This window comes from Cupriavidus sp. CP313 (assembly GCF_054072015.1).
The window spans coordinates 1-49,630 of record NZ_JBSVZB010000047.1; the positions used below are offsets into that span (position 1 = coordinate 1).

44 protein-coding genes, 2 tRNA genes and 6 pseudogenes are annotated in these 49,630 nt (G+C 59.7%); 31 read left to right on the top strand and 21 right to left on the bottom strand.

Annotated features, from left to right (window positions below):
• Positions 1–443: 443 nt before the first annotated feature.
• Positions 444–863 (top strand): hypothetical protein, encoded by a 420-nt coding sequence (locus ACW4E8_RS37340; RefSeq protein ID WP_456809072.1) that lies wholly within the window; start codon positions 444–446, stop codon positions 861–863.
• A gap of 474 nt (positions 864–1,337) precedes the next feature.
• On the opposite strand, the gene ACW4E8_RS37345 is transcribed toward ACW4E8_RS37340, so the two are convergent.
• On the bottom strand, positions 1,338–2,264 hold the full coding sequence (locus ACW4E8_RS37345; RefSeq protein WP_456809073.1) for a LysR family transcriptional regulator: 927 nt from the start codon (positions 2,262–2,264) through the stop codon (positions 1,338–1,340).
• A 71-nt stretch (positions 2,265–2,335) separates the two neighbouring features.
• Between ACW4E8_RS37345 and ACW4E8_RS37350 the strand changes: the two genes are divergently transcribed.
• The 7 genes and pseudogenes from ACW4E8_RS37350 to ACW4E8_RS37380 all read left to right on the top strand — a co-directional run.
• Entirely contained in the window at positions 2,336–3,928 is a 1,593-nt protein-coding gene (locus tag ACW4E8_RS37350; protein ID WP_456809074.1) for a CoA-acylating methylmalonate-semialdehyde dehydrogenase, read from the top strand.
• A 105-nt stretch (positions 3,929–4,033) separates the two neighbouring features.
• Positions 4,034–4,888 carry a fumarylacetoacetate hydrolase family protein gene (locus ACW4E8_RS37355; protein WP_456809075.1) on the top strand — a complete coding sequence of 285 codons (855 nt, stop codon included), beginning with the start codon at positions 4,034–4,036 and terminating at the stop codon, positions 4,886–4,888.
• A gap of 49 nt (positions 4,889–4,937) precedes the next feature.
• Entirely contained in the window at positions 4,938–5,885 is a 948-nt protein-coding gene (locus ACW4E8_RS37360; RefSeq protein WP_456809076.1) for a VOC family protein, read from the top strand.
• A gap of 110 nt (positions 5,886–5,995) precedes the next feature.
• Complete coding sequence (locus ACW4E8_RS37365) at positions 5,996–6,757, top strand: enoyl-CoA hydratase/isomerase family protein (protein WP_456809077.1); 762 nt, start codon at positions 5,996–5,998, stop codon at positions 6,755–6,757.
• A 27-nt stretch (positions 6,758–6,784) separates the two neighbouring features.
• A complete protein-coding gene (locus ACW4E8_RS37370; RefSeq protein ID WP_456809078.1) occupies positions 6,785–7,762 on the top strand; it encodes a tripartite tricarboxylate transporter substrate binding protein in 978 nt (325 codons plus the stop codon).
• A 7-nt stretch (positions 7,763–7,769) separates the two neighbouring features.
• On the top strand, positions 7,770–8,930 hold the full coding sequence (locus tag ACW4E8_RS37375) for a CaiB/BaiF CoA transferase family protein (RefSeq protein WP_456809079.1): 1,161 nt from the start codon (positions 7,770–7,772) through the stop codon (positions 8,928–8,930).
• Between the two features lie 100 nt (positions 8,931–9,030).
• Positions 9,031–9,373, top strand: a pseudogene (locus tag ACW4E8_RS37380) (IS66 family transposase); the annotation flags it as partial.
• A 421-nt stretch (positions 9,374–9,794) separates the two neighbouring features.
• Here the strand turns inward: ACW4E8_RS37380 and ACW4E8_RS37385 are convergent.
• From ACW4E8_RS37385 to ACW4E8_RS37400, 4 genes are all read right to left on the bottom strand, one after another.
• A complete protein-coding gene (locus ACW4E8_RS37385; RefSeq protein WP_456809080.1) occupies positions 9,795–10,223 on the bottom strand; it encodes a hypothetical protein in 429 nt (142 codons plus the stop codon).
• A 510-nt stretch (positions 10,224–10,733) separates the two neighbouring features.
• Positions 10,734–11,339: a TetR/AcrR family transcriptional regulator gene (locus ACW4E8_RS37390; RefSeq protein WP_456809081.1), complete on the bottom strand. Its 606-nt coding sequence runs from the start codon at positions 11,337–11,339 to the stop codon at positions 10,734–10,736.
• A 245-nt stretch (positions 11,340–11,584) separates the two neighbouring features.
• Positions 11,585–12,196 carry a copper resistance protein CopQ gene (locus ACW4E8_RS37395; RefSeq protein ID WP_456809082.1) on the bottom strand — a complete coding sequence of 204 codons (612 nt, stop codon included), beginning with the start codon at positions 12,194–12,196 and terminating at the stop codon, positions 11,585–11,587.
• Between the two features lie 620 nt (positions 12,197–12,816).
• Entirely contained in the window at positions 12,817–13,749 is a 933-nt protein-coding gene (locus tag ACW4E8_RS37400) for a LysR family transcriptional regulator (RefSeq protein WP_456809083.1), read from the bottom strand.
• A 119-nt stretch (positions 13,750–13,868) separates the two neighbouring features.
• Between ACW4E8_RS37400 and ACW4E8_RS37405 the strand changes: the two genes are divergently transcribed.
• Positions 13,869–14,621, top strand: coding sequence for an SDR family NAD(P)-dependent oxidoreductase (locus ACW4E8_RS37405; protein ID WP_456809084.1), 753 nt, complete (start codon positions 13,869–13,871; stop codon positions 14,619–14,621).
• 14 nt (positions 14,622–14,635) lie between these two features.
• On the top strand, positions 14,636–15,259 hold the full coding sequence (locus ACW4E8_RS37410) for an NADPH-dependent F420 reductase (protein WP_456809085.1): 624 nt from the start codon (positions 14,636–14,638) through the stop codon (positions 15,257–15,259).
• Between the two features lie 312 nt (positions 15,260–15,571).
• Here ACW4E8_RS37410 and ACW4E8_RS37415 read toward each other — a convergent pair whose 3' ends face one another.
• Positions 15,572–16,876 (bottom strand): D-amino acid dehydrogenase, encoded by a 1,305-nt coding sequence (locus ACW4E8_RS37415; RefSeq protein WP_456809086.1) that lies wholly within the window; start codon positions 16,874–16,876, stop codon positions 15,572–15,574.
• A gap of 365 nt (positions 16,877–17,241) precedes the next feature.
• Between ACW4E8_RS37415 and ACW4E8_RS37420 the strand changes: the two genes are divergently transcribed.
• Complete coding sequence (locus tag ACW4E8_RS37420) at positions 17,242–18,165, top strand: ornithine cyclodeaminase family protein (RefSeq protein ID WP_456809087.1); 924 nt, start codon at positions 17,242–17,244, stop codon at positions 18,163–18,165.
• A gap of 498 nt (positions 18,166–18,663) precedes the next feature.
• Here the strand turns inward: ACW4E8_RS37420 and ACW4E8_RS37425 are convergent, their stop codons facing one another.
• Entirely contained in the window at positions 18,664–19,002 is a 339-nt protein-coding gene (locus ACW4E8_RS37425) for a hypothetical protein (RefSeq protein WP_456809088.1), read from the bottom strand.
• Complete coding sequence (locus ACW4E8_RS37430; RefSeq protein WP_456809089.1) at positions 18,986–19,954, bottom strand: Bug family tripartite tricarboxylate transporter substrate binding protein; 969 nt, start codon at positions 19,952–19,954, stop codon at positions 18,986–18,988. Before ACW4E8_RS37430 ends, ACW4E8_RS37425 begins: the two co-directional genes overlap by 17 nt.
• 315 nt (positions 19,955–20,269) lie before the next feature.
• Between ACW4E8_RS37430 and ACW4E8_RS37435 the strand changes: the two genes are divergently transcribed.
• Both ACW4E8_RS37435 and ACW4E8_RS37440 read left to right on the top strand, forming a co-directional pair.
• Positions 20,270–21,718, top strand: a complete 1,449-nt coding sequence (locus tag ACW4E8_RS37435; protein ID WP_456809090.1) for a M81 family metallopeptidase — start codon at positions 20,270–20,272, stop codon at positions 21,716–21,718.
• Positions 21,719–21,854: 136 nt separating this feature from the next.
• Positions 21,855–22,730: a LysR family transcriptional regulator gene (locus tag ACW4E8_RS37440; RefSeq protein WP_022538301.1), complete on the top strand. Its 876-nt coding sequence runs from the start codon at positions 21,855–21,857 to the stop codon at positions 22,728–22,730.
• Positions 22,731–22,761: 31 nt separating this feature from the next.
• Here the strand turns inward: ACW4E8_RS37440 and ACW4E8_RS37445 are convergent, their stop codons facing one another.
• Together ACW4E8_RS37445 and ACW4E8_RS37450 are read right to left on the bottom strand one after the other, a co-directional pair.
• A complete protein-coding gene (locus ACW4E8_RS37445) occupies positions 22,762–23,103 on the bottom strand; it encodes a LysR substrate-binding domain-containing protein (RefSeq protein ID WP_456809091.1) in 342 nt (113 codons plus the stop codon).
• Between the two features lie 585 nt (positions 23,104–23,688).
• Positions 23,689–24,167, bottom strand: a pseudogene (locus ACW4E8_RS37450) (ATP-binding cassette domain-containing protein); the annotation flags it as partial.
• A 1,115-nt stretch (positions 24,168–25,282) separates the two neighbouring features.
• On the opposite strand from ACW4E8_RS37450, the gene ACW4E8_RS37455 reads away from it, so the two are divergent.
• From ACW4E8_RS37455 to ACW4E8_RS37475, 5 genes are all read left to right on the top strand, one after another.
• Positions 25,283–25,912 carry a cytochrome b/b6 domain-containing protein gene (locus tag ACW4E8_RS37455; protein WP_316149554.1) on the top strand — a complete coding sequence of 210 codons (630 nt, stop codon included), beginning with the start codon at positions 25,283–25,285 and terminating at the stop codon, positions 25,910–25,912.
• Between the two features lie 21 nt (positions 25,913–25,933).
• Entirely contained in the window at positions 25,934–26,707 is a 774-nt protein-coding gene (locus tag ACW4E8_RS37460; protein ID WP_456809092.1) for a molybdopterin-dependent oxidoreductase, read from the top strand.
• A 64-nt stretch (positions 26,708–26,771) separates the two neighbouring features.
• Positions 26,772–27,044, top strand: a complete 273-nt coding sequence (locus ACW4E8_RS37465) for a pentapeptide MXKDX repeat protein (RefSeq protein ID WP_456809093.1) — start codon at positions 26,772–26,774, stop codon at positions 27,042–27,044.
• Between the two features lie 324 nt (positions 27,045–27,368).
• Positions 27,369–27,791, top strand: coding sequence for an NUDIX domain-containing protein (locus tag ACW4E8_RS37470; protein ID WP_456809094.1), 423 nt, complete (start codon positions 27,369–27,371; stop codon positions 27,789–27,791).
• A gap of 429 nt (positions 27,792–28,220) precedes the next feature.
• A complete protein-coding gene (locus ACW4E8_RS37475) occupies positions 28,221–28,475 on the top strand; it encodes a hypothetical protein (protein ID WP_456809095.1) in 255 nt (84 codons plus the stop codon).
• Positions 28,476–28,775: 300 nt separating this feature from the next.
• Here ACW4E8_RS37475 and ACW4E8_RS37480 read toward each other — a convergent pair whose 3' ends face one another.
• A complete protein-coding gene (locus tag ACW4E8_RS37480; protein ID WP_456809096.1) occupies positions 28,776–30,209 on the bottom strand; it encodes a hypothetical protein in 1,434 nt (477 codons plus the stop codon).
• 759 nt (positions 30,210–30,968) lie between these two features.
• Between ACW4E8_RS37480 and ACW4E8_RS37485 the strand changes: the two are divergent.
• Both ACW4E8_RS37485 and ACW4E8_RS37490 read left to right on the top strand, forming a co-directional pair.
• Positions 30,969–31,152, top strand: a pseudogene (locus tag ACW4E8_RS37485) (hypothetical protein); the annotation flags it as partial.
• Positions 31,153–31,244: 92 nt separating this feature from the next.
• Positions 31,245–31,321 (top strand) — tRNA-Ile (locus tag ACW4E8_RS37490).
• Between the two features lie 116 nt (positions 31,322–31,437).
• On the opposite strand, the gene ACW4E8_RS37495 is transcribed toward ACW4E8_RS37490, so the two are convergent.
• The gene (locus tag ACW4E8_RS37495; RefSeq protein WP_456809097.1) at positions 31,438–31,812 is read right to left on the bottom strand and encodes a PHA-granule associated protein 4; all 375 of its coding nucleotides are present in this window, start codon (positions 31,810–31,812) and stop codon (positions 31,438–31,440) included.
• Here ACW4E8_RS37495 and ACW4E8_RS37500 point away from each other — a divergent pair.
• Positions 31,776–32,054, top strand: coding sequence for a hypothetical protein (locus tag ACW4E8_RS37500; RefSeq protein WP_456809098.1), 279 nt, complete (start codon positions 31,776–31,778; stop codon positions 32,052–32,054). The genes ACW4E8_RS37495 and ACW4E8_RS37500 overlap by 37 nt on opposite strands.
• Before the next feature lie 129 nt (positions 32,055–32,183).
• Here the strand turns inward: ACW4E8_RS37500 and ACW4E8_RS37505 are convergent, their stop codons facing one another.
• On the bottom strand, positions 32,184–32,384 hold the full coding sequence (locus tag ACW4E8_RS37505; RefSeq protein ID WP_456809099.1) for a hypothetical protein: 201 nt from the start codon (positions 32,382–32,384) through the stop codon (positions 32,184–32,186).
• Between the two features lie 350 nt (positions 32,385–32,734).
• Between ACW4E8_RS37505 and ACW4E8_RS37510 the strand changes: the two genes are divergently transcribed.
• Entirely contained in the window at positions 32,735–32,938 is a 204-nt protein-coding gene (locus ACW4E8_RS37510; protein ID WP_013954359.1) for a cold-shock protein, read from the top strand.
• A 108-nt stretch (positions 32,939–33,046) separates the two neighbouring features.
• Here the strand turns inward: ACW4E8_RS37510 and rpoD are convergent, their stop codons facing one another.
• Together rpoD and ACW4E8_RS37520 are read right to left on the bottom strand one after the other, a co-directional pair.
• The gene (gene rpoD / locus ACW4E8_RS37515) at positions 33,047–35,077 is read right to left on the bottom strand and encodes an RNA polymerase sigma factor RpoD (RefSeq protein ID WP_456809100.1); all 2,031 of its coding nucleotides are present in this window, start codon (positions 35,075–35,077) and stop codon (positions 33,047–33,049) included.
• A gap of 289 nt (positions 35,078–35,366) precedes the next feature.
• A pseudogene (locus ACW4E8_RS37520) lies at positions 35,367–35,715 on the bottom strand (hypothetical protein).
• 568 nt (positions 35,716–36,283) lie between these two features.
• Between ACW4E8_RS37520 and ACW4E8_RS37525 the strand changes: the two are divergent.
• The 3 genes from ACW4E8_RS37525 to ACW4E8_RS37535 all read left to right on the top strand — a co-directional run bounded on the left by ACW4E8_RS37525 (position 36,284) and on the right by ACW4E8_RS37535 (position 37,660).
• On the top strand, positions 36,284–36,751 hold the full coding sequence (locus ACW4E8_RS37525; RefSeq protein WP_456809101.1) for a fumarate hydratase: 468 nt from the start codon (positions 36,284–36,286) through the stop codon (positions 36,749–36,751).
• A gap of 109 nt (positions 36,752–36,860) precedes the next feature.
• A tRNA-Ile gene (locus tag ACW4E8_RS37530) sits at positions 36,861–36,939 on the top strand.
• A 406-nt stretch (positions 36,940–37,345) separates the two neighbouring features.
• Positions 37,346–37,660, top strand: a complete 315-nt coding sequence (locus ACW4E8_RS37535; protein ID WP_013954362.1) for an H-NS histone family protein — start codon at positions 37,346–37,348, stop codon at positions 37,658–37,660.
• A gap of 683 nt (positions 37,661–38,343) precedes the next feature.
• On the opposite strand, the gene ACW4E8_RS37540 is transcribed toward ACW4E8_RS37535, so the two are convergent.
• The 4 genes and pseudogenes from ACW4E8_RS37540 to ligD form a co-directional block, all read right to left on the bottom strand.
• The gene (locus tag ACW4E8_RS37540) at positions 38,344–38,652 is read right to left on the bottom strand and encodes a tetratricopeptide repeat protein (protein ID WP_456809102.1); all 309 of its coding nucleotides are present in this window, start codon (positions 38,650–38,652) and stop codon (positions 38,344–38,346) included.
• A gap of 61 nt (positions 38,653–38,713) precedes the next feature.
• Positions 38,714–39,157 (bottom strand): MerR family transcriptional regulator, encoded by a 444-nt coding sequence (locus ACW4E8_RS37545; protein WP_456809103.1) that lies wholly within the window; start codon positions 39,155–39,157, stop codon positions 38,714–38,716.
• The gene (gene ku, locus ACW4E8_RS37550; RefSeq protein ID WP_456809104.1) at positions 39,154–40,047 is read right to left on the bottom strand and encodes a non-homologous end joining protein Ku; all 894 of its coding nucleotides are present in this window, start codon (positions 40,045–40,047) and stop codon (positions 39,154–39,156) included. Before ku ends, ACW4E8_RS37545 begins: the two co-directional genes overlap by 4 nt.
• A 31-nt stretch (positions 40,048–40,078) precedes the next feature.
• Positions 40,079–41,952, bottom strand: a pseudogene (ligD, locus tag ACW4E8_RS37555) (DNA ligase D).
• A gap of 380 nt (positions 41,953–42,332) precedes the next feature.
• On the opposite strand from ligD, the gene ACW4E8_RS37560 reads away from it, so the two are divergent.
• The 3 genes and pseudogenes from ACW4E8_RS37560 to ACW4E8_RS37570 form a co-directional block, all read left to right on the top strand.
• Positions 42,333–42,863, top strand: a complete 531-nt coding sequence (locus ACW4E8_RS37560) for a hypothetical protein (protein ID WP_456809105.1) — start codon at positions 42,333–42,335, stop codon at positions 42,861–42,863.
• Between the two features lie 198 nt (positions 42,864–43,061).
• Positions 43,062–43,292, top strand: coding sequence for a hypothetical protein (locus ACW4E8_RS37565; protein WP_456809106.1), 231 nt, complete (start codon positions 43,062–43,064; stop codon positions 43,290–43,292).
• Positions 43,293–43,361: 69 nt separating this feature from the next.
• Positions 43,362–43,790 (top strand): annotated as a pseudogene (locus ACW4E8_RS37570) (zinc-finger-containing protein); the annotation flags it as partial.
• Here the strand turns inward: ACW4E8_RS37570 and ACW4E8_RS37575 are convergent.
• Both ACW4E8_RS37575 and ACW4E8_RS37580 read right to left on the bottom strand, forming a co-directional pair.
• Positions 43,785–44,795 (bottom strand): MmgE/PrpD family protein, encoded by a 1,011-nt coding sequence (locus tag ACW4E8_RS37575; protein ID WP_456809107.1) that lies wholly within the window; start codon positions 44,793–44,795, stop codon positions 43,785–43,787. The pseudogene ACW4E8_RS37570 and the gene ACW4E8_RS37575 overlap by 6 nt on opposite strands.
• Positions 44,796–44,810: 15 nt before the next feature.
• Positions 44,811–45,359: a tripartite tricarboxylate transporter substrate-binding protein gene (locus tag ACW4E8_RS37580; protein WP_456809110.1), complete on the bottom strand. Its 549-nt coding sequence runs from the start codon at positions 45,357–45,359 to the stop codon at positions 44,811–44,813.
• On the opposite strand from ACW4E8_RS37580, the gene ACW4E8_RS37585 reads away from it, so the two are divergent.
• The 3 genes from ACW4E8_RS37585 to ACW4E8_RS37595 all read left to right on the top strand — a co-directional run bounded on the left by ACW4E8_RS37585 (position 45,240) and on the right by ACW4E8_RS37595 (position 49,424).
• On the top strand, positions 45,240–46,052 hold the full coding sequence (locus ACW4E8_RS37585) for a hypothetical protein (protein ID WP_456809111.1): 813 nt from the start codon (positions 45,240–45,242) through the stop codon (positions 46,050–46,052). The two genes, ACW4E8_RS37580 and ACW4E8_RS37585, sit on opposite strands and share 120 nt — an antisense overlap.
• Before the next feature lie 1,712 nt (positions 46,053–47,764).
• Positions 47,765–48,394, top strand: coding sequence for a DUF6088 family protein (locus ACW4E8_RS37590; protein WP_456809108.1), 630 nt, complete (start codon positions 47,765–47,767; stop codon positions 48,392–48,394).
• Positions 48,387–49,424, top strand: coding sequence for a nucleotidyl transferase AbiEii/AbiGii toxin family protein (locus ACW4E8_RS37595; RefSeq protein ID WP_456809109.1), 1,038 nt, complete (start codon positions 48,387–48,389; stop codon positions 49,422–49,424). The genes ACW4E8_RS37590 and ACW4E8_RS37595 overlap by 8 nt, the downstream gene beginning before the upstream one ends.
• Positions 49,425–49,630: the final 206 nt, after the last annotated feature.

The following is a 49,630-nucleotide window of genomic DNA, read 5'->3' on the forward strand; positions in this document are numbered from 1 at the left end:
AGTTGCAACACGTGCTTTGATCAAAGCATAGGCCGTGCCAAAGCTTGCAGCGATCCCGTGCGACGCACGGCCGGGCCCAACAGAACAAGGAAAAACGACCGTCTCAAGCCCGTCTGCGCGACCGATCACAGCCGGCGTAGCCCACGTAGTTGGCGGATTTTTTCCGACAGGGCGCGGCCGGCCGTCGCGGCGCCACCGACAGCCCGAGCAGGACATCCAGCGTGTCCTGTCACAACAATTGTTCGCCTTGAGCGGGCGCCTGCCTGGCCTTGCGACACGATTTGAACGAGCGGAACTGACCTGCTGCAATAGATAGCGGGCCGTATTCGACCCTTCTGCGACGTCCAACGCGATAGTTCGAAGGGCTGTTCAGGCCGAGATCCTGTCATCCGAACCCGGCTTAGTGGAGGTCCGGAGAGCGATCCAGGGCGGTCATCCATGCTGTGCCTTTCAAGCTGATCGCGGCTGGGACGGTCGTCCGCCTTTTAGGTCCCGGCGGCTATGCCGAAGTGCGCTTGATCGCCGCTGACGCCTTGATGCCGCTGCCGGATGATCTTACGTTCGAGCAGGCTGCCGCTGTGCTGACCAAAGGCCTGACCGCCTGGGCCGGCCTGTACGGCTTCCACCGCTTGATGGCCGGCGAGACGGTGCTGGTGCAGGGAGCGTCCAGCAGCGGTTGGCTTGCTGCTGTCGCGCTGGGCCAGAACTCTTCGCGCCAAGGTCATCGGTACGGCCGGTTCGAAAGCCAAGCGGGATCGCCTGGCAGATTCGGTGGTCATGTGCTGTGTTCTGGCGATCCAGACCTGGCCGGCCGGATCCTCGCGCCGGATGGTGTCGACGTGGTCTACCGAATTCGTCGGTAGGCCACCTTCGATACATCGGTTGCCGCGGTCCGCAACGGTGGAATCATCGTGACCATCGGCGCCGCATCCGGCCAACCCGTCATCGACAAGGCAGCGCTGGACCTGCGGCGAATTCGGATCGAGGGTGGCCGCAGCACCTGGGCGGACTGGCGCGGAATGCGGCGATTGCCGCGGTCTTCGATGCCTATCGGACCGGGGTATTTGGCGGGTTGGAAGTGAGGCCGGTATCCGCTATCGGAAGCGGCACGCGGCCATGAGGACATCGCTGCCCGCCGGCGCACTGGTGCAATGATCCTGATTCCCTAATGCTCACCGGTTAGACGCGTGCAGTCGGATACGTCCCTATCGGATTTGCGGGCATTTTCTCGCGACCGTCCGAAAAGGCCGCCGGCGAGCGGCCAGCGGCGAAGTGTTATGGGAACGGTGGCCGTCCGGCTGTGCCTTCGCCAAGAAGTCCCCGTCCGAGTTTATCGCTCAGCCGGCCAGCCATTCAATCTTTCCGGACTTGCCCATCAGGAAATCCGCGTTAGCGTCGGCGACCCGGCGCAAGTAATCCCAGAGTGCCTTGATTCGGGCAAGCTCCCGCCGTTCCTGCGGCGCGACGAGCCAGAAAGTCCGGGTGATATCGATCTGTGCGGGAAGGATGGGAACGAGCTCTTTCGAAGCGGCGCCCAGGAAACAAGGCAAGACCGCCACCCCGAGCCCGGAACGGACGGCCTGGAACTGCGCGATAACGCTTGTGCTACGCATGAACGGCTTGGCCCCGGGCAGCCACGTTTGGAGACTGAACTGTTGCTTCGCGAAAACCAGATCGTCCACATAGTCGATCCATCTGTGACCAGGAAGGTCTGTCACACCATGGATAGGAGGGTGACGGCGCAAATACTCGCGTGTGGCGTAGGGCAATAGCCGGTACTCCGCCAGCTTGCTGGTGACAAAGCTGTCGATGGTAGGCCGGTCGACGGTGACGGATGCATCGGCTTCGCGCTTCGACAGATTGATGTTTCTGGGCATCGGCAACAGGTCGACCGTGATGCCAGGATGGCGTGTGCAGAAATGCGCGAGGTGCGGGGCCAGAAAGTAGCTGCCGAACCCTTCAGTAGCGCCCAGCCTTATCTCGCCTGTCAGCGCAAGGCTGTCGCCGAAGACGTCGGATTCCACCATCGCAAGCGTGCTCTCCAGCTTCTCGACGTGTTCCAGCAAGCGGTGACCGGCGCTCGTGAGGCGATGCCCTTGCGAACTGCGATCAAACAGTTTCGACCCGATGTCCTCCTCCAGCCGCTGCAAGCGTCGCGAAATGGTGGACTGGTTCATGTCCAGCGCATGCGAGGCCTCCAGCGCAGATTGCGCCCTCGCCACGCCAAGAAATACCCGCAAGTTGTCCCAATTGAACTGGTTCAAGGCGCTCTCCCACAAATGCAAAAACGCATAGTTGCATTGCATATTTTGCCACACCAATTGCATAAACGCAGGTGTACGATCTGCCGTACGGTGTCACTGCACGCAATGCAGAACCAATTCACGAAGTTCGGGCGATCGCTCAGGGAGGTACACAAAGCATGACCAATCACATCGGGCACTTCATCGCGGGCAAGCATGAAGCCGGCACGGGCCATCGTACCGGCCCGGTCTACAACCCCTCGCTTGGCGAAGAGATTGCGCGCTGCGCCTATGCGGATCGGGCCACGCTCGATCATGCGGTCGCGGCCGCCACCGAAGCGGGAAAGCGCTGGGGGCGCGCCTCGCATGCGACGCGCCAGGCTGTCATCTTCAAAATGCGTGAGCTGATGACCGCCAATATCGACCTGCTGGCCGAGACCATCGGCCGCGAGCATGGCAAGACGATCGCCGACGCAAAGGGCGAGATCGCCCGCGCCATCGAGGCCATTGAGTTTGCGACCAATGCGCCGCACGTGACCAAGGGCGAGTATGCGACGAATGTTGGCGGCGATATCGACGTATTTTCGATGCGTGTGCCGATCGGCGTGGTCGGCTGCATCACGCCATTCAACTTTCCCATCATGGTGCCTGCCGTGATGATTGCCATGGCCGTGGCCGTCGGCAACGGAGTGGTCTGGAAGCCATCGGAAAAGGTGCCGAGTGCCGCACTCGAGTTTGCGCGCTTGTGGAAGGAAGCCGGGTTGCCCGATGGCGTATTTAATGTCGTCCAGGGCGACAAGGAGATGGTCGACGCGATCCTCGAACATCCTGGCATCGCGGGTGTCAGCTTCGTTGGCTCCACGGCCGTGGGTGAATACATCTACCAGAAGGGCACCTCCCACAACAAGCGTGTAGCCGCATTTACCGGTGGCAAGAATCACATGGTGGTGATGCCAGATGCCGATCTGGAGGCCGCAACCAATGCATTCGTTTCCGCTGGCTACGGTTCGGCGAGCCAGCGCTGCATGGCCGTGTCGTTACTGCTGCCCGTTGGCGCCGGAACGGCCGAGCGCCTGCGCGAGCTACTCGTGCCAAAGATTCAGGCGCTCCGCGTGGGCCCCTACAACAACCCCGCCGCCGACTTCGGTGCCGTGATTTCAGCGCAGTCCAAGCTGGCGGTGGAGCGAGCGATTGGCGATTGCGTGGAGGCTGGTGGGGACCTTGTGCTCGACGGACGGGATCTGAGTGTGCCGGGCCATGCAAGCGGTTACTACCTTGGCCCCACGCTGATCGACCGGGTCACGTCCGATATGGAATTTTACAAGGAGGAGGTCTTCGGGCCGGCGCGCGGCATCATGCGTGCCGAGACCTTCGATGAGGCCATCAACGTCACCAACAGGCACGCCTACGGCAATGGCTCGGTCATCTTCACCCGCGACGGCAAGACGGCACATCGTTTCATGACCGAGATCGAGTCCGGCATGATCGGGGTCAACGTCCCGGTGCCTTTGCCCGTGGGTTACTTCAATTTCGGCGGACTGCGCCGCTCGAAGTTCGGTGAATCCCATCTCTACGGACCCGACGCCGCGCGCTTCTACACCAAGCTCAAGACCGTTTCGCAGCGATGGCCCGAGCCGGACCAGAAGGCGTCCCCCGTGTCGCTGGCCTTCAGCGGCAGCGCCTGAGGCGCGATGGCCATCGTGCCATCGCATGGTCGACGCCTCGCCCCTACGGTGAACCACCCCTGCTGACTCGCAGCAGTCCCAAGCAAATAACTTTGGAGCATTCCCATGCGCCTGATCGCTTATCGCCCCTCCAACACCGGTGTCCAGTCCGACGCCAACATCGGTGTCCTGATAGATGGCCTCATCGAACCACTGACATCCCTAGGCAACTTCTACAGGGATACCGACGCCTGGCTGAAGCAGGCGCGGACGCTGCACAAAGGCTCCCTGCCGCTCGCCGACGTCAGCCTGGCAGTACCTGTCCCGTTGACCGCGAAGATCATCTGCGTGGCAATCAACTATGTCGAGCATGGCAAGGAAGGTGGACTCCCGACGCCGCCTTTCCCCAATCTGTTTGCGCGCTGGGCTTCGACGCTGGTGACGTCTGGCACCCCAGTGCCGGTGCCATCGACGGAGCCGGACGGCATCGACTGGGAGGTCGAGCTTGCCGCGATCATTGGGAAGCCGCTGCTGGAAGCGAATCCGGAGCAAGCATTGGAAGGTGTACTGGGCTACACGGTCTTCAATGATCTAAGCGGACGGGCGTCCCAACTCCAGAGCATGACGCTCAGCACTGGCCAGTGGGCGCTGGGCAAGAATCTCGATGGCAGCGGTCCAGTGGGTTCGATCATCGCTACCGCGGACTCGATCGATCCCGCCAACACGCGGCTGACGACCAGGGTGGACGGTGAAATCATGCAGGACGGCACCACTGCAGACATGGTGTTCTCTGTCGGACAGATCATTGAATTCATTACGCGCACGATCAGTTTGCAGCCCGGCGACCTGATCGCTACTGGTACGCCATCAGGTGTTGGATTTGGCCGGAACCCACGCATCTACGCGAAGCCTGGATCCGTCGTCGAGGTGGCCGTGCAGGGCATCGTAGCGGTGACGAATCCCATCGTTGCAAGAGGCTGAAGCCGGCCCCGCCCACCGCGCCTACCAACAGCATGCAGAAGGAGACGACGTGATCAAAATTCGTGGTGGAAAGTATGTGGTCTATGGGGTCAGTGACCTCGGCAAGACCCGAAGTTTCATGGCCGACTTTGGCCTGGTGCCTGTAGATTGGCCTGGAAACGCCGCCTATTTCCGCGGGGCCCTTCCCAGTCCCTACATTTACGTGGCCGAACCATCCGCTGAACCATCTCTCAAGGCAATTGGCCTCGAAGTGGACAGTGCGGACGACCTTGCGCTTGCCGCCCGCATCGAGGGCGCCTCGCGTATACGTGAGCTTAGCCGTCCCGGTGGAGGCCTTTGCGTGAACGTCGCGTTGCCGGGCGGGATAAGTCTGGAACTTGTCCACGGCGTCGAGGATGCCCCCGAATTACCGGTGCGTCCGCCATCGGTGCTTAACGAGGGAATTCGGAAGGCGCGCTTCAATGTACCGCAGCGCCCGGAACACGGACCCTGCCAGGTGCTCCGCCTGGGGCATGTCGCCCTGGGCGTGCCAGATCCGGTGGCAACAAAGGACTGGGCTATTCGCAACCTGGGCATGATCGTTTCAGACGCGATGCTGCAACCCGGCTCACAGGACGAATTCCTCGGCTTCTTCATGCGTTGTGACCGGGGAGCGACACCCACCGATCACCATACCCTGCTGTTCTCGAAGGCCGGGACATCACACGTCCATCATGTTTCCTTCGAGGTTCAGGATATCGACGCGGTTCATATGGGCCATGAGTGGTTGAAGTCCAGGCGGCACAAGGCCCACTGGGGCGTCGGCCGGCATGTCCTGGGTAGTCAGGTGTTCGACTACTGGTGGGATCCGGATGGCTTCCGCGTCGAGCACTATGCCGACGGCGACCTCTATGACAACGCCGTTCCGGCAACGACAGTCGAAGGCACGGACGATCAGTTGTGGACCTGGGGCCCGGAAGTGCCTTCCGCATTCTTCCAGCAGATCCGAGAGGTCTAGCCAGCGCCGCGTCGCAGCCGATGCCTTGCCGCCGAATAACAGGGAATAAGGATCATCGGGCCGGCGCGCCGACGGCGAGTACATGACAACGACCGGAGATATGTCGCCCTATGGATGAGCACACTCCTCAACTTCACGTGGATGAATCGGTAGCCACGATCTCATTACGCCGCCCGGAAGTAGCCAACCGGCTGAGTCCCGCTGACCTACGCGTACTCAAGGCCCACGTCGACGCGGTCAACGACATGGAGCGGGTCCTTGTGCTGCGCTTCACCGCTACGGGGAAGTACTTCTGCAGTGGCTACGACATTGCATCCCTGACTGGAAAGGCCGATGAAGGCGCTCTCAACTTTGGGGAAGTGATGGATGCCATCGAGGCGGCCCGCCCCGTGACCATCGCCGCCATCAACGGCGGCGTGTACGGCGGGGCAACGGATTTCTGTCTGGCCTGTGACTTCCGTATTGGCGTCCCCCACTGTGACATGTTCATGCCCGCAGCTCGCCTGGGCCTGCATTTCTACCGCGGCGGCATGGAACGCTATGTCTCGCGCCTGGGGCTTAACGCCGCCAAGCGGCTGTTTCTTACCGCCGAAAAGATCGACGCCGAAACGATGTTGCGGTTGGGATTCCTGACGGAGATCGTACCGGCGGCGGATCTGGCTGCTCGCATGGAACAACTGACCAGCCAGCTTGCCGGCATGGCCCCGATAGCACTCCTCGGCATGAAGAAACACCTGAATGCCATTTCCCGAGGAGTACTGGAAGCTGCCACGCTTTCGCGGGATATGCAACGCTCGGAGACCTCGGAAGACCTCCGGGAAGGCGCGACGGCCTGGAGGGAAAGACGCCAACCGATGTTCAAAGGAAAGTAGTGAAACAGCAATGGAGGAGACATGCTCATGAATAGAACCACGACCCACCTGGCCGTATTGGCTTTATCAGGTTTCTCGCTGACGGCGGGAGCTGCGACCCAGACGAACTACCCGACCAAGCCAATACGCATCGTGATCGGCTTCCCCGCGGGTGGGGGGGCCGACAATACGGCGCGGCTGTACGGCGACGCATTGAGCAAGGAGCTGGGCCAGCCGGTCATCGTCGACAACAAGCCTGGCGCGGGCACGACGATCGCGGCCGCAGCCGTAGCCAAGGCCCCTGCCGATGGCTACACGCTCTACATCGCCACGGCCAGCGTGATGGGCGGTGACAAGGTTTTCTACAAGAACATCAAGTACGAGGCGTCCGATTTCGTACCGATTACGCGGCTGGTGACGGCCCCGATCGTACTCGGGGTCAACAAGGGCACTGGGATCAAGAGCGTTTCGGATCTCGTCGCGAGGGCCAAAGCCAGACCGGGCGCGCTCAATTACTCGTCCTCCGGCAACGGCGTCATTACCCACCTCGCGGGCGTTCACTTCAGCAACCTTGCCGGCGTGCAGATGACTCACGTGCCGTACAAAGGCGGGGCACCGTCGGCTCAGGCGGTTGCTGCGGGAGACGTGCAACTGACGTTTGCAACGGCGCCTTCGATCAAGCCGATGATCGATACGGGCAAGGTTGTTCCCATTGCCGTGACTTCCGCGCAGAGATCACCGGCAAATCCGAACTACCCGACCATAGCCGAAGGGGGCGTCAAGGGGTATGAGCTCTCCGCCTGGTATGGCCTGTTCGCGCCGGCGAACACGCCACCGGAGATCGTGAACAAGCTCTTTGCAGCGACCTCGAAGGTCATGGCCAATCCTGAACTGAAGAAGAAGTTCCTGGCACAGGGCGATGAAGTCGCAACGTCTACCTCCGTGGCGGAGTTCAAGGAGTACGCGAGGCACGAAGGCGAGTTGGGCGTGAAGCTCGCGGTGTTGAGTGGCGCAAGAATCGATTGAGACCAGGATGAACCAAGAGACCCCTCGCCTGCCCTTGGAGGGCATCACCGTAGTCGACCTGACCCGCGTTCTGGCCGGCCCCTATTGCACAATGATGCTGGCGGATCTCGGCGCTCGCGTCATCAAGATCGAAAATCCGGCAGGGGGTGATGATTCCAGGCATGTAGGCCCATTCGTAGATGGCGAGTCCGCGTACTTTGCCTCCATCAATCGCAACAAGGAATCGATCGCGCTCGATCTGAAGAATCCCGACGACCGCATAATCCTGGATTCGATGCTCAAAAAGGCGGACGTGCTTGTAGAAAACTTCCGTCCTGGCGTGATGGAGAAGCTGGGCTACACATGGGAGGCGCTGCACGAGCGATTCCCGCGCCTGGTCTATGCATCCATCTCCGGCTTTGGGCAAACAGGTCCGTATCGCAGCCGACCGGCATACGACATGGTTGTCCAGGCAATGGGCGGCCTGATGAGCGTCACCGGAGAAGTCGGTGGTAAACCGTCTCGCGTTGGCGTTTCCATCGGAGATATCGGCGCCGGACTGTATGCAGCCATCGGAATCCAGTCTGCCCTGCTCAAGCGCGTGCACACCGGCACGGGCGAGCGCGTCGATATCTCCATGCTCGATTGCCAGGTAGCGCTGTTGGAGAATCCGATCGCCCGATTCTCCGCTACTGGCCATGTCCCTAAGCCGCTCGGCACCCGCCATCCATCAATCACGCCATTCGACCTGTTCGCCACCAGGAACGGCTTTATCGTGGTCGCCGTCGGCAACGATAACCTCTTCGGAAAATTATGCGCGGCGCTAGGTGGCAATGAGTGGGCCACCGACGAGCGATTTGCGACGGTGGCGGCGCGTAACGAGAACCACGTCGCGCTCAAGGAGTGCCTGGAGAAAAGGTTGAGCGAAGCTACGACGGACGAATGGGCGGTCATCCTGGAGCCTGCTGGCGTACCGCACGGCCCGCTCAACGATGTCCCGCAATTGGTCGGCAACCCACATGTGGAAGCGCGCGGCATGCTTCTCGACGTTGGTATTGGCGACGGCAAGTCACTACGGGTCGCGGGCAACCCGATCAAAGTCGGCAATCTCATACATCCTGGCCTCGTTGGGAATCCACCAGCACTGGATCAGCATCGGGCGACGTTGCTTTCCGAGTTCGGCGCTTAGCCAACTGGCCGTGCTTGATGGCCCACAGCGGCGCAGGTCAACCCCGCCCGCTGTAGGAAGCCGTGCGGTGCGCGACCCCCAATTTCTAGGGCGGCTTGATGAGCTTCGCGTGGCGACGACGGAACGAGACTTGGCGGCGAAACGGCTCAAGGCATACCAGCGTCAGTTGTTCGCCTCCAGGAGCGAGGCCCGTAGTCTCTGAGCAGAAGGATCTGTTCCTGACCGAAGCCGACGCGCTGGCGCCAACGTCCGCAATGCAGCCGGCCAAGAAAGTGGTCTCTGAGGTCGAGGTGGAAGGCCACAAGCGCATGCCGCGCGAAGTGGTTCGTTACGAGCTGCCGGAGTTGGAGCGGGTCGGCGGGTACGATGGCCACGCCCTGGTCGAGATCGGCGTCGAAGTCAGCGAGCAGCTCGACATCATTCCCGAGCAGGCCCGCGTCATCTAGCACGAGCGCATCAAGTACGCCCTGATCATCGGCATCGTATCGATGACCGAAGTTGCGCCCTTTCCGGCCACTCGCGTTGTTTGTGTCACGGGCCGCTTATCGGCCAAGTCGGCTGTCCGGCGATGTGAGGGCGGATGGCCGAGATTGGCCGATCGCCGACCTCGATGAAGTCAGCAGGGATAGCCGCGCACACGCTCATGGCGCGAGCCGTGATCCTCCCAGTGAGATCCGCCATGCGTGGTGACAATCCTCGTTCGATCAAGACGCAGGCTATTGCGTCCTAATACGCCACGGTTTCCTTCATCGGGTGCCACTGGTAAATCGCGTGCAGATTTCCCTTGTAGGAACAGCCATCACGCACGCGACCGTGCGCGAAGCCCCGTGATGCCGTGCCTTATCTCGAATTGCCCGCCTGCAGTCAGGCCATCTCACTGGCAGCTTCGCCAGCCAGCGCGACTTCCGTCTCGTCGGTCACCGTGCTTACTGCTATCGAGTTGTCGTCTTCGGAAACCATGTCGCCCAGACCGATGACGACCGTGATATTTGGCGTCCAGTTCTTGCGGTCGGTGCTGACCTCGGCAAACGTGGTCACCGTTGCGGTGTAGCCCTGTGCCCTGAGGTCGTCGGCTAGCCGTTGCGCGCGCGGTTCCAGCACTGCTTGCGGATTGTCTTCGTTGATGTCGAGTACCAGTCTGGTCTCGAATTCTTCCTTACCCCTCTGGATTGCCGTTTGCATTGCCTTGAGTTGCTTGTTCGCGAGCGCGACGAGCTTGCTGTACCTGGATTCTTCCTGGCTGGCGCGCAGTGTCTTGGCGGCGTTGATGATTTCGGTGCGGTCCACGAACATGATTGCCTTTCGAGGTGGGGGAGAGAAAGCGCAGACGCCGCGCGGGCTTGACTTTAGGAGCCAGCTTTTCCGCGATGCGACGACAACTGTATAAATATACAGTGTTCGCCAGCCAACCGGCAAGGGTTGGCGTTTTTGATTTTTTCAAAAAATTCGAAGGTGCGCCTGACTAAAAGCGGCGCTGCTCGGGAGTGGCTGCCGGAATCAGGCCGTTGTGCAAGGTCCGCCGTAGGGGAGCAACCGGCCGCTCAAGTCCAAACGTCATGAAGGCCAAGTTGAGAGGAGCCGACCGGCGCCTTACGACTTCTCGGCCGTACGGCTTCGCATGGTGAAATGACCGAATTGACCTGCGGACTCGGTCGAATGACCCGCTGCGGAGCGCGACCGTCTCTGGCCGATAAAAGCAACCGCCGGGAAGACTCCGGCGGTCAAACCAACAATGGCGCCCGCCGCGAAAGCGGGACGGGGGGCGTCAGACACCTGAGCTAGGTGTCGCAAAACCATGCGTGATCAAGCGGCGACGGCTTCGTGCTGCTCGGCCACGCACAGCGATCCACCGACGGCGCCGAGCAACATGTCCCCCGCGGCATCGAGGCGATCGGTGGAGCCGGACATCCGCGCCGTGATGATGCCGTTCTGGATCGCGCCATACAGCACCTTCGCTAGCACCTGCGGCGGCATCGGATACGACTGGCCACGTTCAATCTCGACACGGTGCAGCAGGCCCGCGATCCAGTCTTCATTCATCTGGAAATGCGCCTGCAACAGTGTGCGGATCGTGTCGGGCAGCACCATCACTTCCGCTGATAACATGCCGGCCAGGCAGATCTGGTTCAGCTCGATGCCGTTGCGCAGCGGATTGACATAGCGCCGCGCCTGTTCGGCCAGCGGCAGGCTGGTATCGATGGCAGCGAGGCGCGTCTGCCCGCGTTCGCGGTAGAGGCGCACTACCTCCAGCACCAGATCGTCCTTCGCCGGGAAGTAGTAGTGAATGCTTGAGGTCTTCACGCCCACCAGTTCCGCCAGGTCCCGATAGCTGAACCCGTTGTAGCCGCGTTGCCGGATCAGCACGGAGGCGTGCTCAAGCAATTGGTCGCGTACGGTATGCGTTTTCATGAGAACTGTCTTTGGCTTGGTTGCCGGAGACCCTCCGTTTCGTCGCTTGTCCGCTGAATCGGTTGAATCCGTTCAGATGGACAGCGACTGCGCAACAAGCGAAAGCACTGCTCCGCTAGTCATGCAGAGCACCACCCAGCCGCCCAGGATCAGGGCACTGTCACGCAAATTGAAGCTGAAACTCCAGGGAGTCAGGTCGGGTAGCGGTCCGGCATTGCGTTTCGGGCGGCTACCCTCGATTGGACTCAGGCGTTGGCGCCGTCGGTGTACGGATCAAACGTGCCGATCTTGGCGCCGTCCAGGTACGGGTCAACCTTGCGGGCCGGGCTAGCCGACACGCCGGTGCGTTCCAGGCCGGCAACGATGCGAGCGCCGTCCGTGTACGGGTCGAACGTGCCGATCTTGGCGCCGTCCAGGTACGGGTCAACCTTGCGGGCCGGGCTAGCCGACACGCCGGCGCGGTCCAGGCCGGCAACGATGCGGGCACCGTCGGTGTACGGGTCGAACGTGCCGATCTTGGCACCGTCCAGGTACGGGTCAACCTTGCGGGCCGGGCTAACCGACACGCCGGCGCGGTCCAGGCCGGAAACGATGCGGGCACCGTCGGTGTACGGGTCGAACGTGCCGATCTTGGCGCCGTCCAGGTACGGGTCGGCCTTGCCGACGCGGGCACCTTCGCTGAACGCGTCGACCTTGCCTTGGCGTGCGCCATCGGTGAAGGCGCTGCGCTGGTCTTGTACGCGATAGCTGTAGCCGTAGACTTCGCCGGCCTTCTGGGCGGCGGGGGCGGCCTGGACGGCACCGGCAACGAAAGCGGTTGCGAGGGCGGCGGCGGTGAGGATGGTCTTGGCGTTCATGGTGCTCTCCTTGGTGGGCCGGGCGATCTCGGTTTGTGTGATGGATCGCTGGTCCATATCTTTGCTGCGAATCAGAGGTCTTTTTTATGCCGCTATCTACCACTAGATAGATAATCGGGACTAAAAAAAAGACCACTACCGGTACTGACAAACAATCTTGTATGGCCTGGACCGGCTGCGTTGCTGTTAGCTTCGTGCATCGCGTCGTTCCATGGCCTGAATACTATCTACTACTAGATAGATAAGCAAGGGCTTTTCGTAGAAATACGGCCTACAGGCTTGAGGTTTTGCTCTAATCGCCGCAGGGGATTGATCTAAGTTATTGAATAATAAAAGAAAAACGGCGCTTGGCCCTGAGCGTGCGCCAACGCCATTGGTCTCCCGTCAGGTGACGATTCAGGGCTTTCCCATTGGGAAAGCGATCTCGCCGATACTTTCGACACCTCCGGTGACGGCCACCGCTCGAGGCATACTGAATGGACCGGTCTCGGTCAAAAGTCTCCCGCGAAACTGCGACTGTCTCTGACCGACCCGTTTCCGCCCTTCATTAAAGCCCGGCGAGTGACTCAAGTACGGCCAGAGCGGACGCCGAAGCCTTGCTTTGCCTCGGTAGGCAAACGCTAAACACCGAGGCTGCCTGCCAGCCGCTCTGCCAGCCCCTCAGCGCGGAATGCTTCCACAACGTGGTCGATGAATACCCGCGTCTTGGCGGGCATGAGCGTGCGCGTGGGGTAGTACAACGAAATGGCGCCGGCGTCGGCATACCAGCGCGGCAGCACGCGCACCAGTTCACCCCGCTCCAGCCAGGGCAGCACATCGGGTAGCGCCAGCAGCGTCACGCCCAATCCCAGCAGCGCGGCTTCACGCATGGCTGCCGGGTCGCTCGCGACAATGCGCTCGAGCATGGTCGCGGGGGCTTCGTTGCCGGCGGCATCGCGCATCGTCCATTGCCGGGTGCGTCCTGTGCGCCCGGAGCGCATGACGATGCCCTCCATGACATTCAGCATCGATGGATCGGCGGGTAACGGGCGTTCCCGCAGATACGCAGGCGACGCCACCGCGACGATATGCGCCGGCGCCAGCACGCGGGAGACGAGTCCCGGCGCCAGTTCGAAGCCGCCGCCAATGGCGGCGTCGAACCCTTCGGCAATCAGGTCGATCGGGCGATTCTCGAAATGCCATTCCGGGCGGATTGCCGGATAACGGCGCAGGAACTCGGGTAGCAGCGGCATCACATAGGCGATGCCGAACGACGGCGCCAGGCTGACCTTCAGCACGCCAGCCGGTTCGCCGTGGTCATTCGTCACGGCGGCGATGGCGGCTTGCAGCGCGTCCAGGTTGCCGCCGATGGATGCCATGAACCGTTCGCCGGTCTCGGTCAACGTCAGCTTGCGCGTCGAGCGCTGAAACAGGCGTACGCCCAGATTGCGCTCCAGCATCGCCACGTTGCGGCTGACGGCTGCCGGCGTCAGCGCCAGGAGACGCCCCGCCGCCGAAAAGCTGCCCGTTTCGGCGCTGCGCACAAAGGATTCGAGGTTGGCGAGGGTTTCCATCGCGCTGAGCTTACACTAACACTTGAAAGTCATTCTAGTGACTCATGGCTAATCATTGGGGAATCCGGCGTCCATACTCCGTGCACACCTTGTGATTCATCCCAATCGGAGAAACAGCCATGACGCAACAGACACTTCCCCTGGCCGGCAAGACCGCGCTTGTTACCGGCGGTTCGCGCTCCATCGGCGCCGCCATCGCCCGCCGCCTGGCCGCAGACGGCGCGGCCGTGGCGCTGACCTACAGCGCCTCGCCTGACAAGGCCGCCACCGTGGTGCGGGAGATCGAAGCCGCCGGCGGCCGGGCCATCGCGCTCGCCGCTGATGCTGGCGACCCTGCCGCCGTGCGCCGCGCTGTGGCCAGCACGGTCGAGGCGCTGGGCGGCCTGGACATTCTCGTCAATAACGCCGGCCTAGGCCTGGGCGGCGCCATCGAGGACATTCCCTTCGACACTTACGAGCGCATGATTGCGGTGAACGTGACGGGGGTGTTCGTGGCCACGCAGGAAGCGGTGCGCCACATGAAGGCGGGCGGGCGCGTGATCCATATCGGTTCGTCGATGACGCGCTATGCGGCGTTTCCCACGGCATCGCTCTACACGCTGACGAAGGGCGCCATCACCGGTTTCACGCGCAGCCTGGTGCGCGATCTCGGGCCGAAAGGCATCACGGTCAATACCGTCCATCCGGGCCCGACCGATACGGACATGAATCCCGATGGCGGTCCGGTCAGCCAGATCGTCGGCCCTGGCATCGCCGTGGGCCGGTACGGCCAGCCGCATGAGATTGCCGGTGTCGTAGCATTCCTCGCGAGTCCCGACGCAGCGTTCGTGACCGGCGCCGAGATTGTTGCCGATGGCGGCTTCACGGCCTGAGCAAGGAGACCGCCATGCAAACAGACATCGGTAAGACTATCGGCATTATCGGCGCGGGTGCGATCGGCATTGCGTTCGCGACGGCGCTGGCCCGACACGGCATCGAGGCGGTGGTGGCGAATAGCCGCGGACCCGAAACGCTGCATGCCGCCATGCAGGCGATTGGGCCCTCGATTCGCCCGGGCACGCGCGAGGAAGCCGCAGCGCAGGACATCGTGCTGGTGGCTGTGAACTGGTCGAAGCTGCCACTGGCACTGAGCGGGCTGCCCGAATTTGGCGGGCGGATTGTCGTCGACGCAAACAACCCAATTGAGGCCCCGCTGTTTCGCCCCGCGGACCTGCATGGCCGCTCTTCGAGCGCAGTGTTTGCAGACCTCGTGCCCGGCGCGCGTGTTGTCAAGGCGTTCAATCACCTGCAACCCGCGCTGGTGTCTGGCGATCCGCAAGCAGAAGGTGGCCGCCGCGTGTTGTTCTTATCGGGTGACGATGCGAGCGCCAAAGCCGAGGTGGCCACGTTGATCGATCGTCTTGGGTTTTTCGGCATCGATCTCGGTTCGCTCGATGTGGGCGGAAGGCAGCACCAATTTCCTGGAGGACCACTGGCGGCCCTTAACTTGGTGACAATGCGCTCGACTTGAAAGGCGGGACTGGAAGCAACCGAAAGAGGAACTCGCTAACGACGGCCCGGCAAGCTCCATATAGTGCACGTGTCCGCTGTGGCAGATCAACGGCCATCAGGAGTGGTTGGATGGGCTGATTGCCAGCGCCGATAAATGATTATGCAGCAACTGGCCCTTCGAAACGCCTCAAACGGATAGCCTTCATTCGCCAAGTGTGGCCGCCGTCGCACGTTGCCGCGCCCCGCAGGAGGGCTCCTAAACGTTAGCAGCAAGCGACGCCGCCTTCTCAATGCCACGTACCTGCGTACGTGCAGCAACCGGCAAGTACGCTTAGTTCAGCGCGAGGTTAGGCGAGCCAAGTTTCCGGTAGTCGCGGCGCACGTTCCGACCTGCGAGCTGATATGGCGCCAGATCGAGAGCGGGTGAACGGCCGCACAAAGTGTCCGCGACGAGCTTGGCGCTGGCACAGGCGAGCGTGAAGCCAAGGGCTCCGTGTCCAGTGTTTAGATGAAGGTTCGACAAATTTGTCTTACCAAGGAGAGGCTTGCTGTCCGGCGTGGCCGGACGGGCGCCGGTCCAGACTTGTGCTCCGGAGTAATCTCCAGCATTTGGCATCGTGGCCGCGGCTTGGGACCTGAGAAGCTCGATCCGCGCCGCATCGAAGTGGGAGTCGGTGGGCGTCATATCAACCATTCCCGCGATTCGCAGGTGCTGACCGAGCTTGGCATAGACGATCTTATGATGCAGGTCTGTTACGCTCAACGCAGGGGCCTGATGTGCCTCCTCCACCGGAACAGTCAAGCTGTAACCCTTGAGCGGATACATCGGAAGTCGAATGCCGAGGTCGGCTGCCAGCTCTGAGCTGCCATTGCCGAGCGCGAGCACATACAAATCGGCATTGACATCGCCAGAATCGGTGCGCACCGCCACCACCTTGCCGCCTTCCCGGATGAGCCCGTGGACTCGATTGTTGAACAGGAAGTCGACTCCATACTTCTCTTTGGCGACACGACCAAGTTCGCGCGTGAAGAGATAACAATCGCCGGCCTCTTCGGAGGGGGTCAGGATGCCTCCGGCCAACTTGTCGCCCACTGCGTAAAGCGCAGGCTCTGCAAGCACGCACGCCTTCGCGTCCAGTGCACTTTGTTCGGCGCCAAACTTCGCCTGGAATTCCATCTGCCGTTTCGCAACTTCAAACTCGACAGGATCACGATACACAACAAGCTTGCCGCTCTTGCTGTGGGCGAAATCGATGCCTTCATCCAGCATGACATCGTTCATGACGGCTTTGCTGTAGGCGCCGAGCAACAACATTTCCACCGTTGTCTGTCGACTACGGTCGGTAGTGCAATGACGAAGGAACTGCATGCACCAAGTCCATTGCGCCAGGCTCAGCCTGGGCCGGAAAAGCAATGGTGCTGTCTTACTGAGCAGCCACGCGGGTAAATGATGAAGGGCCGAGGGGCCGGCGAGCGGCGCGACATAGCTGTAGCTGAGCTGGCCCCCATTTGCAAAGCTCGTCTCCACGCCGGCTTCCGGGTGTTGTTCGACGACAGTGACGCGATGACCTTCACGAGCCAGGAAGTAAGCGGTGGTCACGCCGACGACGCCGCCGCCAAGCACACATACATGCATAGTTTCGTTTGGGGTTGTTGTCCCAGTTACGTACTGGAGAGAGACGCTCGCTGTTGCAATTTCAGCGCTACACCAGTATGCGAACGTCTGTAAGTCGGCGCAATTGACAAAACGCTACCGGGTATAACCCTCAGTTAATCCATTTTGGTGCGTCGATGTATGCGTCGCACGAATTCGAGGCTAACGCTGTTCGGAAGGGCGCAATAGTCGCGCGGCCGTAGCTGGAAGCGCACATCGTCCGGCATATAGCCTCAGGTTAGGCGGGGCAAAAAAAACGCATTAGACGGAGGCGCGTGATCGGGAAACAATCGGCCTCTCTCACCACTATGCAGTACTGCCATTAGGCAGACGCGGAAGCACGCACTATGAAACTGATCACCGATGAGCAAGTCCGCAGCGTTCTCACCATGCGCGAGAGCAGCGCGGTTGTGCGCGATGCGTTCATCGCGGCAGCACAGGGACGCGCCGTAACACTTCCTCGCTCGCGTACCTATCTCGACCATCTGACGCTCAGTGTTATGGGCGGCATCGTGGCGCCTGCCGGGATGTGCGGAGCGAAGGTCTATTCCACTAACGCTGGGAAATTCGACTTCGTTGTCGTGCTCTTCGATGGCACGGACGGCCACTATCTGGGGACTCTCCAGGGTAACGCACTGACGGAGTTCCGTACTGCGGCGACCACGCGTGTCGTCATCGAGGCGCAAATGCCCCAAGAGGCTTCCACGCTGACGATCTTCGGTGCGGGAGTTCAGGCGCGGGCACATCTCGCCGCGTTGCTGGAGCTCGATGTGTTCCGCCGCGTCTTCATTGTCAGTAAGGGCGACGGAGAAGCAATGGCGGCCAGCTTCTCGCAAGCGCATCCGCACGTGGAGTTCCAGACTGCTGAAGCAATTACGGCTGTGCCGGAAGCGGATGTAGTGATCACATGCACCCGGAGCCCGACGCCCTTGTTTGATGGCAAGCTCCTCAAGCCGCACGCTTTTGTCGCCGCAATCGGATCGAGCAAGCCACAGACGCGCGAAATCGATGATTCCACGCTGCAGCGCGCGGCCCGAATTATCGTCGAGCACAAGGAACAGGCGCGCAACGAAGCGGGCGACCTGGTGATGGCGCAGGATGGCGTCGTCGACTGGGATCGCGTTCTGGAGATCGGCAACGTGTTGCCTGAAGACGCCGCTGCTCACGGCGCTGCTCAAGGCATCGGCATCTACAAGTCGGTTGGCGTCGGGCTTGTCGACGTCGCCCTCTCGGCGCTCGTCTACAAGAAACTCGAAGCTGTGCAGTCATAGATTCGCCGGCCTGGTACCGCCTCCTCGAAGAATAAGGAGGTGTGGATGGCGGCGGTCGCTCTGGGCCTGTTTTTTGGGGGAGCGCGTTCTCCAAGCGCACCGACGTCTACCTGAACGTTGCCTATATCCGGAACAAGGACGGATCGGACCTCGGCACCGGTGGCTTTGGAACAACCGTTGCTGGCAAGAACCAGGCCGGTGCGGTCTTGGGCGTTCGACACAAATTTTAATCTCGGTAAATCAGCCGCATTCGAGGGGGCGCATATGATGCGCCCTTTTTTCGTTTGCTCACTTCATACGCTCGGGGCCCACGCTTTATCCGACGATCGTGGGTCACAAGAGTGTGAGGGCGCCCACCGTTGTATTGCCACCCTTTTATTGGCGGGGAGCGCAGCCAAGCACAACCGGCTACATGGCTTTTGGGCAGCGCAAAACGCCCGCCGCTTCTGGGGCGACGGGCGTCTAAGTCAGCTAGTGAGCGATTGCAGTGGTCTGGCGCTATCCGTGCTTTGGCTCGAGGTGGTCTCCCGCCAGACCGTAGAGCTCCTCGTCCGGGGCCTTCCAAAGCAGTGCTGCCACGATGGAGAGGGCGCCAACACCTACGAGAAGATAAAAGGCGGAGAAGAACGCGCCGCCAGCGGCGGTAATCAATGCTCCCATGATTGCTGGGAAGATCGAATTGCCGAGCTGCCCCCCGAAGTTCATCAGGCCGGTGGTGCTGTCGATGAGGTGTTCCGGCGCACGACGCAATGGTGCTGAGAATACCGTCGCGTAGACCAGGTTGAACGAGAGCGATGGAACGTTTTGCGGGCCAGCCCGGTCATTCGACCTTTGCACCGCTCTTGCGTACTACTTCACCCCATTTCGCACGTTCGGCCTTGATGTGCTTCCGGGCATCGTCCGGGGTGCCACCCACAGGCATGGAGCCCAGCTTCTGAAGCTGGGCCTGGACGTTCTTGTCCTGCATGACCTCATTGAATGCCTTGTTGAGCTTCGTGACGATCTCCGCCGGTGTGCCGGGAGGAGCGATGATGGCACCCCAGGCAGTCATTTCGAAGCCCTTGACGCCTGCCTCATCCATCGTCGGGACGTCAGGGAAGAGTGGCGTTCGCGCTTTGGACGTGACTGCCAATGCGCGGACCTTACCTGCCTTCACATTTGGCCCGATGGGGCCGAAGTTGTCGAACATGAACTGGACATTGCCGGCCATCAGGTCATTCTGAGCTTGAGGAGCCCCTTTGTACGGTACATGCACTGCCTTGATACCAGTCATGGTCTTGAAGAGCTCGGCACCAATGTGTGCCGACGTTCCGATACCTGCCGAGCCGAAGGAAACCTTGTCGCCGTGTTGCTTGCAGTACTGGACGAGTTCCTGCACGTTTTTCACCGGCAGATTGTTGTTCACGACCAGTACGCTCGCGGTCTTGGTCAGAAGGACAACCGGCTCTAACTTGTTGGGGTCATATGGCAGCTTCGTGAACAAGAATTCGTTCGTCGTCAACGTAGCGTTGTTGCCATAGCCGATCGTGTAACCATCAGGCTGCGCAGTCATGACGGCCTGCATGCCGATGTTGCCGGCGGCGCCGGGCCGATTGTCGACCACGAGCGATTGACCGAGCTTCTTGCCGATCTCGTTGCTAAAAATCCGTACGACGATGTCCGGGCTGCCGCCAGCGGCTGACGGCACAACGACGCGGATAGGGCGATCAGGATAGGCCGCGTGGGCAGCACCGATGGACATGGCAAAGGCCGAGGCGACGAAGATTTTGCGAAGCAAAGAGTAGCTCATGGTTTCATCCAGTGAAGAAATGCGCGATCGTGTCGGACCGCCGCAAGCGCGGCTGGGAGCGATGTCATATTGATGTGACATGCGGCCCCCGTCTAATGAAAAGATAGAGGGGGACATAGTTTTTGGTTATGCCGTAGGGTTCTCTCTACCCCCCATTCCCATCTTCGCTATGATGGTGCATAACCACCGGTTAAGGCGGCCCGCTTTTTTTCATTTGTCATGTACAAGCGCGCGCGCCAAACTTTCCCCATCCTGACGCTTTTGCGTCACTTTTCCGGACTTGCCGCGGCCTGCGGCGAACCATAGGGGTAAGCAATGCGTGTATTCAGCGCCGGCATTGGCACCGAAACCAACACTTTTTCTCCGTTGCCCACGGGCCTCGATGCTTTCAAGGCGGGGGGGTACTACCCGGCAGGCAAGCATCCGGAGCAGATGACGCGTTACGCTGCGCCACTGATCATTGCACGCGAGCGTGCGCGCACAAAGGGGTGGACAGTCCTAGAGGGACTTTATGCGCAGGCGCAGCCGGCCGGCCTGGTAACTCGGGCGGCGTACGAGACGCTCCGGGACGAGTTGCTTTCCGATCTAAAGAAAGCACTGCCGGTCGACATGGTTCTCCTCGGCCTACACGGCGCCATGGTCGCCGATGGTTATGATGATTGCGAAGGCGACCTGATCGAGCGTGTCCGCGCGATTGTTGGACCGGAAGCGATTATCGGTTGTGAGTTGGACCCGCATGCGCACCTCAGCGAAGAGATGGTCTCCAACGCAAACATACTGATCGCGTACAAGGAGTATCCGCACACCGATATCAGGGAGCGAGCTATCGAACTCGTTGATCTGTGTGCTCGCACTTATGCGGGGGATATCCATCCCGTGGCTGCAGTGGTGGACACAAATATGGTCGTGCCGATTCACACTTCAAGGGATCCGGGCAGAGCGTTCGTGGACAAGCTTGCTGGGTTGGAAGGCAAGAATCGCGTTCTGACCATTTCGGCTGTTCAGGGATTCGCGACGGGCGATGTGCCGGCCATGGGGACGAAAGTTCTTGTGTATACCGACGGTGATGCGGTTGCGGCCCAGACGCTCGCTCAAAGCCTGGCGGATGAACTCATAGCACTTCGTGAGCAGCTTCGACCGTATTACCTGACTATCGACGAGGCGCTTGACGACGCGTTGGAAGCGGGACAAACGCCAGCAATTCTCGCTGACCGGTCCGACAATCCCGGAAGTGGCGCGGCTGGCGATTCGACCTTCATTCTCGGGCGACTCATCGAGCGCGGTATTACTGACGTCGCCGTGGGGCCGCTATGGGATCCCGTTGCGGTGCAGATGGCATTCGCAGCGGGCGAAGGCGCGCGCGTCGGACTTCGGATCGGCGGAAAGATCAGCCCTGGTTCCGGAAATCCGCTGGACGTTACCTGCCTTGTCAAGACGCTCCGTCACAACTACATCATGACCGGCATCGCTGGCGAACCGCTTTCAGTGGGCGACGCCGCCCTCATTGAGTTCGACGGTATCGAGTGTGTATTGATCTCGAATCGGTGCCAGGCGTTGAACGTGGACCTGTTCACAGGTATCGGCTGCGATATCGCCAAGAAGAGGATCGTGGTAGTCAAGTCGGCCCAGCACTTCTACGCATCCTATTCCAAGGTGTCAGAACGAGTCCTTTACGTAGGCGCTCCTGGTTCGGCTACGCCGCGCTACGACTTGCTGACTTACAAAAAGGCAAAGCTGCCAAAATGGCCGATTACCCCGAGCTAACATCGTCGCCACCGCATGGAACTGGCATTACGTGTTTGTGCACGCGGAGCCGGATCATTTGGCATGGCCACCTAATGGTGGATTGGTGCAATGAACATTTCGGCACCGTCGGTGCGCGACTAACATTGGAGCTGGCATGCGGCTACGTCATATTGAAGTATTCCACGCAGTCATGCAGGCAGGCTCGCTGTCGAGCGCGGCTGAATTTCTGAACATCTCGCAGCCTGCGGCGAGCAAGATGCTTGCGCAGGCAGAGCAGAGTCTGGGGATTGCGCTATTCAAGAGATTGCCGGGGGGGCTTAAGCCCACCCCCGAGGCCACAGTTCTGTTTCAGGAAACCAAGCATCTCCACTCGAGTCTGGAGCGCGTTCGCCAGCTAGCCCGCAATCTCACCGCGCATCCGGGAGGAATTCTGAGGATCGGATGTATCCCCAGTCTCGGATTGAGCCTCGTCCCCCAAGCGGTGGCCGAGTTCATTCGCCTGTGTCCGGATGTCTCGATCAACATCCGTACCGAAAATAATGAAGTGCTGTCGGCGCTCTTGTTGGCGCGAGAGATCGACATTGGCATCGCATTTGAACCGTCAGCGCCACCCGGAATCACCGTCGAGGAATTGGGGCGAGCCCGGGCCGTTTTTTTCGGCCCTGAGAGCGTTCGCCGCGGACGAGGCGTCGTTCATCTCGATGACCTGGAACGTTCCCAGTGGATTCGTCTTGACTCGGCTGATCCCCTGGGGTCGCGCATCGAAGAGGTGCTTCCCGCCATCAACGATGGCAGCGCGACTATTGAGGTCAAGACCTATTATCTTGCGCGGGCACTTGTGGAAAGGGGCGTAGGCTTTTCGATTATCGACGAGTACACGGCTCAGTCCACGAGCGACACAAAGCAACTGATATTCGTTGAGCCGCCGTTGTCCGTGGGCGTTTGCATCATGACTGCCGCCAGCAACGTTGGGACCCACGCGCTGAAAGTCTTCATCGAGCAAGTCACGAAGCGTTTGAGCGCAAAGTAAGCGTGGTCGGCCGGTTGTGGCTGACAGCTACTCAAATCTCTGACGGTTCGTCCGGTGTCTCGCTTGGCAGAGCGCTCAGCCAGGCGGAGAAGCGTTTGAGCGCATCAAGGTCGGAACGCCACTCGGGCCAACGAAGATAGTACCCACGAGCAGCGATCCACGGCACTCTGCTAAGGCAGACCAACTGCCGCGATTGCACGGCATTGCTCACGATGAAGTGGGGAAGTAGGGCAATACCCAGGCCCTCGATGGCGCCCGCCAATGCCATCGAAAGAAGCGCATAACATGGCCCACCTTGCAGATTGGACTCCGGAAGAGCACCCGACAGGCCCACCTCCTGCAGCCACCCGGGCCACGCTTCTGGGACTGTCACTCGCCGAATCAACGCAAAAGACTTCAGCAGGTCCAGGAGTTGGTCCTTCGATAACGAGACCCCTCGTATCTTTCGCTCCGCCTTAGTGGCTCTTCTTCTCCGTAGGTTAGTCAGGGCGTTGCTTCCGGGTTGTCGCGACCATGCGGTCGATGTCGATCATGGCGAATTTCCACCATAACGCGACATCAGCTGACGTGGGTCCGCAAGCCGTTGGATAGCAGTCATACACAAACACGCTGCCTCCGGCCGCTAATGGCCGGTCTCGGACCAATGCTCGTCCCGATACTTCGACCGGTTGAATCCAAAACCCAAAGCGGCCGGTGAATAACTCAGGAAGCGCCCATTCAAAGATCGAATGGGGTGTGGGCTAGTTTCACACGAACTTGCTTGGACAAGGTCTTGGCAGCGGGCGATTCCCGCACCGCGCCCCGCAGAAGTTCTTTATTGGATTCGGACAGCGGACCCTCGTGATCGATCTCGGCGCCTAAGTTCGTATCAGTCTCGAGGCGCTCGATGGCGACCTTTACGCTGAATCCTGTGAAGCTTACGCCTGCCCTTTGTCCCACCATTTCAGGCGATGACCTTCTACTCTGCGGCAGGCTGCTCACGCATGCGACGGGCTTCGTCGCGCAGGAACTGCTGGTAATCGTCCAGATCCCCGTCGAAGGGCTCGACGCCGCCCTTGGTGACCAGCCAGAACTCGTCACATACGGCGCGCAGCAGGGCCCGGTCGTGACTGACCAGCATCACTGTGCCTTCGAATTCGTTGAGCGCCATGCCTAGCGCTTCGCGTGTGGCCAGGTCGAGGTGGTTGGTAGGCTCGTCGAGCAGCAGCAGGTTGGGGCGCTGCCACACGATCATGCACAACACGAGCCGCGCCTTTTCGCCGCCGCTCATCGTGCTAACCGCCTGATGGACCATGTCACCACTGAAGTTGAAGGTGCCGAGGAAGGTGCGAAGCGATTGTTCGGTGCCACTCGCATGTGCGCCGGCGTGTCCTTGGCAAGGCGGATCATGTGTTCCATCGGCGTGTCGAGCGGGCGCAGCACGTCGAGTTCCTGCTGACCGCGGGGGCCAGCAAACGCTGTCTGCCCAGGAGGTCAAAGGCCTTCGCCTGTTCATCGGCAAGGCTCAATGCGCGACGTGCCACAACGGCCCGCTCCTGACCGACCAGGCCTTCCACAACACCGGCATCCCACCCAGAGAGCCCGCACGCCCAGACCGTGGCCGCGCGCCCGCCACAGCCAAGGTTCTGGCGGACGAGTTCAACTGCCTGAGCCGCTACAGCGACGCGCCCCCGCAAGCGTGCCAGGAATTGAGCTTCATGGCGACCGGCGAACCGGGCATGGAAGGCGTCTTTAAGACCCCGAGCTTGCGCAACGTGGCCCTACGAGCTCCGTACATGCACGCAGGCCAGCTTGCGAACCTGGACGAGGTAGTGACGCACTACGTGCGTTCGCCGGCAGCGGCGGTTGGTCATTCCGAACTGGCACATGGCGGCCAGGGACACACTGAGCGCAAGCCCATCCGCTTGACGGAGGAGGAGACGCGGGACGTTGTCTCGTTCCTGAGCAGTCTATCGGGGCCCATCGTGGAGCGCCCGTCTCGACCTGATTATCACGGCTCCGAGCAAGTCTCAGGCCGGTAAGCGCGTCATTGTAGTTGGTGAGGCGGTCGTGCGAGACCTGGCCAACAATCCTAGGCTCGCTAATGGCTTCCGTCCCCTGGCTTTGGTCGCTGTGCAGGTGCGGCTAGTTACTATCGAACTCTGAGTTGGCGCAGAGACAGGAGCTGTTTGGATGGGCTCCTTGGCGGACGAGTACCGTCCTCGGGCGGGCGAGGCTTTAGGTTTGGGACCGCCAATACGTCGGTTCTGCTTTCTCCGATTGGGGCTGGCGTCCTCGGTCGATACATCGAAAGCACGGCCAGCCGGAGCGAAGGCCTACTTTGCCTCCTCCGGGATTTGCTCCTATCGTGAATGCGCGTGTCGCTCTTATTTTCAAAGGCCGAACTGGCGTGGATTTCCTGAGCTGACAAGTGGCGTTTGGCGCATTTTCCAGCAGCGGAACAAGGGTGACAGGGCAAGAATGAGTTGACCTTGTAAGGTCTGGGCGTCTGGGACGACGAACGTGGTGAAGCAGGCGGTCACCGATGTGCCGCCTGCCGTCGGAGAAAGCAAGTGAACAATGCCCACCATGTGCCGCCCGATAAGTTGGCGCTGCACGGCCAGTCCATCCAGCCCGCATGGGTTCGCATCACGCACTGGCTGAATGTCATCGCGGTGCTCATCATGATGCTTAGCGGCTGGCGCATCTACAACGCATCGCCGCTGTTCGGCTTCCACTTTCCCAATGCAATCACCCTGGGCGGCTGGCTTGCCGGGGGCCTGCAGTGGCATTTTGCTGCGATGTGGCTCCTTGTCGCCAATGGCTTGTTCTATTTGGTGATGAATATCGTCACGGGCCGTTTCCGGCGACGCTTCTTCCCGCTTTCCGTCCCAGCGGCGCTGCGTGACATTGCAGCAGCCATGCGAGGCAAGCTCACGCACCCCAATCTGGCCGAATACAACGCTGCCCAGAAGCTTTTCTACGTGGGGGTGGTGGTGATAATTGTGCTGACAGTGCTGTCTGGGCTTGCCATCTGGAAGTCGGTTCAATTTCCCTTGCTACGTGTATTGATGGGAGGCTATGACGCTGCGCGTTGGGTGCACTTCATCGGCATGAGCGCGATTGCGCTCTTCCTTGTCATTCATGTGGTGATGGTGTTGCTGGTACCACGCACCCTCATCATCATGCTGCGCGGACGCTAGGTTTCGATGGGGAGAATGGTCATGAGCAAAGCTGAGCGAATCGTCAGGCTCGACCGCAAGCTGATATTGGACGATGCAACTCGCGAGCTGAGCATGCCATCTCGCCGACTGTTTGGAAAGCGTGCCATTACGCTTGGTGGCTTGCTACTGCTGACGGGCTGCAGCATTACCGACAAACCGTCGGTTGAGTCCTTTCTAATGGCAGTTTCGCGCTTCAATGACCGCGTGCAGGGCTGGCTGTTCGACCCTAACCGGCTGGCGCCGACCTATCCCGAGTCAAGGCTGACGCGGCCGTTTCCTTTCAATGCCTACTACGGCCTCGCTGATGTACCAGAGGTAGATGCCAACGCGTTTCAACTGGAAGTCGGTGGCTTGGTCTCGCGCAAGACGGCATGGACCCTCGAAGAACTCTACGCGTTGCCGCAGACGGCGCAGGTGACTCGCCATATTTGTGTCGAGGGGTGGAGTGCCATCGGCAAGTGGGGCGGTACGCGCTTCTCTGATTTTCTCCAGCGCGTCGGTGCCGATACCACTGCAAAATACGTGGGCTTTCTCTGCGCCGATGACTACTACACCAGCATCGACATGCCCACTGCGCTGCATCCACAGACCTTGCTTACTTTCACCTACGATGGCGAACGCCTGCCGCCGAAGTATGGGTTTCCGATGAAGCTGCGCATGCCCACCAAGCTTGGGTACAAGAACCCGAAGCACATTGTCGCGATTTACGTCACAAACAAGTATCCCGGCGGTTACTGGGAGGACCAGGGATACAACTGGTTTGGGGGCTCCTGACCCCCCGAAACCTGACCGGCAAGTCTGCCGGCTTCTCCCTACCAATCCAATCAAGGAGCACAACATGAACAAACGCCTGGTTTTGCTGCTTTCCTCCGCGGTGTTGCTTGCCAGCCATGCATGGGCACAGGACGCGATGAAGAAGGACGAGATGGGCAAGGGCGCCATGGGTGCCAGCGGCAGCATGGCGAAAGAGTCCATGGGGAAGGACGACATGGACATGAAAAAGGAAAAAATGAGCAAGAGTCACGCCAAGAAGCCTCACGAAAAGAAGGAAGGCATGAGCAAGGATGCGATGGGAAAGGATTCCATGGGGAAGGACGCCACGAAGCAATAGTAGGTCGTGCGCACGTTGCCTACCCGTCGACTAGTGAGGGAAAGGAGGCCTCATCTTCCGTTGGCCGACAGGTGAGGCTTCTTATGGCGACCACGGCGTGCTGCCACCGGCATAAACGCTGGACAGTAGCAACCGCTGGCAGATGACTGGGAAACGCGGCGATAAGCCGCCAAGGCGCCTCTGGGAGGTAGCTAGCGCACTGGTTGCAACATCTACCACGGTCACCCAATAGTCTGCTTACAGCAAATCCACGGCTATCTTTCGGGGACTGCACCGTGTAGCCTCATTCAGGCTTGCGATGCCCGTATGTGCGAGAAACTGACGATGAAGGCCCATGAGCGTTCGGCTGGCTTGATGGTCCTGCGTAGCTTTGGCGACCAGTGGCACTGCCTGGTCCTGCGCGCATATCGGAATTGGGACCTGCCCAAAGGCTTGTTAGAGCCTGAGGAAGAGCCGCTACAGGCTGCGTTGCGTGAGACCAGAGAGGAAACCGGCTTATATACGCTCGAGCTTCGTTGGGGCGAAGACTATCGGGAAACAGAACCCTACGGGCACGGTAAGGTTTCGCGCTTCTATCTAGCGTTGTCACCTATCGGAGACGTGACTTTGCCGAATAGCGCAGAACTCGGTCGCCCGGAGCACCACGAATTTCGCTGGGTCACCTTTGCCGAGGCTAGGAAGCTTCTGCCGTCTCGGTTTGAACCGATTCTCGGATGGGCGCAGCGTACCGTCAGTGCGGTCGGCTAGCTTCCGCATGCGCCGGGTTGGCGTCCCGGCATGTCCTTGCGGGTGCGTGTGCTTACAGTCTGGCGGCCAGCTCGCAGAGCCCTACGGCTTGCTTCCGAAGGCTCACCGAGCAGGCAGCCGCGCGCGGGTGCCGTTCCAGCCGTCGCCGAGGTGCCAGCCGTTACTTGTCCTGTTCCTGAATAGCGTGAACGAGATTGAAGCCAGCGCCGCGGACGACCCTTGTAATATTCGGCTTATCCAAAAGACAAAGACGCAGTGGCGACTCATATCTTGCGATACCTTCAGCCACGGTATGCCGGGTTCACCGGGGGAGCACAAGATGCCTTCAAACAACCAGATTGACCTCGAAGTTGCGCGCCTACACCCATTGCGACGCGCAGGGAGTTGAGAGCATTGAAGAATTCGAGGCGCGGGTCGGTTCTGGAGTAGGTGGATCTGGGCGCGATCGCGGTGGGACCTGAAGAAGACGGCTCCTTCCTGATGGTCGGAGTGCGTGGCGTGATCGAGGCGATCGTTGGAGGGGTGGCACCAGCGTTACCAATGCTGGAGCAGACCGCGACGAATGCAGACATCGCGGCGACTGCGAAGAGGCACTTTTTCACGTTTTTCCGGTTATTTTATATCTGTATAAGCGGAGCCAGCGATCCGCGGGTGACCCTGGCAAGTCCGCTTCCGGAGGCTTAACGTGATATTGCGAAGATTGGTGGACAGGAGCATGCGCGCCTTGGGGGCAGCAAGATTGGGGGGGGGAGTGGGGTGCACCGCCGGTGCCCACGCAAATGCAAGAACCTAGAGACTGTCTAGGCGCCCACAAAGAGCAACCTGAGTATTAGTGCTCGACCCTGTCATTGGGTGGCGACACAAAATAGGCGCATCGCGGACCTGCGGGGAGAACGAAGGTCGCATGTCGACCCACTCCCGCCGGTCGCACGATCGGACATCGAAGGTCCGCTAACCGACCGCTTCCCGCCATAACGCAACCGCCTAGTCGTCCACCTTGATCTCTATCTGAGTGACACCGCTACTCTTTTCATCGTCCGGTGCAGTTGGAAACGTTACCCGCCCATTTGAGGACAAAATTGCTTGTCTGCATGCTCGCGCGTATCCGGAATTTGGGGATGCAACTAGATACTGCACTGGAGGAAACAGATCGGGAGTAAAGACCAAGGCGGTAGAAGCAGTTCCTGCGGCACTGTGGCATTTCTCCGTGAAAGGGTCCCCACGGTCGCCTAGCGACTGAAGTCGGAAGCCATTACCGAATAGGACGGCTTTGGCGGGCACCGTTACTTCATCTCGCTGTAAATCTTCGTGAATGTTCATGGAGAGTTGGCGCAACTTATCAATGTTCACGGCCTTATTGTCTTTGCCTTCTGCTTCCCCGATAAGCCGCCCCTCGTCACATTCGAATACGACATCAAATTCAGAATCCGAATCCTTAAAGGACTCAGCCTTGAAACCGAGGAGTCGAAGCGCATCAATAATTGCTGCTTCCAGAGCTTTTCCCTTTTCATACAACAACGCTCTTAGTGCCCCGGCAGATTTAAGGGCTTCCGATATTTCTTCCTTTCGTTTTTGCGCTTCTTCGACCTGTTTTTCGGCGGCGAGCAGTTCGATGCTTAGATTCGCTTCGGAGGCGAGCATATAACGGTTGTCGCTTGCCCATGTAGGTTCGGGAGTCACCTCAAGTGCGCTTCGCAACGCCTTGTCTAGCCCGACAATTGATGCCACCAAATGCTTGGAAAATTGTTGGCCGTCCTTTGTCCATTCGTCGTTCTCTTCATCAAAAAAATCATCGGAGTAGAAATCAATGTCGGGTAAGCATAGGAGCGTCCCCGCCGATGCCTTGGCTCGATAGAGAGCACCGACAAACTTCCCGCCAGAGCGAGTTACCAGGCATCCGGGTACGCTCTCATTGGTGAGGAGTACCTGGTATGTTGAATGTTTTTCGAACGCGCCCCAATAGGCAGCCAGAATCTCAGAACCACGATCCACCAGCCTCATCGCAGTTCCGGAAGTCAGCACTGGAGACAATGATGCAGGTATCGCTTCGTAGTTGCTATAGAGGGCAACGTGCGTAGTTGTCTTTTGATTGCGACCGGTTCCGGAATAGGTTCGCTTGCCAGTGTCGACATATACCTCAGTCAAAGGTGGAAGATAAACTACTACGGTTTTGCCAGTATCAACGGCTTGCTTTAGTTCTCGGCGCCAATGCTCGCAGCACTCTTTGAGGAGAAAGGAGGTGCTCTCACTCAGACTCGGCTTACCTTGAAATTTATCGCTGTAGGAAACGAATTCGTCAATATCTGGCCTGAACAATACAATATCCCAGTCTAGCAAAGATACCTTGGATCGAAACTCGGCGTATTCTATTTCTGGTGACGCGATTGAAAATCCAACGGTAATTATCTTCTTGCTCATAATTCTGTCCCCCTAAGTTTGTTATTTCCGCGCAGCGATTACGGATTGATTGCTCGATTATACCGGTGTGTCAAGCCGTCCGACGTTGATTGACGCATCGATATGTTGGCGGCCATTTCTCGGAGGAGGCGTGCGGATCGGGTCATCGTCGCCTTCTGTGGTCGATGACTTGCCCGTCAATAAGGGGGGCGGATTGACCGTTCGGCTTTGAAGCTACTGCTGCGGTGGCGCCGGGTTGACATGTTGACAGGCCGATGTGGGCCGACAGTGATCATCCGCTGGCCGTGAACTGGCATTCGCGGGAACGATGCATCCAATGATGAAGAAGGAACCTGACGCGACTTCACGAAGGGCAGTGCCCGGATGTCGCGAAAGCCGAGGAGCTTGCGTTGAGTATCCGGCGGGTTACGAACTGGAGCAGCCGTTCGATCGTTCGCTCGATCAACCGGTCGAGCGGCAGAAACTGGCCGGCTACCGCCGTTGCGCTCCTGCTAGATTCGACGGCGACGGTGAGCCACAGCATGCGGGGCCGGGCGAGCGCTGGCGTTGCCGTGATGCGGCGTCAGGGCACGATAACGGCGCCTTATCGCGAATAATCGAGAGGCACGCTCCGATGCGTCGACGTCTTGCGTGCTTCCGAGATCGGGGGCACCGTCATCTCGGACTTCTCGCTCCCGGTTTCGCGCTGCCGCGCCAGTGCGGACTGAGCATTCCGCGCTGTCCGCTGATTACGCCGGCTGCCATAAACGTCGTCACACAATGATGAGCCAGTCCGCTATTAGGTCTGCCAACCGCTGCGGTTATGCTCCGCGCTTCGTGCTCGCACGCGAAGCTCAGGCAGCGAAGAAGCACTTGCTAAAACTCCGCGCCGACACGAAGAAGGAGGCAATCGACGCGGCGAAGCGCGAGGTTGCCCAGGCGGTGGAAGCCGCAAAGTCCGCGTTTTTCCAGTTCGCCTGCAGAGCTATAGAACAGCGGCGGTGGAAAACTGTTCGCAAGAGGTCGCCTTCGGGTAACATCTCGCGCTCCACGCAAGGGCCGGAAGCTTAAGTGGTATAAGCCGTCGACTCATAATCGACTGATAGTGGGTTCGAGTCCCACCCGGCCCACCAATGATAGTGGTTCTTGTCATGCGAGGGATAGTGGGATACTGATACAACGACGCTGTCGAGTACCCGAGCTTCCCTACAGCGAACTGTTCATTGTCGAAAGGGCGGACCGCACCAGCTTACTCTGTCCACTGTGCATCCACCTCTCTCATCAAGTGCCCCGCGAGAATATAGTCCCCCAACTTCGCCGCCTTTGCCTCCAGGCTCTCTAGCTCATCTGCTGGCAAGTTGTTGAGCTCAAACTGACAGTACAGATTCCGCTGCCGGAACGTTGTCTTTGGTCGCAATAGGCCGGCAACGAGCGCAGCCGGCGAGCGGACGGCTATGTTTTCGTGCCCGCGATACTCGACGCGTATCCCAACCTTCTGGCCGAGCCTGCCGAGTTCAACAGCATCCTGCCAACCTGACTCGTAGTCCAACTCGACCACCGCTACTCCCTCTGTCTCCAGGAGCTTCAATGCCTCCCCTCTGGTTCCAGCTCGAGCTGTCGCCATTCTGTCCTCCGCTGCTTCCCTCGGCGGGCGTACGCGTATTTGCCAGCCGCAAACAGGGCGTGTGGCTATTCGCGCGCTTCTTCGGCCCTGGTCCTATATTGCACGGCAACATTGTAAGGGGCAGCTTCGATTGCTTGCGGATTTCGGTGAAGGTGATCAGCGGTTTCGGTGAACGTGATCAGGGAAGGAAGGTGGTACTGCGCGATCCGGTGCCAAATCAGAGATTCGACGACGGACGATGATGGCTGACATGGGCCGGCTATCGCCGTTGCGCTTCCGCCATCCCCGGTCGACAACGGTTAGCCGCAGCATACAGGCCAAGAAGTGCATGGGGCCGGAGTTGCCGGGACACGGCGATAGGGCACGAAGTCTTACCGAATGCTTCGCACGGCTTCGAGCATGGAGCGTCCTTGACTCGTCAGGCGGGGATAAGCATTGCCGCTATCATGCCCGTGCTCCATCGTGACCAGTTTGTGGGCCAGCAAGCCGTCCAATTGATCTGGTTCGAGATCATCGATATCTTGCGCATCGCCAACCAGTAGTAGTGCGGCGATTTCGTGCGGACTTAGCATGGCGGCCTCCTTTGCCGGCCTTTGCCGGGGTCGGAAAATGGAACCTACGACAGCTGGTCCGTGGGTCGAATTCCACGAGGACGATGAGAACGGCAGTGAATGCATCGGTGCGAGGGACGCGCGGGAAGCGCACACCGGGCATTCACCGTAAACTCTTTTGTCGCCTGAATCAAGCGACGCGTGTGTTGCGTCGCAGCAGGGCCAATCAATGCACCGGGGCATTTAAAGGCTTGTGAAGCCTCGACCAAAGGGATTGTCGGCGACGGCCCACCCGTGATACAAGATAGCCGCACATTTGGCGCAGGCCGGTGGCGTCATCTACAACTAGTCTTTCTTGGAACATTCAGAACATGGCAACAGGTACCGTCAAGTGGTTTAACGATGCAAAGGGTTTTGGGTTCATCACGCCGGACGACGGCGGCGATGACCTGTTCGCGCACTTCTCCGAGGTTCAGGGAAACGGCTTCAAATCACTTCAGGAGGGCCAGAAGGTCAGTTTTGAAGTCAAGCAAGGCCCCAAGGGGAAACAGGCAGCGAACATCAAACCGCTGTAAGAGTTCCGCGCTGCAAACGCGTCCTGTCAGGGCAGCGATCGGGCCGATGCGTGATCGCTGTGGGTCTGGGGTAGGGCGTCGAAAGGGGGGCGGACTCCTCGCCTTTGCTTAGCGCTCGAGAAAGGGCCTCAACTTGTCAGCGCGACTGGGATGCATCAGCTTGCGCATCGCCTTGCTCTCAATCTGACGGATCCGCTCGCGGGTCACGTCGAACTGCTTGCCGACCTCTTCAAGCGTGTGGTCAGAGGCCGTATCGAGCCCGAATCGCATCCGCAGGACCTTGGCCTCGCGCGGCGACAACTCGTCGAGTGCCTCATCGATCGCGGCGCGCATGTTCGCGTGAATCGCGGCCTCAGTCGGTGAACTCGCAGAGACATCCTCAATCATGTCACCGAGCGTCGCGTCGGCATCGTCGCCCACAGGGGTCTCGAGCGAGACAGGTTGCTTCGCGATCCTGAGGATACTGCGCACCTTTTCCTCGGACATCTCCATGCGCTCCGCGAGCACGGCGGGATGCGCTTCCTGTCCCGTCTGTTGCAGGAATTCGCGCGAAATCCGGTTCAGCTTGTTGACCATCTCGATCATATGCACCGGCACACGAATGGTGCGCGCCTGATCAGCAAGCGCACGCGTGACAGCCTGGCGGACCCACCAAGTGGCATACGTCGAAAACTTCCAGCCGCGCCGGTATTCGAACTTGTCCACCGCCTTCATCAGGCCAATATTGCCTTCCTGGATCAGATCCAGGAACTGCATGCCGCGGTTCAAGTATTTCTTGGCAATTGAAATGACAAGACGAAGATTCGCTTCGATCAGCTCCCGCTTGGCCTGCCGCATTTTCAACTCCGCGGCACTCATCTGGCGGTTGATCTGCTTGAGCTGCTGAAGTGGCAGCGAGGCCCGGGCCTCGATGTCGATGAGTTTCTGTTGCCCGGCCTGAATGGCCGGCAGATGTCGCTCAAGCGCCGCGCCAAATTGCCGCGAAGTCGCCGCCATGCGGCTGGTCCATGCAAGGTCGGTCTCGTGGCCCGGGAACGAATCGACAAACGCCTCGCGTGGCATGCCGCAACGGTCGACGGCGATCTCCAGGATGCTGCGTTCGATCGCACGAACCTCAGTAATCTGTGCGTGCACACTGGCGCACAGGCGGTCGATGGTTCTGGCCGTAAAGCGGATCGGCGCCAGTTCGCGCTGGATCGCCGAGCGCAATTGCGCAACCGCCGCGGAACGGGTTTTTCCAGTAACGGGTACAACCGGCAATTGCTCGAACAGTGCGCGCACGCGCACGAAAACCGCAAGACTGTCGTTCGTGAGCTGTTCGAGGCGGGCCGCGTTCGCTTTCTCCGGATCGCCGGCGTCCATTTCAACGTCATCACCGTCTGGGTCATCGTCGGAGGCGTCTGTTTCCACTTCAACTTCTTCGGACTCCAGCGTCATTTCGCTTTCGTTCACGTCGTCGCTGATGCCATCGACCAGTTCGTCGATACGCAGTTCGCCGGCAGCGATGCGGTCCGCATCGACAAGAATCGTGGACACGATCGACGGACACGTGGCGATCGCCTGAATCATGTCCTGCAGGCCGTCTTCGACGCGTTTTGCGATCTCGATTTCGCCAGCACGGGTCAGCAGTTCGCGGGCACCCATTTCACGCATGTACATCCGGACCGGATCAGTAGTGCGGCCGAATTCCGAATCGACGGTCGACAGCGCAGCTTCCGCTTCCTCGTCCGCCTGATCGTCTAATGCCACGGCGGCCGCGGCGTCGTTTAGCAGGAGCGTCTCTGTGTCCGGCGCCTGCTCGTACACGGCCACCCCCATGTCGCTGAACGTGCTGACGATCGTCTCCATCGCAGCAGTTTGCGTAAAGTTGTCGGGCAGGTGATCGTTGATGTCCGCGTGGGTGAGATAGCCGCGCTCACGACCAAGCGCGATCAGCGCGCGCATCTGGCGTTGACGCTCCTCGTCCTGGCGCGCCATTGACGCGATGTCCAGCGGTGTTGCGACGGCCTGGGTCTTTTCCTTTGGCGCGCGGCGCCCCGCTTTTGACGCAGCCGCGATCACGCGGGACACTGAATTGTCGCGAACTGGATTTGCCAATACATTCTCCTCGACAGGTTGGCCGACGATCGTCGCGTGCATGACGGCAGGTCAATTTGCCTGTCGAGGTGCGAACGAAATCGTGGAATGCTGCACGGACAGTCGAGGCCGGGATGCCTCTCACGGAATCCGGTGTGCGTAGAAGGGGGAACCCTACACTATACCGGACGACGTTGTGCGACGCAACATTCGGTGGGTAGAGATATTGCCCGAACTCTTCGAGAAAGGCCGAAAGATTCTCCTCTTCTCGCAGTTCACCAGCATGCACAAGCTCGTTGCCACCGCGCTCGACGAGGCGCATATCCCGTACCGGTGCTCACGGTCGATACCATCACCTATTTCTGCGAAGGGCACGTCCGGAGATCGTCCGGACCGGCACCGTGCACCTTCGGACACAAGCACTCGGCGAGCTCAGCGCCTCCAGGCGCTCTAGCTCACCTGCTGGCAGCTTGCTGAGCTCAAATTGGCAGTAAAGATTGAGCTGACGGAAGGTCAACTTTCGGGCGACTCAGCCCGCCAACGAGCGCCGCCGGGGAGCTAACGGCAATGCTCTCATGGCCGCGATACTGGACGTGTACACCGAGCTTTTCGCCTAGCCTGCCAAGTTCAATCGCATCTTGCCAACCAGACTCGTAGTTCAAATCCACGACCGTTACTCCCGCTGTTTCTAGGAGCTTCAGCGCCTCGCTTTTCGTCCCAGCCAGAGCTCTTCTCCACTACATGCAGGGCGTGTTGCTATTCGCGCTTCTTCAGCCCTGATCAATATTGCATAGCAGCATTTTAAGCGGGGAGCGGCCATCTTTGTCAGGTCCGGTCATCACGTGAGCAGGTTCAACCGAGCAAGATCCGCGTCTGGGGGCGGGAGCCGCGAAACGGGGGAAGTGGGGAAAGATCATAGGCGCAACACGCAGCCGCCCGCACCAGCCGCTGCCACGGCAATGTGACACCGAACAATGCAACAAGGATCCAGCCAAAGGCGCCTTTGGCCAGGAAGCCACAGCCACCACCTAAAGTGAGCAGAATGGTCGAGGTAGTAGCCCGCTAGGACCAGGCCAAGATCGGCTTGGGTTTTGTTGTTTTGGCGAACGTACCAAGTACCAAGAGAAAGCGCTGCGGAAGAGGGTGGCATCTCGGCCGTCGGCTGATCGCATCGGTTGGACGCAACTCAAAGAAGAAACTGAGCTCTATTATGTAAGGCCACTCGTGCGGTTATACTCCGCGCCTCACTCACAACTATGAATAACCAACATGGTCGCAGCAACTAAAACGACACGGGTAAGTGCAACTGCCAAGGGAAAACCTGCCGCAAAGAAGCTAGTCGTGCCAACGAAAAAGGCCAGCATGCTTGCCCGTGAGGCTCAGGCAGCGAAGAAGCACTTGCTGAAGCTGCGCGCTGACACGAAGAAGGCAATTGAAGCGGCTAAGCGCGAGGTTGCCCAGGCCGTGGAAGCCGCAAAGGCCGCGGCCCGCTTTGAAAAGCAAGCCGCAAAGGACAAGCTCGCGGCGAAGAAGGCGAAGGCTGCAGGCGCCAAGAAGGCGACGGGCAACAAAGCTGTCGCAACGAAAGCGGCCGCGAAAAAGGCCGCATCCGGGGGTAAGGTCAAGGTCGCCGCGAAAGCAGCTCCGAAGGCGGTCGCAGTGAAATCCACGCCGAAAAAGCGGGCATCGGCGAAGAAAGTGGTTCCGGCTGCGGCGTCGCCTGAGGCGTCGGCGTGATCCATGCCTCGGTTGGTAACGCGATGTCGCCATCCGGCTGATTGATGACAAGATGCTGTGGAAAGCTGAGGCGTACGAACTTGGCGCGGACGGCTTTCCCCTTCCAATTGGGCCTCTGGCTCATGCTTCGTTAAAGCATCGGACTCATAATCCGTTGGTGCCGTGTTCGACTCACGGGAGGCCCGCCACACAACCATTGGCTTCCATCCATCAGGTTTGTTTCTTTAGCCTGGACTAGACCGCGACCGGAGGTCTTGATGTGTCTTGGTAGTGACACGCGCTTTCTCTGACTGGTGCAATCCGCCCAGGCTATGTGGGAAGCCCAACCGCCGGCGCTCAACGTATATGAAGCGTACCCGTTTCTGCGATCCGCAGCTGACGTCATCGGGTGCGGATGTCGCCCACCTTCACTTCAAGCCGACATCTATATGAAGTCCGCTTTGACACTAACAGCGAAGCCATACATTAATACAAACAGTCCACACGATTTCAATCAGCTATCAGCTTCATTCGTAAGTCTTAGAGGACGAATACCTTGCAGACGGTCTTTGGAATGCGTATAAGTCAATTGTGACTGAACAATTGGAGGCAAAAATGGCCACGTATCAGGATTTGTTGGCGCAGAAGCAAGCGTTGGAAGCCAAAATCGAAGAGGCTCGTTCGACTGAGGTCGCGGGCGTCATCGAACAGATTCGCGAGCTGATGGTTCGGTATAGCCTGTCGCCGGAAGACGTGGCACCGCGTCGTCGTCGGGGCCGGCCCGCAAGTACAGCGTCCGCGGCCACCGAGAAAGCGCCGCTGCCGCCGAAGTACATGGATCCCAAAACCGGCAAAACCTGGTCGGGACGTGGACGGACGCCGGCGTGGCTGGGCAAACGGCCCGAGCGTTTCCTTATCCAGCAGGAATGATCGATTGCACGCGCGTCGTCCCTTGAATGACGACGACTCAATCGACTCTCCACGAGACTGTACGTGTCAACGTGACCGGGCAGGCGGCAGCCCGTCGATGGGAGCGGTCACCTCGACGGCGGACCGCGCAACACACGCCGTCAAATCGGGCGAGGACCGGGGAAAAGACGGCTCTCGACCGGTAGCAGAGAGCCGCAGAACGTCCATGAAGAAATTGGGCAACTGGTGAGTTTCCCGTGCCCAGTATCGTCTAGTCGCCCATGCTAGGCAATCGGCCTGTCCACAAAGGGGCGCTCACCCGAAAAAAAGCCCGCGTCACCGGGGGCGGCGACGCGGACGGTAGCAGGACTGCCCAGGCATGATACGGCGCCGCAAGAAATTCTTAATTCTGAATTAAGCCAAGTTTAACACCCATTTTTCCCAAGAGAAGGCTCCCGCGGCACAACAGGGGAGTGGAGCCATCACTTTCAAGCACGAAAATGATCTACGCATCTCTTGCGCTAAGTGATCTGTACGTCTTTTTGGAAGGCGCACCATTGGACGGGGTGGTCAGCCAGAAATGCCGTCCGAATGGCATCGCCATAGCTCATGACGGCGCGGCACCAATGCCGCGGCTGGCCGCGCTCAATAGTCCGCTCTAGGAGGGCTGGTGACCGCTTGATCGAGCGGCCACCCACTTGGCTTTATGGACGGTCGAGCTTCCGGAATGCGTTGAAATGCCGCAGCGCATTCTGGAAGTGGCCCAACTCCTGATGCAAACGCGCTGCGTTGTAGTGGGCATCGGCATCATCAGGCGCAAGCTCGATGCATCGTTCATATGCCGCCAGAGCTGACTGCAGGGCGCCGACATCCTCGCGTGCAACCCCCAGGTTGAAATGCAACTGCGACGCGTTCGGAAGCACGGACAACGCCCCTTCATAGAGCCTGATGGCTTCGTCGAAGCGTTCTTGGTCTGCCAGCATGCACCCGAGGTTCAGGTAGGCGTTCAGCATGCCTGGCGAGATCTCTAAGGCGCGTCGGTACGCCGCTTCAGCCGCATCCGCGTCGACAGGTTCAAGTGCATAGCCTCGCGCAAAGGCCTCCTCGGCAGTCGCTTCGCTGGCGCGCGTGCGTTAGATCAACGACTCGCACATCAGCTTCGTCCGGTCCGAACTCGATCAGCCGTTGGCCGCTCTCAACCAGCCACGCGCCGTGCCGGTCCCATGCCGATACTTTTCCGCTGCTTGCGGAGATTCGCAGCGCCGATAGGTGCCGGTTCGGTGTGAGCCGTTCGAGACGACGCAGTGCCCGCAGAATCCGTGCGGGCGCAACGCTCGATCTGTGCAGGGATTGGGCGGTGCGAATCAGAACCACGTCCTGGAAAGAGAAGATGTACTGACCGCGTGGGCCTCGTGCAGGAGTTACCAGCCCGGCCGCCACCAGACTGGAGATCAGCCGGCGCGAGGCGCCCAGGCGTGTCTCCAATTCGCGCGTGGTCAACCCTTCGCCGCGGTTCATGCCGACTTTTTGGTGGTGCGTCGGATCGGTGTCGGCTCAGAAGGCGCTGTGCCCCGCTTACCGGCTCTGCGGGAAGTTGACGGCTCGGCGGCCTTGGCTCTTCCCGCGGGCGCTCCCTTCTTGGACAGATTCGCACGAAGTGCATCCATCAGATCGATGACCTGACCGCCAGCGGTGACTTCAACCGGTTCGGGCGATACGATTTGCTTGCCGGCGATCTTCGCGTCGATGGCGGCGAGAATCCTGACTTTCTCCTCGTCCTTGTACTGGGCCGGATCGTATTGGCCCTCCGAGGCTTGCTCGATCAGCTGGATCGCCAGCTTTAGCTCCGCATCTGAGACTGCCACTTCCTCGATATGCAGTTCGGCGATGTTGCGGACTTCATCTGCGAACAACAGTTGCTGGAACACCAGGCCGCCCTCGACCGGTCGGATCTGCACGATATGCGATTTGCCTTTCGAGGCCCACTTCGCAATGGCACAGCGACCGGTCTTCGACATGGCCTCGCGTAGAAGGCTGTACGGCTTACCGCCGCGCTTATCTGGAGCGATGAAGTACGCCTTGTCGTAATACAGAGGATCCACACTGTGCTCGGGAATGAACGCAACGATATCGACCATGTGGCTGGCGCTCTCTTCCACGGCTTTGAGTTCATCGGGGGAGAACGTCACGAAGCGGTCTTTCTCAAACTCGTAGCCCTTCACCATGTCTGCACGCTCGACAACCTTTTGGGTCTGCTCGGAAACGTACTGTTGTTTCAGCCGCGCGCCTTCTTTGCTCAGTAAGTTGAAGCGCACGGCAGAGCTTGTCTCGGTGGCGGTGTAGAGTTTGACGGGGATGGACACCAGGCCGAAAGACAGCGACAAAGAGGCGAGGGATCGTGCAGGCATTGGATACTCCACAGTGCAGATGCGCCAGAATTCAGCTTAATCGTTCGATGGCGGCGGTCAAACTTTGGCGTGCCTCCCAGTAAGACTGCCAGGGATCCGCCACATGGAAACTGAGGTATTCGCGGGCATCATGGATAGTCCACTGTGCGCCACTTTTCAGCTTTGTAAGTTGCTCCCAGGACACCGGCATGGAGACACCGAGTCCTGGCCTCGCTCGAGCCGAGAACGCGGGTGCGGTGGTTTGGGAGAAGCCATTGCGCAGATAATCCACGAAGATCCGCCCCTTGCGGTTGGCCGCCCCAGAGCGGGCGGTGAAGCGCTGGGGCAGGGTGGCTGCCAAGTGTTTGACGGCGGCCCGCGAAAACGCCTTCACTTCGTCGTAGGAACGCTGCGGCGCCAATGGCACGACGACGTGGAGCCCCTTGCCGCCGCTCGTTTTCAACCAGGACTGCAGCCCCAGTTCATCCAGCAGCGTGTGCACCAGCATGGCGGCTTCGACGATCGTCTCCCATGAAATCCCTTCGCCGGGATCGAGGTCGAAAATGACTCGGTCGGGACACTCTATGTGGCGGGCCGTCGAATTCCACGTATGAAACTCAACCACATTCATCTGGGCAGCGGCGACGATTGCTTCTGCCGAATTAGCAGTGAGTAATGCGGCATGGCCGGGCCAAAGGGATTGGGGCTGCTCGGTGAGGCCGGGCATCGCCGTTTCCGCGTGCTTCTGAAAGAACGTCGGCGCATCAATGCCATCCGGCGCGCGCACCAAGGATAGCGGTCGATCTTTGAGGTGGGGCAACATCCGCTCCGCCACGCTCTCATAGTAGCGAACCAGCTCGACCTTCGTGATACCTGTGGATTTGTCGATGACACGGTCCGGATTGGTGACCTTGATGGCGCTCACGCCGTGCGGCGTCACGGTAGTCTGGACAGCCTCTCGCCGGATCGACTTAGCTGGATGATAGGCGCGCAGGCCTTTGAACGAGGCTTGACGCACCTGGCCTTCAGGGGTCCACTCGGAAAACTCGACTTCTGCAACGAGGGTGGGTTTTACCCAACGCACAGCGGCTTCTCGACCTCCACCCCATCGCCGGCTGGAACGCGCCTCCGTCGAAAAGGGACTTCGCTCAATTTCCAAGGCGGCCAAGCGCCTCCTGAGCTCTGTCGCCGTCGCGCTGTCCCAGCCGGTTCCAACGCCGCCGACGTAACGGAGTTCTCCATCTGCGTACACGCCAAGCAATAGCTTGCCTACCTCGGCTACTGCACCACTGCGGTCCGAGAACCCGCCAATCACGAACTCCTGACGCAGTTTGCATTTGGCCTTCAGCCACGTCTGCGTGCGCGCGGAAACATAGGAGGCGTCCGCCCGCTTGAACATCAAGCCTTCGAGACCGAGCTGGCACGCCGCCTGAAAGATCTGTGCCGGGGGGGCATCGAAGGCCTCGCTAAAGCGCACTCGCTCGGAGCGAACTCCTACAAGCTCCGCCAGCTTCGCACGCCGCTGGGCCAGGGGTACGTTGCGCAAATCTCGGCCTTCCCAGAAGGGTAGGTCGAAGCCGAAGAAGACGATCGCGTCGTTGGGATTCCCTCAAAATTGGCATAGTCGAGCGGGTGGTCCTCCACATGGACCGCGATACGTTTTTCGCGGGGATCGTAGCTAGGGCCCTTGGGCACCGCCCAACTGAGCAGCACGCCATCGAGTTCGAGCCGGAAATCGTAGTGCAGCCGCCGCGCCCAATGCTTCTGGATCACGAAGCGCAACTGTTCGGCTTTCTTACGCCGCTGTCGTGTTCCCGCCGGCTCTGAAGTGACGCTGAAATTGCGCTTCTTCTGATAGCGGTCCAGGTCGGGCAATTGCTCTGCAGTGCGAGCTCTAGCCTTTGACGTCCCTGGGGTCGTTGCCATAAGCGTTTCGCATCCGGATCGCTACTTCCCTTCCATGGACGATCAGCTCCGCCTGCTGTCTTTTTGCCAGCCTGGAACAAATCGCCTCTTACTGGTTGTCGAATGTGGAAGTGCCCCCTACGCCACCTTCCAGTTCAACATTCCATTGGTCGCCGCTTGGCACACATGAACGTTTGGCATGTCGGCTTCTTGGGCTGCCATATTTCTGCAGTCTAGGCCGCTATCTCAATTCGCTGTAGAAGGCAGCGTCTTACACGTCTGCTCGGAAGGCCTGCCTTGCGACCGGCGTGCTCACCCATCTTCAACAAGGGCGTGCCCGTGCAGGGTCAGGCCGCCGCCACTAAAATGGCTTCTTCGGCCACAACGCCACGGTGACAGCGATGTGCTATTCCGCGCAGATTCACGCCAGCTATCGAAAGTACGTTCGGGAATTCCGGGCCTCTGTCAGTTTTGAGCATTTTGTCGAGCTCTTCTGGGAGAAGCGCAGAGACGGCGGCTGGTCCAAACTGCCTAAAGCAATGCGTGCCGCATTCCTTTCCGCCGTCAACGACAAGGAACGCGCTGTCGCCGACCTTGTTGCGGCGGGTGACAAAGATCAGGCGATAGCGTTGGAAACGGAGTTGTTCCTGCAGAAGACCCGGCTGACTGCCGCGGAGCGTGCATTGGCAGCCAAGCCGACGAAGAAGGCGGAGAACGATCAACGCATCGCGACGGACAAGATCGCCAGGGCACAGCGCAATCTTGCAGACCTGCAGCGAACCGATTTGCTGGATCGAGACTCGCGTATTTTCCCGGGGCATTATGCGCTTGTGATGGTGGTGCAGGACGGCCAGCGGGTTGTGATTCCGATGCGCTATCAGTGCAGGCTGCCGGGGTGGACGCCGGCGATGGAGCGCCAGAAACTTGGTTAATGCAAGACCCGACAATTTGAAGAAGGCCTGGCGACAGCTATACGGATATAAACACGGCATCATGATCGTCAATGCTTTCTACGAAAATGTCGCACGGCATCGGATGGAGCAGCGAGAGCTGGCGCCTGGCGAGCAGGAAGAGAACGTGGTTTTGGAGTTCAGGCCCGAGCCGCAGTAGGACATGTTGGTGGCGTGTCTATGTCGATCAGCAAAGGAGGAGAGGGCGAGGCCGATCTCTATTCCTTCGCTGCCATTACCGACGAGCCGCCTGCTGAGGTGTCGGCCGCAGGGCATGATCGTTGTATCGTGCCCATCAAGCCCGAGCATGTGGAAGCCTGGTTGAATCCCGACGCGAGGAACTTGGCCGCGCTCGATGCAATCCTGGACGACCGGAACCAGCCTTACTACGAGCACCAGTTGGCTGCGTAGGGAACGAAGAATCCCGATTCCATGTCGTAGAATCGCTCACTTCCTGCATTGCGCAACTCAGGGTCATTGATGCGTGTTGGCCGACCGATACCTGCTCCTCCTCAACCCCTCTGCGATTACTGTGGCGGGAAGGCGGTTCTTGCCCGCTTGGGAGACGAGGCATACCCCTATTTGGAAGACCACGGGCCTGTGTGGATCTGCTCCCCGTGCCAGGCGTGGATCGGCGTGCGTGCGCGAAGCAAGCAACACACCCCGCTTGGAAGGTTGGCCGACGCGGCATTGCGCGAAAAGAAGAGCCGACTGCACGATGCCCTTGAGCCTTTGGTCGCTGCGAAGATGCGGCGCGACGGTGTCAATGCCTTTGAGGCGCGGGGCAAGGCAATGAAATGGCTGATTGCATCGCTCCACATTCCAGTCGACAGCCCCAGCATCCATGCCCTTTCGCTTGATCAGTGCGAACAGGCAATCCAATTCATCGCCGAGTTCCAGGCCTCACGTGGGCGAGACCAGAATATCGATAGACTCGACGTCCTCGGCCGAGAAGCCATGCTGCCGCTTCAGATCGAGGACACAGTCGATGGAATTGTGGGCGGAGCCGCAGCATGCGTGGCGCTTTGGGGCGAGTCCGAACTCTTCCAGCGCAAGCGGGTTGTCGAGCTTCTTCAGCGGCTCCTCCCAGCCACGAGGTGCGGGACCACCGTACAGGGCGAGAAATCCTTGCGGGTCTTCCAGTACTTCAGGATTGCCCTGTACCCCGGCTTGTCCGAGCCGTGCGGCAACGATTGCATTTGAAGCGCCCATGCCGCATTGGAACGATTTCGCCTCCGTTCCGAATTGAGCCTTGTTGCCAGATGCCATGCTTACTGCGAGGCTCATTGTGGCGACCGTGGCCGCCTTGTCCACCTTCAGAAGTCGCGCGCAAGCACCCGCTGTCCCGATGCAGCCGACGGTAGCGGTCGGATGCCAGCCGGCGAAGTAGTGCGACCGATTGACGCCACGCCCCAGGACCGCATGAAGTTCCAGACCAACGATAAATGCGTCCAGAAGATCGGCACCACTTGCGTCAACTTCGTCACCCAAGGCGATCAAGGCGGGCACCAAGATGGCGGATGCGTGAGTCAGTGCCGGGTAGTAGTTGTCGTCGATTTCGAGTACGTGCGCAGCGGTCCCGTTGACCATTGCGGCCCAGGGTGCTGGGGCTTTCTTTTTTGTGCCGATGATCGTGGCAGCACCAGTGCCCCAGAGGCTGACGCCCGCTCCAACCTTGGTGCTTACGGGGTCCGCACTTCCCGCGACGATGCAGGCAATTGTGTCGCTAAAGGCATGACTGGCGCGCGACAAACAGCTTTCGGGCCACTCACTATTTCGGGTGGTGATCCAATCGGCCAGAGTTTCCAAAACGGACATACGAGTGTTCTCCGAGGCAGGAGGCCTCAACTTAAGTTGGTGGACTGGGAAAGAGAAGCAGGAGAGTTGCCCATCGCCACTCATGGGGACGGGCATGTTGTTGTGCGCCGATTAGTCAGTCGCCGCGCCGGAGCGCTTAACGATGTCGCCCCATTTGGCGCGTTCTTTCTTCACAACGGTCGAAAAGTCTGCCGCGGTACCGCCTACGATGACATAGCCCAGATCGCGCATCCCTTCGATAACGTGAGGGTCCTTCAGCGTTTGATTCACTGCCGTGTTGATCTTTTGCGCAATGGCTGGTGGCAAACCTTCCGGCGCAATGACACCCGACCATGCAACAACTTCGAACTGGGGAACACCGGCTTCCGATACAGTCGGGGGATCAGGCATTAGCGGCGAGCGCTTGGGTCCTGTCACAGCCAGGGCTTTTAGCTTTCCACTCTTCGCTGCGGCAAGGCTCCCCGCCAGGTTGTCGAACACCAGGTCAACGTGACCTGCCATTACGTCATTGACGCCAGCCGGCGCAGTCTTGTACGGCACATGGATCATTTCGATGCCGGTCATCTTTTTGAAGAGCTCGCCGCTCAGGTGACCGGAATTGCCGTTTCCTGCAGAGGCAAACATCAGCTTGCCCGGACGGGATTTGCCGTATGCAACCAGATCCTTCACCGAGTTGACGGGAAGGGTCGCATTCAGGTGGCGGGCCTGTTGCCGCCTCCCATTCCCTTCCCGGTCCGGGATGCGCTGTCCAAACTTAAGATTGACAGCGAAAGTCTTGGCCGAAAGATCGACGAAGATTGGGGTGACCCGACTCTCTCCGCTGCAGAGCGCCTGCTGGGTTGGAACTCCCTGGAGGTGCTCACCCTAAAAGCCGGCAATCCCGAGAAGCCCGCCAATGCTATTCCGCCGGCAGCAAGCGCGTTCTTGCAGCTTCGGTTCGTAGTAGGGACCGCATGGGAATCCATTGAAGAGGTCGTTCGCCAACACCTGGACCAAGCCGGCTATACAGATGTCCAAGTGCGATTGCTGAGAGGATCGCCGGCAACACGTTTGGACCCTGCGAGTCCATGGGTCGAATGGGCCAACGAGGGGTTCCGCAGCGTCAGTGTACGGGAACCTGCAGTCGTTCCGAATCTTGGCGGCACTGTTCCCAACGACGCATTCTCCGACATTCTGGGCTTACCAACGATTTGGATTCCTCACTCATATCCAGGCTGCAAGCAACACGCACCGAATGAACACCTACCCATTGCGATCGCCGCTCAGGGCTTGGCCATCATGACTTCAGTATTTTGGGAACTCGGCGAGCCAGCCGCACGGTTGGCCCGCACACGCCAGCAAGCATCGGCGTGACCGCATCGGCGCCTAATCTCCTGGACGTAGGCTAAAAACTGTCATGTAGGTGCCAGCCGTTGGCAACGCAACTGGCCGAAGCGGAGTACCGCTTCGGCCATTCGTCTTTAAGCTACCGATCGTCGCAGAATGGCTCAGGTCGAATGAGAGGGTGGGGTCTTCCACATGCTGCACTAAGCGTCGAAATTTTTTCAGCGGGTAGGCCGCGTTTCGCGGCTTTTCCGCGCATTCGGGACTTGCGCGGCAGCGACCGCTGCCGCTCGGAGGACTGCAGGAAGTCTGTCTCCCCCCGAATCGCAGATGCCGTTTTCCCGTTTCAGTCAGCCTCGAATTGATGCGTCAATCCACGCAGGCGAGTACTGTCCGGAGCTACCCTCAAGTGTCCAGGGTCACGCTGGAACAGACCCAAAGAACCTTCGCATCCTGATCCCCGGCAGAAATGCAGGCATGGCCCATAGCGCTGTCGAAGTAGCAGGAGTCGCCAACGGAAAGAGTCAGGGGAGCGTAGAAGTCAGTATGGCCGCTGAATTCTCCGCCAAGAACAGTAATGGCAGGGCCATCCATTCGGCGCTTGCGTTAAGCGCAGCCCGCCATCCCCGTTCTCAGAGTGTTGATATGAAGCCCGAAGTCAACTTGGGGTCGCGGTCGATACGGCCCTGAGCACCAAGGTCGCATACGCCGCAAAGCAACTTGGCTGTTCGACCGACCTTATCGAAGGGCTGGCCACTCGACAAGGCTACCGTGAAGCGCTGAACCGAAGCCACGTATGGCACCTCGAATGTGGCCACGTCCTCCGGTGCCGGTGGCTGGCTTGTTCGGCCCTGACGACTCTTGCCGGACCTATTGCGGTCACGATTCCAGCGTCTGCCGACGCTGACGGGCAATCAAGCAGTCTCGGTCGAGAGTGTCGTAGCCCCGGTGCGGGCCCTTTTTATCGATCGTGCGACGGCATCCGCCATGTCGGAATGCCGTCCTCGAAACTATCGAACCACTCCCGGATCGCGTCGGCCACAAAGCTTGGATCACAAGTAGCGACATCCGGGACGCATGCGTGAATGAGGCCTTCCACGTCAAAACGTCGTTCCGCCTGAGCCCGCCAGGCGTCGCGGTCGCGGGCAAGTATAGCGAGATGCTGGTCTCGGAGCGGGGTGTAACGCATGGCTCAGACGGGGAATGGAGTTGCCCGGTATTGACGGCCACGTCGCCGATTTCTTGAACAGCTCGCTGCTTACGTCGACCAACGGAAACCGGAAACGCCCAGGTCTTGGCTCAGCGTCACGGGATTGCACGCCAGTCCGCCTAATTCCGGATTTCCAGTCCAGCAAAAGCGCACGTAGTCCGGCTAATTCCGGTTTCCTTACACTGAGAAGCCAGCCGCCAGCATGGCTACCTGCCACCAGTGTACTGTATATCCATACAGTATTCACCTGTACGGAACAACGCTCGTCCGGCCGTTCGACCGGATTTGTCGTCGTGCCTTCGAGCGAACGTACGCGCCTAGATATTGGGCTCCATAGTTAACATTACGGCGTGCGTGGTCGGTGCCCTGCTGGTTCCAACGCGGTCGGGCGTGGAGTTCAGATAACAAATATTGTGAGAGTTCTTACGTGACGTCGCACGCTGCCACGTACTGAGCTACCGGCCAGCAGGCCCATGGCTCGCCCCAAAAAGACTACTTGAATGTCAGAAAAAGATACGTTATTTTATGACATATGAAGGCCAATTCCCCAACTGTTCCTGACCGTATCATGAGGCGCGCCCGCGCTACCGGGCGCGGTGGCGTATTCACGCCTACTGATTTTCTGGACGTGGGTGCGCGCGCTGCGGTTGACCAGGCCCTTTGCCGGTTGGTCAAGAATGGAAAGCTCCGCCGCTTGGCGCGAGGCTTGTATGATTTTCCCAAGGTCCACCCCAAGCTTGGCCCGCTTTCGCCGGCTCCCGATGATGTTGCAGCGGCACTTGCGCGGGAGACGGGGTCTCAGGTGCAGATCGACGGCGCACGGGCGGCCAACGCGCTCGGCCTGACAACCCAGGTACCGGCGAAGAGCTCCTATCTGACCAACGGTCCCTCTCGCCGTGTCGTGCTGGGTAAGCGTGTGGTCGACTTGCGTCACGCGTCGCCAAAACATCTGATCGCTCCGGGGAGTGCGGTGGGGACCGTCTTTCAGGCACTACGCCATGTCGGACCGGTGCGTGCCGCCGACGTTGCACAGATTGCGGCCCATCGCCTGTCGGCCAGCGACAAGAAGACTCTCGCATCCACAGCGTACCAAGCGCCGACCTGGATGCGCCCGACGCTGACCTCGATCGCCAACACGCCGTCGGTTGAAATCGATGGATAAGGTTGCCCGACTTCCCGCAGAAGATCGGGCGGCCCTTTTTGGTGAGAGCGGCGCCAACCGAGGGATCGCGAATACGATCATCGAAAAAGACTTTTGGGTCTGCTGGACCTTGAAGCGCCTCTTTGGCCTAAGGGAAGGGGAGGCCGCCACGCTTGTCTTCAAGGGCGGCACGTCCCTTTCCAAAGCGTTCGGCGCCATCCGCCGCTTTTCTGAAGATATCGACCTGTCCTTCGACCGGGCCGACCTTGGCTATACGGGCGATCGGGATCCCGAGCAGGACGGAATTAGCAGGAAGAAAGCGAATCAGCTCATCGAAGATCTTGTGAGCGATGTCGAGCAGCACATCGCCGAGAACCTCCTTCCGGCCCTTCGCGCCGCGATTGCACAGCAACTTGGCGAGCCGACCAAAGGCGAGTGGTCGCTGGAGATCGACTCCAACGATGCCCAGACGGTGAACTTCCACTATCCGACGGCATTGCCCGAAACCGAGTATATGGGCATGACGTACATCACTCCGCGGGTGAAGCTCGAGTTGGGAGCGCGCGGCGATCCCTGGCCTACAGAGGAAAAGATTATTCACCCTTACGCGGCTGAAGACTATCCAGACTTCTTCGAAGACCCCGACTGCACCGTGACCGTCCTGTCAGCGCAGCGTACCTTTTGGGAAAAGGCCACGGCCTTGCATGCGGAAGCACACCGTCCGGCCGAATCGCCGACACCCCAGTATTTCTCTCGGCATTACTACGACCTGGCCATGCTTCTCGGCACCAACGAAGGGCAAGCTGCCGCCACTAACTTCGGCCTTCTGGCACAGGTGGCGAAGCACAAGGCCATCTTCTTCCGATCGGCTTGGTCCAGTTATGGTACCGCGCGGCCGGGGACGCTGCGTCTGATGCCGAACGAAGCCCGGATCAAGGACCTGCGAGTGGATTACAGGGAGATGGCGCCCATGATGTTCGATGAAGAGCCGGCCGCCTTCGACGATATCCTTGCCAAGATCAAAAAGCTCGAAAAAGCCATCAATAGCTAGCGCAAGAGGACACGAGCAGCCCGTCGCGACTAGCCACCGATTGGCCTAGGCGAAACTGAAATTTTTGTTATGCGCTATAACAATTTAACATAACTTTTCTTATGCGAAGTTTGCTTGTAGCGGCAAAGTTGTAATGTCCGGTTTCAGCAAAGTTGAAATGTCCGCCTGAGGCGCCCTTTGTGGTATTCAGCCTGCCCGGTTGAATG

Bases quoted from the DNA above. Each gene is read 5' to 3' on its own strand.
- ACW4E8_RS37390 (WP_456809081.1), bottom strand. From the start codon at position 11,339: ATGAAAACGCATACCGTACGCGACCAATTGCTTGAGCACGCCTCCGTG.
- ACW4E8_RS37385 (WP_456809080.1), bottom strand. From the start codon at position 10,223: ATGTTCGTGGACCGCACCGAAATCATCAACGCCGCCAAGACACTGCGC.
- ACW4E8_RS37395 (WP_456809082.1), bottom strand. From the start codon at position 12,196: ATGAACGCCAAGACCATCCTCACCGCCGCCGCCCTCGCAACCGCTTTC.
- ACW4E8_RS37470 (WP_456809094.1), top strand. From the start codon at position 27,369: ATGAAGGCCCATGAGCGTTCGGCTGGCTTGATGGTCCTGCGTAGCTTT.
- ACW4E8_RS37575 (WP_456809107.1), bottom strand. From the start codon at position 44,795: ATGCCCGTCCCCATGAGTGGCGATGGGCAACTCTCCTGCTTCTCTTTC.
- ACW4E8_RS37410 (WP_456809085.1), top strand. From the start codon at position 14,636: ATGCAAACAGACATCGGTAAGACTATCGGCATTATCGGCGCGGGTGCG.
- ACW4E8_RS37435 (WP_456809090.1), top strand. From the start codon at position 20,270: ATGCGTGTATTCAGCGCCGGCATTGGCACCGAAACCAACACTTTTTCT.
- rpoD (WP_456809100.1), bottom strand. From the start codon at position 35,077: ATGCACGCGACGATCGTCGGCCAACCTGTCGAGGAGAATGTATTGGCA.
- ACW4E8_RS37370 (WP_456809078.1), top strand. From the start codon at position 6,785: ATGAATAGAACCACGACCCACCTGGCCGTATTGGCTTTATCAGGTTTC.
- ACW4E8_RS37465 (WP_456809093.1), top strand. From the start codon at position 26,772: ATGAACAAACGCCTGGTTTTGCTGCTTTCCTCCGCGGTGTTGCTTGCC.
- ACW4E8_RS37590 (WP_456809108.1), top strand. From the start codon at position 47,765: ATGAAGGCCAATTCCCCAACTGTTCCTGACCGTATCATGAGGCGCGCC.
- ACW4E8_RS37545 (WP_456809103.1), bottom strand. From the start codon at position 39,157: ATGAACCGCGGCGAAGGGTTGACCACGCGCGAATTGGAGACACGCCTG.
- ACW4E8_RS37585 (WP_456809111.1), top strand. From the start codon at position 45,240: ATGGATCATTTCGATGCCGGTCATCTTTTTGAAGAGCTCGCCGCTCAG.
- ACW4E8_RS37505 (WP_456809099.1), bottom strand. From the start codon at position 32,384: ATGCTAAGTCCGCACGAAATCGCCGCACTACTACTGGTTGGCGATGCG.
- ACW4E8_RS37460 (WP_456809092.1), top strand. From the start codon at position 25,934: ATGAGCAAAGCTGAGCGAATCGTCAGGCTCGACCGCAAGCTGATATTG.
- ACW4E8_RS37500 (WP_456809098.1), top strand. From the start codon at position 31,776: ATGCCTCCCCTCTGGTTCCAGCTCGAGCTGTCGCCATTCTGTCCTCCG.
- ACW4E8_RS37430 (WP_456809089.1), bottom strand. From the start codon at position 19,954: ATGAGCTACTCTTTGCTTCGCAAAATCTTCGTCGCCTCGGCCTTTGCC.
- ACW4E8_RS37365 (WP_456809077.1), top strand. From the start codon at position 5,996: ATGGATGAGCACACTCCTCAACTTCACGTGGATGAATCGGTAGCCACG.
- ACW4E8_RS37405 (WP_456809084.1), top strand. From the start codon at position 13,869: ATGACGCAACAGACACTTCCCCTGGCCGGCAAGACCGCGCTTGTTACC.
- ACW4E8_RS37540 (WP_456809102.1), bottom strand. From the start codon at position 38,652: ATGCTGAACGCCTACCTGAACCTCGGGTGCATGCTGGCAGACCAAGAA.
- ACW4E8_RS37560 (WP_456809105.1), top strand. From the start codon at position 42,333: ATGTGCTATTCCGCGCAGATTCACGCCAGCTATCGAAAGTACGTTCGG.
- ACW4E8_RS37535 (WP_013954362.1), top strand. From the start codon at position 37,346: ATGGCCACGTATCAGGATTTGTTGGCGCAGAAGCAAGCGTTGGAAGCC.
- ACW4E8_RS37495 (WP_456809097.1), bottom strand. From the start codon at position 31,812: ATGGCGACAGCTCGAGCTGGAACCAGAGGGGAGGCATTGAAGCTCCTG.
- ACW4E8_RS37565 (WP_456809106.1), top strand. From the start codon at position 43,062: ATGTCGATCAGCAAAGGAGGAGAGGGCGAGGCCGATCTCTATTCCTTC.
- ACW4E8_RS37480 (WP_456809096.1), bottom strand. From the start codon at position 30,209: ATGAGCAAGAAGATAATTACCGTTGGATTTTCAATCGCGTCACCAGAA.
- ACW4E8_RS37375 (WP_456809079.1), top strand. From the start codon at position 7,770: ATGAACCAAGAGACCCCTCGCCTGCCCTTGGAGGGCATCACCGTAGTC.
- ku (WP_456809104.1), bottom strand. From the start codon at position 40,047: ATGCCTGCACGATCCCTCGCCTCTTTGTCGCTGTCTTTCGGCCTGGTG.
- ACW4E8_RS37400 (WP_456809083.1), bottom strand. From the start codon at position 13,749: ATGGAAACCCTCGCCAACCTCGAATCCTTTGTGCGCAGCGCCGAAACG.
- ACW4E8_RS37420 (WP_456809087.1), top strand. From the start codon at position 17,242: ATGAAACTGATCACCGATGAGCAAGTCCGCAGCGTTCTCACCATGCGC.
- ACW4E8_RS37415 (WP_456809086.1), bottom strand. From the start codon at position 16,876: ATGCATGTATGTGTGCTTGGCGGCGGCGTCGTCGGCGTGACCACCGCT.
- ACW4E8_RS37355 (WP_456809075.1), top strand. From the start codon at position 4,034: ATGCGCCTGATCGCTTATCGCCCCTCCAACACCGGTGTCCAGTCCGAC.
- ACW4E8_RS37510 (WP_013954359.1), top strand. From the start codon at position 32,735: ATGGCAACAGGTACCGTCAAGTGGTTTAACGATGCAAAGGGTTTTGGG.
- ACW4E8_RS37525 (WP_456809101.1), top strand. From the start codon at position 36,284: ATGGTCGCAGCAACTAAAACGACACGGGTAAGTGCAACTGCCAAGGGA.
- ACW4E8_RS37595 (WP_456809109.1), top strand. From the start codon at position 48,387: ATGGATAAGGTTGCCCGACTTCCCGCAGAAGATCGGGCGGCCCTTTTT.
- ACW4E8_RS37440 (WP_022538301.1), top strand. From the start codon at position 21,855: ATGCGGCTACGTCATATTGAAGTATTCCACGCAGTCATGCAGGCAGGC.